The organism is Pseudonocardia lacus (genome assembly GCF_018531445.1).
In the GTDB taxonomy this organism is placed as follows: domain Bacteria; phylum Actinomycetota; class Actinomycetes; order Mycobacteriales; family Pseudonocardiaceae; genus Pseudonocardia; species Pseudonocardia lacus.
In genome coordinates this window covers 1-42,731 of record NZ_JAHDTH010000043.1, presented here as the reverse complement: position 1 = coordinate 42,731, position 42,731 = coordinate 1, and the positions used below count along the sequence as shown (strand labels likewise).

General features: G+C 74.9%; 44 protein-coding genes. 12 read left to right on the top strand and 32 right to left on the bottom strand.

Annotated elements, in window-relative coordinates; genetic code table 11:
• Positions 1–154: 154 nt before the first annotated feature.
• Positions 155–958 (bottom strand): helix-turn-helix domain-containing protein, encoded by an 804-nt coding sequence (locus KIK08_RS12220; RefSeq protein WP_214403194.1) that lies wholly within the window; start codon positions 956–958, stop codon positions 155–157.
• Positions 959–1,688: 730 nt separating this feature from the next.
• Here KIK08_RS12220 and KIK08_RS42240 point away from each other — a divergent pair.
• Positions 1,689–1,997, top strand: coding sequence for a TetR family transcriptional regulator C-terminal domain-containing protein (locus KIK08_RS42240; RefSeq protein WP_408004666.1), 309 nt, complete (start codon positions 1,689–1,691; stop codon positions 1,995–1,997).
• Positions 1,998–2,000: 3 nt separating this feature from the next.
• Here KIK08_RS42240 and KIK08_RS12210 read toward each other — a convergent pair whose 3' ends face one another.
• From KIK08_RS12210 to KIK08_RS41675, 12 genes are all read right to left on the bottom strand, one after another.
• A complete protein-coding gene (locus tag KIK08_RS12210; RefSeq protein ID WP_214403192.1) occupies positions 2,001–3,149 on the bottom strand; it encodes an alpha/beta hydrolase family protein in 1,149 nt (382 codons plus the stop codon).
• 13 nt (positions 3,150–3,162) lie between these two features.
• A complete protein-coding gene (locus tag KIK08_RS12205) occupies positions 3,163–4,581 on the bottom strand; it encodes a S41 family peptidase (protein ID WP_214403191.1) in 1,419 nt (472 codons plus the stop codon).
• Complete coding sequence (locus tag KIK08_RS12200) at positions 4,578–5,621, bottom strand: ABC-2 membrane transporter-related protein (RefSeq protein ID WP_214403190.1); 1,044 nt, start codon at positions 5,619–5,621, stop codon at positions 4,578–4,580. Before KIK08_RS12200 ends, KIK08_RS12205 begins: the two co-directional genes overlap by 4 nt.
• Complete coding sequence (locus tag KIK08_RS12195; protein ID WP_214403189.1) at positions 5,618–6,508, bottom strand: ABC transporter ATP-binding protein; 891 nt, start codon at positions 6,506–6,508, stop codon at positions 5,618–5,620. The genes KIK08_RS12200 and KIK08_RS12195 overlap by 4 nt, the downstream gene beginning before the upstream one ends.
• A complete protein-coding gene (locus KIK08_RS12190) occupies positions 6,505–6,897 on the bottom strand; it encodes a GntR family transcriptional regulator (protein ID WP_214403188.1) in 393 nt (130 codons plus the stop codon). Before KIK08_RS12190 ends, KIK08_RS12195 begins: the two co-directional genes overlap by 4 nt.
• A 520-nt stretch (positions 6,898–7,417) precedes the next feature.
• Entirely contained in the window at positions 7,418–7,834 is a 417-nt protein-coding gene (locus tag KIK08_RS12185; RefSeq protein WP_214403187.1) for an MmcQ/YjbR family DNA-binding protein, read from the bottom strand.
• Between the two features lie 140 nt (positions 7,835–7,974).
• Positions 7,975–8,163 (bottom strand): hypothetical protein, encoded by a 189-nt coding sequence (locus tag KIK08_RS12180; protein WP_214403186.1) that lies wholly within the window; start codon positions 8,161–8,163, stop codon positions 7,975–7,977.
• Between the two features lie 578 nt (positions 8,164–8,741).
• Positions 8,742–9,443, bottom strand: coding sequence for an NEW3 domain-containing protein (locus tag KIK08_RS12175; protein WP_214403185.1), 702 nt, complete (start codon positions 9,441–9,443; stop codon positions 8,742–8,744).
• 239 nt (positions 9,444–9,682) lie between these two features.
• Entirely contained in the window at positions 9,683–10,135 is a 453-nt protein-coding gene (locus KIK08_RS12170) for a hypothetical protein (RefSeq protein WP_250556840.1), read from the bottom strand.
• Between the two features lie 79 nt (positions 10,136–10,214).
• Positions 10,215–10,580, bottom strand: a complete 366-nt coding sequence (locus tag KIK08_RS12165) for a sigma-70 family RNA polymerase sigma factor (protein ID WP_308257600.1) — start codon at positions 10,578–10,580, stop codon at positions 10,215–10,217.
• Entirely contained in the window at positions 10,577–10,768 is a 192-nt protein-coding gene (locus tag KIK08_RS41680) for a sigma factor (RefSeq protein ID WP_308257599.1), read from the bottom strand. The genes KIK08_RS12165 and KIK08_RS41680 overlap by 4 nt, the downstream gene beginning before the upstream one ends.
• A 104-nt stretch (positions 10,769–10,872) precedes the next feature.
• Entirely contained in the window at positions 10,873–11,421 is a 549-nt protein-coding gene (locus tag KIK08_RS41675; RefSeq protein WP_214403184.1) for a hypothetical protein, read from the bottom strand.
• A 202-nt stretch (positions 11,422–11,623) separates the two neighbouring features.
• Between KIK08_RS41675 and KIK08_RS41670 the strand changes: the two genes are divergently transcribed.
• The gene (locus KIK08_RS41670; RefSeq protein ID WP_214403183.1) at positions 11,624–12,871 is read left to right on the top strand and encodes a sensor histidine kinase; all 1,248 of its coding nucleotides are present in this window, start codon (positions 11,624–11,626) and stop codon (positions 12,869–12,871) included.
• On the top strand, positions 12,868–13,536 hold the full coding sequence (locus KIK08_RS12150) for a response regulator (RefSeq protein ID WP_214403182.1): 669 nt from the start codon (positions 12,868–12,870) through the stop codon (positions 13,534–13,536). Before KIK08_RS41670 ends, KIK08_RS12150 begins: the two co-directional genes overlap by 4 nt.
• Positions 13,537–13,547: 11 nt before the next feature.
• Here KIK08_RS12150 and KIK08_RS12145 read toward each other — a convergent pair whose 3' ends face one another.
• Positions 13,548–14,480 carry a type II CAAX endopeptidase family protein gene (locus KIK08_RS12145; protein ID WP_214403181.1) on the bottom strand — a complete coding sequence of 311 codons (933 nt, stop codon included), beginning with the start codon at positions 14,478–14,480 and terminating at the stop codon, positions 13,548–13,550.
• Positions 14,481–14,588: 108 nt separating this feature from the next.
• Positions 14,589–15,344, bottom strand: a complete 756-nt coding sequence (locus tag KIK08_RS12140; protein WP_214403180.1) for a DUF2306 domain-containing protein — start codon at positions 15,342–15,344, stop codon at positions 14,589–14,591.
• A gap of 240 nt (positions 15,345–15,584) precedes the next feature.
• Here KIK08_RS12140 and KIK08_RS39830 point away from each other — a divergent pair, with 240 nt between their 5' ends.
• The 4 genes from KIK08_RS39830 (at position 15,585) to KIK08_RS12120 (ending at position 20,095) form a co-directional block, all read left to right on the top strand.
• Positions 15,585–16,814 (top strand): sensor histidine kinase, encoded by a 1,230-nt coding sequence (locus KIK08_RS39830; RefSeq protein ID WP_214403179.1) that lies wholly within the window; start codon positions 15,585–15,587, stop codon positions 16,812–16,814.
• Positions 16,811–17,482, top strand: coding sequence for a response regulator (locus KIK08_RS12130; RefSeq protein ID WP_214403178.1), 672 nt, complete (start codon positions 16,811–16,813; stop codon positions 17,480–17,482). The genes KIK08_RS39830 and KIK08_RS12130 overlap by 4 nt, the downstream gene beginning before the upstream one ends.
• A gap of 181 nt (positions 17,483–17,663) precedes the next feature.
• Complete coding sequence (locus KIK08_RS41665; RefSeq protein ID WP_214403177.1) at positions 17,664–19,445, top strand: sensor histidine kinase; 1,782 nt, start codon at positions 17,664–17,666, stop codon at positions 19,443–19,445.
• Positions 19,436–20,095: a response regulator transcription factor gene (locus KIK08_RS12120; protein WP_214403176.1), complete on the top strand. Its 660-nt coding sequence runs from the start codon at positions 19,436–19,438 to the stop codon at positions 20,093–20,095. The genes KIK08_RS41665 and KIK08_RS12120 overlap by 10 nt, the downstream gene beginning before the upstream one ends.
• A gap of 284 nt (positions 20,096–20,379) precedes the next feature.
• Here the strand turns inward: KIK08_RS12120 and KIK08_RS12115 are convergent, their stop codons facing one another.
• From KIK08_RS12115 to KIK08_RS12085, 7 genes are all read right to left on the bottom strand, one after another.
• Positions 20,380–21,231, bottom strand: coding sequence for a helix-turn-helix domain-containing protein (locus KIK08_RS12115; protein WP_308257598.1), 852 nt, complete (start codon positions 21,229–21,231; stop codon positions 20,380–20,382).
• Positions 21,232–21,240: 9 nt separating this feature from the next.
• The gene (locus KIK08_RS12110) at positions 21,241–22,047 is read right to left on the bottom strand and encodes an alpha/beta fold hydrolase (RefSeq protein WP_214403175.1); all 807 of its coding nucleotides are present in this window, start codon (positions 22,045–22,047) and stop codon (positions 21,241–21,243) included.
• Between the two features lie 49 nt (positions 22,048–22,096).
• The gene (locus tag KIK08_RS12105; protein WP_214403174.1) at positions 22,097–23,122 is read right to left on the bottom strand and encodes an aldo/keto reductase; all 1,026 of its coding nucleotides are present in this window, start codon (positions 23,120–23,122) and stop codon (positions 22,097–22,099) included.
• A gap of 169 nt (positions 23,123–23,291) precedes the next feature.
• Complete coding sequence (locus KIK08_RS12100) at positions 23,292–23,669, bottom strand: TraR/DksA family transcriptional regulator (RefSeq protein ID WP_308257597.1); 378 nt, start codon at positions 23,667–23,669, stop codon at positions 23,292–23,294.
• 92 nt (positions 23,670–23,761) lie between these two features.
• Complete coding sequence (locus KIK08_RS12095; RefSeq protein WP_214403172.1) at positions 23,762–24,574, bottom strand: FAD binding domain-containing protein; 813 nt, start codon at positions 24,572–24,574, stop codon at positions 23,762–23,764.
• The gene (locus KIK08_RS12090; RefSeq protein WP_214403171.1) at positions 24,571–25,038 is read right to left on the bottom strand and encodes a (2Fe-2S)-binding protein; all 468 of its coding nucleotides are present in this window, start codon (positions 25,036–25,038) and stop codon (positions 24,571–24,573) included. The genes KIK08_RS12095 and KIK08_RS12090 overlap by 4 nt, the downstream gene beginning before the upstream one ends.
• Positions 25,035–27,305, bottom strand: a complete 2,271-nt coding sequence (locus KIK08_RS12085; RefSeq protein WP_214403170.1) for a xanthine dehydrogenase family protein molybdopterin-binding subunit — start codon at positions 27,303–27,305, stop codon at positions 25,035–25,037. Before KIK08_RS12085 ends, KIK08_RS12090 begins: the two co-directional genes overlap by 4 nt.
• Before the next feature lie 487 nt (positions 27,306–27,792).
• On the opposite strand from KIK08_RS12085, the gene KIK08_RS12080 reads away from it, so the two are divergent.
• Both KIK08_RS12080 and KIK08_RS12075 read left to right on the top strand, forming a co-directional pair.
• A complete protein-coding gene (locus KIK08_RS12080; protein ID WP_214403169.1) occupies positions 27,793–28,188 on the top strand; it encodes a DUF4870 domain-containing protein in 396 nt (131 codons plus the stop codon).
• A 113-nt stretch (positions 28,189–28,301) separates the two neighbouring features.
• A complete protein-coding gene (locus KIK08_RS12075) occupies positions 28,302–28,655 on the top strand; it encodes a VOC family protein (protein ID WP_308257596.1) in 354 nt (117 codons plus the stop codon).
• Here KIK08_RS12075 and KIK08_RS12070 read toward each other — a convergent pair.
• The 3 genes from KIK08_RS12070 to KIK08_RS12060 are packed head-to-tail and all read right to left on the bottom strand — an operon-like array spanning position 28,630 to position 33,544.
• The gene (locus KIK08_RS12070; RefSeq protein ID WP_214403167.1) at positions 28,630–30,372 is read right to left on the bottom strand and encodes an ABC transporter ATP-binding protein; all 1,743 of its coding nucleotides are present in this window, start codon (positions 30,370–30,372) and stop codon (positions 28,630–28,632) included. The two genes, KIK08_RS12075 and KIK08_RS12070, sit on opposite strands and share 26 nt — an antisense overlap.
• Positions 30,369–32,120 carry an ABC transporter ATP-binding protein gene (locus tag KIK08_RS12065; protein ID WP_214403166.1) on the bottom strand — a complete coding sequence of 584 codons (1,752 nt, stop codon included), beginning with the start codon at positions 32,118–32,120 and terminating at the stop codon, positions 30,369–30,371. The genes KIK08_RS12070 and KIK08_RS12065 overlap by 4 nt, the downstream gene beginning before the upstream one ends.
• A complete protein-coding gene (locus KIK08_RS12060) occupies positions 32,117–33,544 on the bottom strand; it encodes an MFS transporter (protein ID WP_214403165.1) in 1,428 nt (475 codons plus the stop codon). The genes KIK08_RS12065 and KIK08_RS12060 overlap by 4 nt, the downstream gene beginning before the upstream one ends.
• 90 nt (positions 33,545–33,634) lie before the next feature.
• Between KIK08_RS12060 and KIK08_RS12055 the strand changes: the two genes are divergently transcribed.
• Together KIK08_RS12055 and KIK08_RS12050 are read left to right on the top strand one after the other, a co-directional pair.
• Positions 33,635–34,354, top strand: a complete 720-nt coding sequence (locus KIK08_RS12055) for a TetR/AcrR family transcriptional regulator (RefSeq protein ID WP_214403164.1) — start codon at positions 33,635–33,637, stop codon at positions 34,352–34,354.
• 139 nt (positions 34,355–34,493) lie between these two features.
• Positions 34,494–36,266: a serine/threonine-protein kinase gene (locus tag KIK08_RS12050; RefSeq protein WP_214403163.1), complete on the top strand. Its 1,773-nt coding sequence runs from the start codon at positions 34,494–34,496 to the stop codon at positions 36,264–36,266.
• Positions 36,267–36,275: 9 nt separating this feature from the next.
• Here KIK08_RS12050 and KIK08_RS12045 read toward each other — a convergent pair whose 3' ends face one another.
• The 7 genes from KIK08_RS12045 to KIK08_RS12015 all read right to left on the bottom strand — a co-directional run bounded on the left by KIK08_RS12045 (position 36,276) and on the right by KIK08_RS12015 (position 42,303).
• The gene (locus KIK08_RS12045; RefSeq protein ID WP_214403162.1) at positions 36,276–37,007 is read right to left on the bottom strand and encodes a hypothetical protein; all 732 of its coding nucleotides are present in this window, start codon (positions 37,005–37,007) and stop codon (positions 36,276–36,278) included.
• Positions 37,008–37,084: 77 nt separating this feature from the next.
• Positions 37,085–37,888 (bottom strand): amino acid ABC transporter ATP-binding protein, encoded by an 804-nt coding sequence (locus KIK08_RS12040; RefSeq protein ID WP_408004665.1) that lies wholly within the window; start codon positions 37,886–37,888, stop codon positions 37,085–37,087.
• Complete coding sequence (locus tag KIK08_RS12035) at positions 37,885–38,718, bottom strand: amino acid ABC transporter permease (RefSeq protein WP_214403161.1); 834 nt, start codon at positions 38,716–38,718, stop codon at positions 37,885–37,887. The genes KIK08_RS12040 and KIK08_RS12035 overlap by 4 nt, the downstream gene beginning before the upstream one ends.
• Positions 38,719–38,726: 8 nt before the next feature.
• Positions 38,727–39,587 carry an ABC transporter substrate-binding protein gene (locus tag KIK08_RS12030; RefSeq protein WP_308257595.1) on the bottom strand — a complete coding sequence of 287 codons (861 nt, stop codon included), beginning with the start codon at positions 39,585–39,587 and terminating at the stop codon, positions 38,727–38,729.
• A 113-nt stretch (positions 39,588–39,700) separates the two neighbouring features.
• A complete protein-coding gene (locus tag KIK08_RS12025) occupies positions 39,701–40,315 on the bottom strand; it encodes a dihydrofolate reductase family protein (RefSeq protein ID WP_214403160.1) in 615 nt (204 codons plus the stop codon).
• A 74-nt stretch (positions 40,316–40,389) separates the two neighbouring features.
• Complete coding sequence (locus KIK08_RS12020) at positions 40,390–41,067, bottom strand: response regulator (RefSeq protein ID WP_214403159.1); 678 nt, start codon at positions 41,065–41,067, stop codon at positions 40,390–40,392.
• Between the two features lie 9 nt (positions 41,068–41,076).
• Complete coding sequence (locus KIK08_RS12015) at positions 41,077–42,303, bottom strand: sensor histidine kinase (RefSeq protein ID WP_214403158.1); 1,227 nt, start codon at positions 42,301–42,303, stop codon at positions 41,077–41,079.
• A gap of 211 nt (positions 42,304–42,514) precedes the next feature.
• On the opposite strand from KIK08_RS12015, the gene KIK08_RS12010 reads away from it, so the two are divergent.
• Positions 42,515–42,731, top strand: a 217-nt coding sequence (locus tag KIK08_RS12010; protein WP_250556839.1) for a DUF6223 family protein, incomplete at its 3' end; no start/stop codon positions are given.

Below are 42,731 nucleotides of genomic sequence, written 5' to 3'. Positions count from 1 at the left end.
GCTCACCGCGGCGGGGCTGACCACGCTGGAGGCCGTCGCCGCGGTCCCCGAGCGGGAGCTGGCCGCGCTGCACGGCGTCGGCCCGATCGCGCTGGCGAGGCTGCGCGAGGCGCTGGCCGAGAACGGCCTGCAGCGGCGGGCCTGAGGTCGCCCCCTACCGCAGCGCGCGGGCCGCGCGGCGCGCGGCGAGCTCGGCCAGCTTCTCGGCCGTGCCCGGGGCGTCCTCGGCCGGCGTCGACAGGATCAGCATCCGGCCCGACTTGTCGCCGAACAGCCACGCGGTCTGGTCGACCACCAGCGCGCCGAGCGCCGGGTCGAGGATCTTCTTGCGGACCGGGTCCATGGCCGGGGCCTGCGCCAGCGGCAGCGACCACCAGTGCCGGAACTCGTCGCTCACGCTCTCCAGCCGCGCGACCAGCGCCTCGATGTGCGGGACGTTCATCATGCCGGCCCACAGGGTGCGGCAGAGCACGACGAGCCGGTTCGCGTGCGACTCCCACTCGTCGAGCCGATCGCGCACGCCCGGGTGGGTCAGCATGAGCCACAACAGGTTGCGGTCGGCGGCGGGGAGCTCGCCGAACTCGACCCCGTAGAACTCGCACGAGCACTCGTTCCAGGCCAGCAGGTCGAGCAGGCTGTTGAGCACGTACGAGGGCGCCGGGTCCTGCATGCGCATCACCCGCAGGACCGCGTCCGGGACGGGCTCCTCCGGAGGTCGGGTGAGTTCCACCAGCCCCGCGACGCCCTCGGCGAGGTCGAGCACGTACTCGATCTCGGGCTTGTCGAGCTCGAGGACCTTGCACACCCGGACCAGGACGTCGCTCGACGCGCGGCCGCGGCCCTGCTCGATCCGCACGTACCAGTCGTAGCCGACCGACGCCTTCGCCGCGACCTCCTCGCGGCGAAGCCCCAGGTTCCGCCGCCGCTGCTGGAGGAAACCCCCGAGCTCACGCCTCATCCCCCACCTCCGCGGGGGATGGTACTGGCAGACCCAGGGGAGCAAGACCCACGACAGCGCACCCGCCAGCTCGGACAATCCCGATGGCGGGCGGGACGCCGGGCTTGTGGAGGGGCGGCGGTTCCGCACTGCGGTTCACCGAGGAGGGGCCGCTCGGACGGGCCGGCCCCTCCTCGGCAACTTCGCGGAGGGTAGAGCGCCCACGGCGCTCTTGAGGGGCTCCTGTGAGGGGCCTCCGGCGGGCTGCTGAGGGGCCTCCGGCGGCTCCTCCGCGGAGGGCGGCCTCTGATCAAGCAGGGGCTTCCGGGGGTGGAGTGGCCGCTCCGCGGCCAGCTTCGCGGCCGGGCCGGGCCGGCGGGGCGACCTCGCAGCGCGGGGTGGGTGTCGCAGCGCCGGGTGGGGGCGTCCTCGCAGCGCCGGGTCGGTGTCGCAGCCCGGGCTGGGTCGTCGCAGCCCGCCGGCGAGCTGCGACGGCACCGCTGGGTCTGCGAGGACCCCGATTCGCATGATCGACTCGGGCTGGGAGGGCGACCGGTCACGCCGGTTGGCCTCTTCGCAGCGTCCCCATGGTCTTCGCAGGGTCCACAGCACCAGCGAAGACCCCACCGCCCCTGCGAAGACCAACCCAACCCCGAACCCCGAACCGAACAAGAGCCCGGAATCCTCCCCAAGCCCCCTGCTCGATCAGAGGTCGCCCTCCGCATAGGAGCCGCCGGAGGCCGCCCGCGGCATCGGGGACATCAGCTGCTCCCCCGGGTTCGGCGGGTGCCCGTTCATCAACGCCGCGGCCGAGTACGCCGACCCCGACCACCCCGCGCGCAGAGCCGTCGCCGCGCACCGGGCCTGGTTCGCGGGATTGGTGACCGACCTGCTCGCCGAGATGGCGCTGCCCGACCCCGCGGCGACGGCCGACCAACTGGTCATGCTGCGGGACGGCGCGATGGTGCGGGGCCACCTCGACCCCGATCCGGCCGCCCGCACCACCGCGCTCGTCGCGGCCGGGCGCGCCGTGCTGGACGCCGCGCGGGCGGTCGGGTAGCCGCTACCGGCAGGTGTCGGTGCAGACCATGACCTCGGCCTCGGGCGCCTCCGCCAGCACGGCCTGCGGCGTCCCGTTCAGGTGCTCCTCGAGGAACGCGCCCACGTAGGCACGGGTGAGTTCCGAGTAGCGCGTCGCGGGGAGCGCGCCGGCGGGGGTCCGGATGCCGAGGACGTCCGACAGCAGCGGGAGGTCGGTGAAGGAGGCGTGGTCCGCGCCCGAGAGCACGAGCCAGCGCTTCCAGCCGGTGAGCAGCTTCCAGTCGCGGTCCCACGTCGTGTCGCGACCGCCGGGGACGTGCTGCTCGGTGCCCAGGAACAGGAACGGCCGGTCGAACCCGTCGGTCGGGATGCGGGCGTAGGTGGTGCCGTCCATGTCCACCCCGGCCCGGATCCGCGGGTCGGCCGCCATCGCCGCCAGCGCGCTGGCCCCGCCGATGGACTGGCCCACCATCGCGATCCGCGAGCGGTCGACCGATGCGCAGCCCGGCGGTGCCGCGCACGGGCCGGTCAGCTCGTCGAGCACGAACGAGACGTCGGCGGCCCGGCTCCGCACGACCCCGCCGCCGAAGCCGGGGTCGCTGTCGACGTCGCAGGCCAGGCACTCGGCGACGCGCCCGTCGCGCAGCGTCGTGGCGTAGCTCTCGTAGGTGTGGTCGATGCCGGCCACCACGAAGCCGCGACTTGCCAGGTCCTCCGCCAGCGACGTCAGCGTGCTCACCGGCTTGGTGAACCCGGGCGAGAGCACCACCAGCGGCAGCCCCTCCCCCGCCGGCGGGGCGTCCCGCACGGCGTTCGTCCGCGTCGTGCTCAGCACGTCGAGGGGCACGTCGAAGATCCTCGACCCCGTCAGCAGGAGCTCCGACTCCCGCGCGCTCATGTAGGGCGCCCGCTCCCCCTCCCGCTGCGCGGTCGGGTACCACAGGGTCACCACCAGCTCCCTGACCGGCGCGTCCAGGTTCCAGGGGTCGGGGCGCGAGGTGTCGGTCGGGTAGCGGGTGGTGGTGCCGACCGGGTGGGTGCCGGTCGGGGCGGGCAGGGTGGCGGGTCCGGCCGGCGTGGCGGGCGGAGCGTCGGACCGGGGAGCCGCGGGCGTCGAGCAGGCGGCGGCCAGGACGACCAGCCCCACGGCGACGGCGAGGAGCTGTCTCATCGGCGGTCGGTCCTCACGTGCGCAGCAGGGACAGGGCCCGGGCCAGGGCGGCGTCGAAGCCCGCGGCCGCGTCCCGCGGGGTCAGCGGCACGTGGTGGTCGGGCGCCACGCCGATCCGGTCGATCACCTCGTGGTCCGGGCCCAGGGCGTGCTTGGAGGGGAAGCCCAGGACCGTGTTGTCGTCGAGCAGGTACGCCGAGGAGGGCCCGGAGATGACGCCCGCGGTCCGGGTGCCGACCAGCGCGCCGGCGCCCAGGTCCTTGATCGCGGAGCTGAAGTGCTCGCACGCCGAGGCGCAGCTGCGGTCCACGAGCACCACGAGCGGCAGGCCGACCAGCTCGACGGTGTCGTCGGTCCACATGGGCTCGCACCGGCCGTCGGCGAGGCACTGGTAGTGCGTGACCTGCCCGTGCACGAAGGCGCTCACCAGCCGGGTCGCCTCCTGCGGGCTGCCGCCGCCGTTGCCGCGCAGGTCCAGCACGACCCCGGTGAGGGCACCGCCGGAGCGCATCCGCGCGATCGCGTCCAGGACCCGGTTCGCGGAGTCGGAGGCGAACCCGCGCAGCCGCACGTAGCCGACCCCGCCGTCGAGCGTCTTCGAGGTCACCACCCGCAGCGCGGCCAGGTCGCGCTCGTAGAGGCCGGGCCGCAGTGTCACGCTCCAGCGGCGGCCCTCGGCCTCCCGCAGCAGGCGCAGCTCCACCGGGTCGGCCTGCGGGTACCGCGGGTAGAGCGCGGCGATCGCCGGTGTCGCCTCCCCGTCGATGAACGGCGCCGACCCGTTGATCGACTCGATGACGTCGCCCGGGCGCAGCCCGGCGGCCCGCGCCGCGCCGCCCAGGACGGCGGTGACGAACAGCGGCGGGAGGGCCGCGTCGGGGTTGCCGTCCAGCTGCGCGCCGTGGACGTTCGCCTGCAGCCCGAGGTCGTACCCGTCGCCGTCGTAGTAGTCGGGCGGGCGACTGACACCGTGCGTCCAGCTCGCGTGGTTGTCGTCGAGGGCGGCGACGACGGCCTCCAGGGTGACGACGGCCAGCCCCTCGCGCAGGTCGGGGACCTGGTCACTGACCCGGCGGAAGACGGCCTCGAAGGCGGCCCAGTCGGCGTCGCGGTCCCCGGTGAGCGCCGGCATCGTGGCCTCGGGCACGTCGCGTCCGGTGCGGACGAGTTCCCGGGTCAGCGCGGCGAACCCCGCGGTCAGCAGCGCGCCGGCGTCCAGCGTGGCGCCCCCGTAGTAGTTGCCGAGGATGCAGCGGTAGGCCTGCTCGATGACCTCGATGGTGGTCGTCGTCTCCGCCCCGGGGGGCTCCCGCAGCGGCGCGCAGGCCGAACTGGCGGCCGGGCTGGACTCCGCCCGCGGCGGCGTCGGCGCCGTGCAGGCCGCCGCCAGCAGGAGGGCGAGCGCGACGACCGCCGCCCGGACGGCGGTCACGACAGGCGTCTCCGCACCCACCGGAAGCAGAACCCCGTCAGGGCGAGGGCGAGGGCTGCGTAGATCCCGGTCTCCATCCACTGGAAGGGCCAGAAGCGGTCCAGCGGGTGGTAGGTCGCCTGCTGCCGAAAGCCGAGGTCGTTGACCTCGACGATGCAGGAGGCGAAGCCGTTCTGCGGTGCGCAGGGCCCCGACGTCATGGAGACCGGGACCGGGGCGTCCTCGCCGGTCTCGGCGACCACCCGTCCGGACGGGTCGAGGACGCGGCTGGACAGCACCCAGGCGCCCGCGTCGCCGGGAACGGCCGACTGCAGGCGCAGACCCACCGACGATCCGGCGTCCTCGGCGCCGAAGCCCGCCACGTTCTCCGTGCTGAGCTCGAAGGTGGCGGTGACCGGGGTCATCAGGTGCGGACGGACCAGCAGCGGGACGGCGAGTTGCAGCGCGAAGAAGACGGCCAGGGTGATGGCCATGGCGGGCAATGCGCGGCGGACGAGCATGCCCACGGTGACGCCCAGGACGAAGGCGAGGACCGCGTACCCGACCGGCGCGATGCCTCTCGCGCCGAAGACCAGTGGCGCCATCAGGGCGAGGTCGTCCGGGGCCGACATGTCCAGCGGGAACGACCACCAGGTCACCACGAGCCCGCACAGGTAGGCGGCGACCATGGCGGCCAGCCCGGTGATCGCGAGCTTGACGGCCAGCCAGCGGGTGCGGGTGATGCTCTGGTTCCACACCAGCAGGTGGGTGCCGGCCTCCAGCTCGCGGGCGATGAGCGGTGCGCCCCAGAAGAGCCCGACGAGCGCCGGCAGCAGCAGCACCAGCAGGCTGACGGCCACGAAGGGCAGCTCGTGGGCGGAGAAGAACCGGTCGAAGAAGCGGTCGCAGGTGTCGGGGACCGGGGTGCAGGCGGCCACTCCGGCCGAGTACTCGGCGGCCAGCCCCGGCCCGGTGAGCACGAGGGCTGCGGCGAGCGCGACCAGCGCGGCGGCCGTCCCCACGACCGAACCGCGCAGCTGGCGCCAGGTCAGCCAGGTCATCGCTGCACCTCCAGGACGGGTCCGGCGTCGCCGACGGCCCGCCGCCCCATGTAGGCCAGGACGAGGTCCTCCAGCGTCAGCCGGTGGACCGTCCAGGCGGGGTCGTGGATCGGGTGCGCGGCGCGGACGACGTAGGTGCTCTGCCGGTCGGTGTGGGCCGCGGAGACCACCTGCTGGTCGGCGGGGAGCCGGTCGGGGTCGCGGCGCGGGCCGGTGAGCCGGTAGTGCGTGGCCAGCAGCTCCTCGGTCTCCCCCGCCACCTGCACCCGCGCGTCGACCAGCACGACCAGGAAGTCGCAGACCCGCTCCAGATCGGACACCAGGTGCGAGGAGAGCAACACGCTGAGCCCGTGCTCGGCGGTGGCCTCCATCAGCCCCTGCAGGAACTCGCGGCGGGCGAGCGGATCGAGCGAGGCGACCGGCTCGTCGAGGATCAGCAGCTCGGGCCGCTTGGCCAGACCCAGGGTGAGGGCCAGCTGGGCGCGCTGGCCACCGGACAGCTTGCCCGCGCGCTGGGCGGGGTCCAGGCCGAGCCGCGCGATCCGCTCCGCGGCCAGCGCGGCGTCCCAGCCGGGGTTGAGCCGCGCCCCGAGCCGCAGGTGCTCGGCCACCGTCAGACCGGAGTAGACGGGGGTGTCCTGGGCGACGAAGCCGACCCTGGCCAACTGCGCCGGACGGGCGGCCGGCCGCTCGCCGAGCACCGTGATGGCGCCCTCGGTGGGCTCCAACTGGCCGGCGGCCAGCTTCAGCAGCGTGGTCTTGCCGGCCCCGTTGGGGCCCACCAGCCCGACGACGCGCCCGTCCGGCACGTCGACCGTGCAGTCGCGCAGCGCCCAGCGCCTGCCGTAGCGCCTGCCCAGCCCCCGGGTCAGCAGGACGTCGGTCACGCTATGTCCTCCTCGCCCGCGGCCCGAAAGGTGGTCATGAACAGCGCCTCGATGCTCTCGTCGTCCAGGCCTGCCCGACGGGCCCTGGTCAGCCAGCGCTGCAGGCTCGTCCGCAGCGGCCCGTGCGCGGCCAGCGAGGTGTCGGCGAGGGTCGCCGTCACGAACGTGCCCACCCCCGGCCGGGCCGCGACGAGCCCGTCGTGCTCCAGCTCCCGGTAGGCCTTCAGGACGGTGTTGGGGTTGATCGCCAAGTGCCCGACGACCTCCTTGACGGTCGGCAGCTGGTCGCCCTCCCGCAGCAGCCCGAGCCGCAGCGCGTGCCGGACCTGCTGCACCAGCTGCTGGTAGGGCGACAGACCCGACCTGCCGTCCAAGTGGAACTCGATCATCGAAACTCCATTCGACTACCTTCCTAGTACTTTAGGGTATTGAACCCACCCCGGCCAGCGGCCGGTTGGACGAAAGCCGCGCTCGTCCGTCCGCCGGCGCGGAGTTCTTGGGTGAGCGCCGAAGGCGCGAACCCGGGGCGCGAAGCGCGCCCACACCCTGTGCGGGGAGGGCCTTGTCACGTCGGCCCGGCCATTGCAGCGCCTGCGGCGCCGACCCGCAGCCCACCACTCTCCGGAGCCGCGGCGGCGGAGCGAAGCGAAGCCCCAAGCGGCGCCTGCCGGCGTCGCGGAGGCGGCGGTGGTGGGGTGGCCCACCCGGCTCGGCTCGCGGCGCTGCGCGCCGCCGCGCCGGCCGGGTCCGCAGCACCGGGGTGTGTGCGCAGCGCCGGGCGTGTGGTCGCAGCCCGCCGGCGCGCTGCGAATCCGGGGCCGCCGGCGTCTTCGCAGCACGAGGTGTGGGCTCACAGCCCGCCGGCGCGCTGCGAGGACCCAGCCAGCGCTGCGAGGGCGGGGCTTGCCCCTACCCCGCCTGATCGGCCAGCCACGCCGCCCGGCGCCGCGCCGACGCGCGCGAGAGCCAGGCGTCCTGCACCACCTCGACCAACTCCTCGCGGGTGAGCTCGCCGATCCGGCTGGCCCGCAGCAGGACCGAGGGGTGGCCGTTGAAGTGTGGGGTGGTGAAGAAGGGCGAGCCCTCGTCCTGGACGAGGGCCTGCTTGTCGGACTCCGAGGGCACCCAGAAGACGATGACGTCCGGGTAGCGCTCGCCCGTGTCGGGGTCGAAGGCGTCGGGGCGGGGGTTGCGGAAGAAGACGAACGACTTGCCGCCCACCTGGTAGACGGGGTTCTCCTTGGACCCGCGTTCGACGGTGACGTGCGGCATCCCGGACGCCACCTCGTGCACGTCCTCGACCCGGGCCCGGCGCCGCGCCGTCATGGCGGCAGTGTAGGGCGCCAGTTCGAGAGCAGCATCGAGGACGGCTTCGTGCTGGCGGTGCGCCCGGAGGCGCTCAGGTACACCGCGGTGTACCGCTCACTGCGGGGCGACGGGTGTTGGAGCTCGGGGTGCCGTAGGAGCTACTCCTGCAGCGGCGAGGTCGAGACCCCGCTGTCCGGGTCGGTCACCGTCTCCTCAGACACGATCCCCGGGTCGGTCACCAGCCCAGTGTCCGCCGTCGGCTGCGGCGACACCGGGACCTCGACGGGGGTGCCGGGACGGTAGGACTGCGCCGACTGGGGCTGCTCGGGCAGCGACGGAGCCTGCACCGGCACAGGCGGTGGCAGCGCGTCCGGTCGAGTCGGGGCGTCCGCCTTCGCTCCTGCTCGGCCAATGCTTGCCGCTGGCGAGGGAGGGGCGTTCCCGCCGCGCCCGACGATCCCCAACGCAGGCCCGGGCGCTGCTGAGGCCGGGACCTCGACGCCCGGTGTAGCCGCGGGCAAGGCGGTGGATGAGGGCGGCGCCACCGAACCGCCCCCGACCTCCACCGACGTCGAAGAGGCTCGTTCTTCCTCGGCACCGTCCACTGCGGTCATCGCGACGACCAGGCCGCCCGCTGCGACCAGCAGCAGCGTGCTGGCTCCGATCCCTGCCGCGAATAACTGACGTACGCGTCGCGCCGTCAGTTTCGGCGGCCGTCGCGGCCCTGACCGAACCGAAGCGGCATCAGGGCTGTCTGCGCACCCCTTCGCTGCGGCAGGGGCGGCCTGTCAGGCACCACAGCCGGGCCGGCGCCGGGGAAGCTATACGTTCCGTTCACCGGGAGTCCTCGGTTCAGCGGGCACGAACGGCCCCTCGCGCCCATCCTTCGCGGATGGGCACGAGGGGCCGTTCGCCCCGGGCGAGATCAGGCGGCGGGCGCGTCGGTGTAGACCAGCTTGCCCTGGATGGGACCGCCGACGGCGGACTGAGTGGCCGTGACCTTGATGGTCGCCGTGGCGGTGGCGCCGGCCGGGATCGGGTTCAGCGCGTTGCCCGCGATCGGGGTTGCGGTCCAGCCCGCCGGGAACTGCGTGATGCCCGACGAGCCATCGAGCTTGATGACGGTGTTCCCGATGTTCTTGACCGTGAGGGTGACGGTGCAGTCCCCGCCGGCGATCGGGGCGCCGGAGGAGTTCGAGCCACCGACCGGCTTCGTGAGCACCGGGTTGAACGTCAGCGTCTTGTTGTCGTCGCTGATGTTGACGTTGCACTTGAGCTGCGAACCGTCAGCGGAGGTAGCGGTCACATCGAGGTCGTTCGCCGTGTTGACCTCGTTGACGGTGGCCGTGCCGGTGATGTTCGTGGTCAGCAGGATCGCGGCGAGCGCGACACCGCCGGCGCCGAGGACGGCCGCGCCGATGAGCCCGACGACGGTGGCGGTCTTTCGCTTGCGGCCGCGCGGGGCGTCGGCGGTGGGAGCGACGGCGCCGAGGCGGGTGGTGCGCTGGTTGTCGATCGACATGCTGGTGAAGATCCTTCGAGTGAGGGATGCGCGCTCGGGGTTTGCGCAACGTGATCTGCCACTCGCGGAGCGTGGTGACCTCGTTACCGGGCGCGCCGGACTCACCGCCGTGTGTCACACCATCGAGCGACTCGAAGCAACCTCGCCGTCACTCAGCGCCCGAGCGGCGACCTGCGCGTTCCCAACCGAGCCGGAATCGGCGAAAGCGCCCCCGCCTCGCGCGACCCCGGACGGGGACAGGTGGGGCGAGGGCATCGTGGGAGCGGCCGACCGGACCTCTCTTCAAGATCACCCTGTGGCTCCACGCAGCCACACCCCGAACGCGATGACGACCGCCGCGGCGGTCAGCGCAGCTGCGCCGCCACCTTCTCCAGGCCGTCCCGGATCAGCTGCCCGTAGGCGTCGTCGCCGAGCGCGCCGATGGTGTCTCGGGCCAGCTGGAGGTGCTCGCGGGCGCGGTCGAGGTCTCCCAGCTTGCGGTGACACTCGCTGAGGTTGAGGTGCAGCGACGGGTAGAGGCCGGTCACCGTGAGCGGCACGCCCGCCTCGGCCATGCGGGCGTCGGTGAGCTGGTCGACGGCGGCCAGGGCGCGCTCGTCCCACAGCAGTTCCTCGCGCACGTCGTCCTGCACGTCGGCCATGGTGTGGGCGAGGGTGCAGCGGTGCAGCGGCTCGCCCCGCTCGCCGCCGATCTCCTCCCAGAGCTGGGCGAGGAGCCGGCGGGCGGCCTCGCGGTCGCCCTGGTGGTTGAGCTGCGCGGCCTCGCCGATCCGGACGAGCGTCGGGTCCGTGATCACGGTTGGTCCTCCCGGTTCCACCAGTCGACGACGACCGTATCGCTGCCGGTCCGGGGCACGGCGCCGTCGGCCGGGCGGATCAGGCGACCTGCTCCAGTCCGCCGCGGCCCTGCGGGACCATCCCGCGCAGCACGCGCATCGCGGCGTGCGAGCGCGACTTGACCGTGCCGACCGGGATGGCCAGCGCCTCGGCCGTCTCGACCACCGTCCGCCCGTGCACGTAGAGGTGCTCCATCACCACCCGCTGCTCCACAGAGAGCCGGCCCAGCACCGCGCGCACCACCATGCTGTCGACGACGCGTTCGGCGTGGTCGCGCTCGACCCCGCCGGCGTGCACCGACTCGGCGACCTCGGGCGGGCGGGAGCGCTGCGCCCGCGCCCGGTCGGCGACGATATTGCGCACCACCGTCAGCAGCCAGCCGCGGACCGAGCCCTTGCCGTTCACCAGGCTCGACGCGTGCAGCCACGCCCTGACCAGGCCTCCTGCACCACGTCCTCGGCGGCCGCGCCGTCGTGGGTGAGCCACCTCGCGTAGGCCAGCGCGGCCCCGCCGTGCTCCTCCCAGACCCCGCGGACCACGGCCTCCCCCGCCAGCCCCGGCGGTCGGGCACTCCTGCTCCGGGCATGCGCCATCCCCGCGACCCCCCTTCTCCCCGGCCCGTCCCGGCCGGTGTCCTTCCCACGTCGGGCCCCGCCGCGGCCCCCCAGTCGCGACGCGGGTGTCACTCACCGCGGGATCAGCTCGACCCCGACCTGCTCCTCCCGGCCCGGCTGCCGTCCGGGCCGAGCACCGACCACTTGTCGTCCACGCCCTGCCCGGCGGTCTGCCCGGGCACCTGGTCCTCGGCGAACCGGTAGGCGGGCCAGCCGCCGACCGTCAGCTGCAGGGTGCCGTCGGCCCGCGGCACCGCCCCGAGCTGCTCGGGGTCCAGGTTGCGGAAGGTGATCCGGTCGTTGACCGGCACCGGCGGCCACTTCTTCACGCACCCGCCCGAGCAGGTGGAGCGGGACGGATCGGCGTCGTCGTCGAAGCGGTAGAGCGTGAAGCCGTCCCCGTCGACGACCACCTCGGCCAGCTGCGCGTTCAGCCCCAGCTGCACCGACCGCGGCCAGTAGTCGTTGTCCTCGCTGCGCCGCCCGAACGAGTCGGACGGGTCCGGCTCTGTGGCGACGCCACCGGCGCCTGCGGCGCCGGTCGCGGCGGACGGGGCGGGATCGGGCGCGGCGGGTTGCGAGGCACCCGCGCAGCCGGCGAGCACCAGCAGGCAGGCGGCGGCCGCGACCACCGCGGCGGGCCCGCGGCGCGCTCACGACTGCCCCGAGGCGGTCAGCCGGGACGGGTCCCGGCACCAAGACCCTGCGGCTGAGCGCCCCGCAACCCGCCTGAGCCGCCGGGGTCACTGCCGGCGCACGGTCGGTCGGCGCCGTGCCCGATGATGGGGACGGGCGCGACGGACCGCCCGACGAGCCGAGCCGCGGAGGTCGCCCGTGTCCCGACCCGCGCAGGCGGCACCGCTGCACCCGGTGGCCGCGGCCGTGTGCGGGGCCGTCTCGATCGGCATGCTGCTCGTGCTGCCGGTCGTCGGCGGCCCCGAAGCCGAACCCGGCCTGCCCCCGCCGCCGGGCAGCGCGGGGTGGTGGGTGGTGGTCGCGGTGCTCGCGGCGCAGGCGCTGGGCGTGGCATGGGCCGGCCGGTTCCCCGCCGTGGTGCCGCCGGTGCTGGCCGCCGTCGCGCTGGTGCTGGTGTGGGCGGCCCCGGGCGGGACGGTCAGCCTGGGCGGTGTCGCCGGGTTGGCCGCGGTGTACCTCGCCGTCGTCTCCCGCCCGGGACCGCGCACGTGGGCCGGGCTGGCGCTCACCGCGGCGGTGGTGGCGACCGGGCAGTTCCTCGACGAGGTGCGCGCGGGCGCGCCGGACATCGCCCCGGCGGTCGTCCGCGCGGTGCTGCAGGGGATCATCGTCGTCGGGCTGGCGCTGCTGCTCGGGCTGGTGAACGCCGCGCAGCGCGACGCCCGCCGGGCCCGCGAGCACGAGGTGCTGGCGCTGCGCCGCGAGCAGGACGCGCTGCTGCAGGCCGCGGTGTCGCGCGAGCGGATGGCGATGTCGCGGGAGCTGCACGACATCGCCGCCCACCACATGTCCGGGATCGCGCTGATGGCCGCGGCGATGGACCGCCAGATCGACGCCGACCCCGCCGCGGCGAAGGACTCCGCGCGCCAGGTCCGCGCGCAGAGCCGGGCCGTGCTCGACGACCTGCGGCGGCTGGTCGGCCTGCTGCGCGAGGACGCCGACGCCACCCGCCCGGTGGAGGGCCTCGACGCGCTGGCCGCGCTGGTCGAGACCCGCCGGGCGGCGGGGGCCGAGATCGACCTCGTCGTGCCGCCCGGGGACCTGGACCACGGCCTGGGCCCGCTCGCCCGGCTCGTCGCGCACCGGATGGTGCAGGAGTCGTTGACCAACGCCGCCGTGCACGCCCCCGGCGCGCGGTGCGTGGTCGAGATCGGCGAGCCGCGCGACGGTCGGCTCGCCGTCACCGTGCGCAATGCCGCGCCCACCGGCCCCGACCCCGGGCCCGGCGGCGGGTTCGGGCTGCTCGGCATGGCCGAGCGGGCCCAGCTGGTCGGCGCCGACCTCAGCTACGGCGCCACCGCGGACGGCGGCTGGGAGGTGCGCCTGGTGCTCCCGGTCGAGGACCCGGCCCCCGCGCCCACGACACCCCCGGAGGACCCCGCATGATCCGCGTGCTCATCGCCGACGACCAGCACCTGGTGCGCGCCGGGCTGTCGGCGCTGCTGTCCGCCGAGGACGACATCGAGGTGGTCGGCGTCGCGCAGGACGGGGTCGAGGCGCTGGCGCTGGCCCGCGACCGGGTGCCCGACGTCGCCTGCCTGGACATCCGGATGCCCGGGCGCAACGGCATCGAGGTGGCCCGCGAGCTGTGCGGTCCGGACGCCGACCCGCAGGTGCCCGTCCTCGTGCTGACCACCTTCGACCTCGACGACTACGTCTTCGGCGCACTGGAGGCCGGGGCGTCGGGCTTCCTGCTCAAGGACGCCCCGCCGGAGGCCATCGTGCACGCCGTGCGCCAGGTCGCGGCCGGTCAGGGCACCATCGACCAGACCCTCACCCGGCGCATCCTGGAGGAGTTCGTGCACCGCCGCCGGCTGCAGCCGGTGACGGCCCGGCGCGCCGAGGACCTGCTCACCCCGCGCGAGCAGGAGATCCTGCTGCTGCTCGCCCAGGGGATGTCGAACGACGACATCGCCCGCACCCTGGTCGTCGAGGTGTCGACGGTGAAGTCGCACCTGGCGCGGATGCTGCCCAAGCTGGGCGTGCAGTCCCGGCTGCAGGCGGTCGTCTGGGCCTACCAGAACCGGGTCGTCGCCGTCCCGGGCAGCTGAGCCCGTCCCCGTCACCGGCGGTCGGGCACCTGGTACCCGAGCCGGCCGCGGGTCCCGATCAGGACCAACGCGGCGGCCACGATCGCGCCGAAGGCCATCGCCCAGTACGTCTGCACGACGTCGAGCGCCGGGAACATCTCCGCCCACACGATCGAGGCGAAGTTGTTCACGCTGACGTGCAGCAGCATCGCCAGCGGCAGGCTCTCCCCGGTGCGGTTGAACACCCAGGTCATCACGATGTTGAAGGCGAGGCAGAACACGGTGAAGGCCACCGGGCGGTTCCAGTCCACGTCCGGCCAGCCGCCCCACTCGGTGAGGAACAGCGGCATGTGCCACAGCGACCAGATCGGACCCAGCACCATCGTGCCGCCCAGCGGCCCGAAGCGGCGCTGCACCCGGGGCAGCGCGAAGTCGCGCCAGCCCGGCTCCTCGGCCAGCCCGGTCGTGATCATCTGGAGCAGCAGGCCGGGCACGTAGGCGGCGACCACCATCATCGACGGCGCGTTGATCTCGCCGCCGGAGAAGGCCAGCCCGGAGCCCACCATGAACGCCGGCACCCCGAGCAGGGCGACCGCGTACCAGTGCCAGCGGACCCGCCAGCGCCACATCCGGCCGAGCCAGCGCCGCAACCCGGGCCGCCCCTCGGCGACCGCGGTGACGAACAGCGCCGAGGCGATCGGGCCGAGGTAGGCGCCGGGCAGCATGCCCAACAGCTGGCTGGTGCCCATGATCTCCGGGAAGCGGAAGTCCCAGACACCCAACCCGTTCTGCGACAGGATGTAGGGCAGCCAGGCCAGCCAGCTCATCAGGTTGGCCAGCACGAAGAAGCTGAGCAGCGGGTGGCGGCGCACCGGCTCCAGCAGGCCGCCCCGGGGTGGGGGTGGTGGGGCGATCAGGCGCGTCTGGACGGTGGCCTGCTCGGCGTTGCTCTCGAAGGACGTCATGGACGGAGTCTGGGATCGGGCGGGGCCTCCTCACGAGATGCGGAGGATCGAAGGTCCGCGATGCCATCGAAAGGTGCAGGAGGCCCGCCAGGAGCGCCATCGTCCGGGTCACCGGCCCGCTCGGGCGGGCCGGCGGTCCACCACACCGAGCGCGGGCAGGCCGCGGCGGCGCAGCAGCAACTCGGCGACGACCAGATTCGGCAGCCAGCTCAGGAACGGCAGGGCCGCGTAGGCGGTGTCGATGACCGCGTCCGGGTCGGCGCTCCCGCCGAGCAGCAGCTGCACCCCGATCAGCGCCCCGAACCACACCCGCAGCGTGACCCCGGCGTAGGTCAGCGCGAAGGAGCGGATCATCCAGGCCTGGTGGCCGCGGAAGTCGCCGGCGCGCGCGGCGCCCCAGCCCCGCCACGCGGTCCAGCCCCACAGCACCGCCAGGGCGCCGAACCCGAAGAACCCGTTGAGGGCCGCGGAGTTCACGAAGGCCATCACCAGGCTCGCCGCCGCCCCGACCAGGACGCAGACCAGGTAGGCCCGCCCGACCCAGCGGTGCACCCGCGGCCGGCGCCGCCGCAGGGCCCTGACGAACTGCAGCGGCCCGATCCCCAGCGCGACCGCGGAGAAGACGATGTGGGCGTAGAACGCGACCTGGACCAGCGCGGGGCGACCGGCGTAGGTCGTGGCCAGGCCCGCCTCCTGCTCGGCCAGGGTCTCCAGGCTGCCCCGGGCGTAGGTCGCGACGACGTAGCCGACGATCGCCAGGCTGGTCAGGGCGACCACGAGCCAGCTGACGCGCCGGCCGGCCGGCCTCGGGGAAGCCGGGGCGCCGGCGGGAGCGGCCGTGCCGACCTGCGGCGGGACTGTCATCGCGATCTCCAGGAGTCAACGGGAGCGGTCGGGGACGGACAGAGCGTGGGGGCGGGACCGCTGCCTGCGCGTCACGCCCGGGAGCCGTCCGCGCCCGGACCCGCGAGCGAGCCGACGTAGCTCCGGCGTAGGGGGTCGGGTGGCTCCCGCGGGGCATCCGGGCGGCGGAGCGGTCGGGTTACGCTCGCCGCGCCTGCCGTTTCTCCAGCGACCTGCCCCAGCGATGCGGAGGGGACCCCGGTGATCCGCCCCCGGCCGCGACCCGCCCCGCTCTGGTACCCGTGCACCGCGGCGGTCGCGGCCTTCCTGGTGATCGCGCTGGCCCAGGACGCGTCGGCGGGCCACGCCGTCCCGCTGCTGGTGGCCTTCTTCGCCGCGACGGCGTCGGGGGCGGCGCTGCCGCTGTCGATCCCGGCCCCCTACGCCGGTGCGCTGCTGCAGTGCGCGGCGTCGGGCGTGCTGGCATGGAGCGGCCACACCGCGCCCGGCCAGCTGTGGCCGCTGTCGACCGTCAGCATCGTCACGGTGGTGGGCCAGGTCGGTCTGGTCGCCGCCCTGCACCACTGGCGGACCGCCGTCGCAGTGTGGTGGGGCACGTCCCTGGCCTGCATGCTCCTGGTCGTCCTCGACCCCGGCGGGCGCGAAGCCGGGCACGCCGGCCCGGCACTGGTCGCCTACACCGGCAGCGCGCTGCTCGTGCTGATCGCCGTGGTGAGCTACCGGCAGCGCGCGCGGATCCGGCGCGACCTCGCCGACGCGCGGCGCGACGTCGAGGTCGCCCAGGCCCGCCGCGCGCTCGTCGAGGAACGCACCCGGATCGCGCGGGAGTTGCACGACGTCGTCGCGCACAGCATGTCCGTGGTCCACATGCAGGCCACGTCGGCGCGCTACCGGCTGCCGTACCTCGACGACGCGGCCAGGGCCGAGTTCGCCGACATCGCCGCGGGCGCCCGCTCGGCCATGGGCGAAATGCGCAGGCTGCTCGGCGTGCTGCGCGCCGACGACGCCGAACCGGGCGGGCAGGTGACCGTCGGGCTGGCGCCCGCGCCCGGCATGGCCGAGCTCGCCGCGCTCGTCCACGACGCCGACCGGCGTGGGGCGCCCGCGCGCCTCGCCGTCGCCCCCGACCTGCCGCCCGTCTCGGACACGATCGGCACGACCGTCTACCGGATCGTGCAGGAGGCCCTGAGCAACGCGGTGCGGCACGCGCCGGGCGCGGAGGCCGCGGTGGCGATCGGCACCGACGCCGAGTACCTGGTGGTCACGGTCGAGAACGGCCCCGGAACGGCGCCCTGGGCGCCGCCCCCCGCGGACACCACCGGGTCGACGCGCACCCGGCACGGCCTGGTGGGCATGCGCGAGCGCGCCGAGCTGCTGGGCGGCTCGGTCACCTCCGGCCCGGACCCCGACGGCGGCTTCCGCGTCACCGCCCGGCTGCCCCTGTCCCCCGCCCCCGGGAGCACCGCGTGATCCGCGTCCTCGTCGTCGACGACCAGCCCATGATCCGCCTTGGCATCCGGTCGATCCTGGACGCGCAGGACGACATGACCGTCGTCGCGGAGGCCGAGAACGGGCGGGTCGGCCTCGACCGGGCCCGCGCACTGGAACCCGACGTCGTGCTCATGGACGTGCGGATGCCGGTGCTGGACGGGCTCGCCGCCACCCGGGAGCTGCTCGACCCCGACCGGGCCGGCCCCCGCCCGCCGCGCGTCCTGGTGCTGACGACCTTCGACGTCGACGACCACGTCTACGGGGCCCTGCTCGCGGGCGCCAGCGGCTTCCTGCTCAAGGACTCCGAACCCGACGACCTGCTGCGGGCGGTGCGGGTGGTCGCCGGCGGGGAGGCGCTGCTGGCCCCGAGCATCACCCGGCGCCTCATCGAGCGGTTCGTCGAGTCCCGGCCCCGCGATCCCGGGGTCGCGGGCCGGCTCGCCGCGCTCACCGAGCGGGAGCGGGAGGTGCTGGTGCTGGTCGCGCGGGGCCTGTCGAACCTGGAGATCGCCCGGGCGCTGTTCATCGCCGAGCAGACGACCAAGACCCACGTGAGCCGCATCCTGCAGAAGCTCGGCCTGCGCGACCGCGTCCAGGCGGTGGTGCTCGGGTACGAGACGGGGCTGGTCTCGCCGGGTCGGCGGTGAGGGGCACCCCCCGTTAACGTCCCCCGCCCGCGCCGCGAGCACGCACGGTGACAGGGCATGGTGGATCGGTCATCGCGGCGGGCACCAGGACCCACCGGTTGCGCCGGACGCCGCCGGGGGGTGCGCGTTTCCCCGGTGTCGGTGCCCTCCGACGCGGGTCGAGAATCCGGAGGTGGGCCTGGTGGTCAGCGTCGCGGACCCCGCGCCCGGCCGGCGCAGGCGGCAGGTCCGCCGGTGGGCGGCGGGCGGGGCGCTGCTCGCCGCGGGCGTGGGGCTGGTGTCGTCGTGGCCGCTGCTGGTCACCAGCCCGGTCCTCGGCCTGATCAACGTGCTGGTCGCGGTCTCGTTCACCGCGACCGGCATCGTCCTGCTGGAGGAGCGCCAGCAGCGCGGCACCGGCGTCGCGCTCGTCCTGGTCGCGGTGTTCTACCTGTGGTCGTGGGGCTGGTCGTGGCCGCCGGCGTGGCAGGTGTTCCCGCTGCCGTTCGTCGCCTACGTGTGCGGGTACCTGTGGTTCGTCTTCGGGGTCTACGCGCTGCTGCGCTACCCCGACCCGCAGCTGACCCGGTGGTGGGACCGGGCCTACGTCGCGCTGCTCGGCGGCTGGGTGGTCGGCTCCAAGCTGGTGCTGGCGTTCGTGTCGGAGAAGGAGTGGGTGGGGCGCGGCTACCGCGACGCCACCTGGTGGCCCACGCTGTGGCCGGACCAGCCGTTCCGCGACGCGCTCAACACCGTCTCCACCGTCGGGATCGTCGTGGTCGCGGTGCCGGTGCTCGTGCCGCTGCTGCTGAAGGTGCGCCGCTCCCGCAGCGTCGACCGCATCGACGCGGTGCCCGGGATGGTGGCCGCGGCGACGGTCATGGTCAGCGGCTCGGCGTACCTGCTCGCCTGGTTCTTCGCGCTGCCCGACACCACCGTCGACGCGCTGCGCGCGGCCATCGGGGTGGCGGCGCTGTTCACCCCGGTCGCGTTCCTGACCAGCGCCCTGCGCCGCGGGCTCACCCGGGCCGCGCTGGCCGACCTGGTCGTGCGCCTGGTCCGCTCGCCCAGCGGCCCGGACATCCAGGCCGAGCTGCGCCAGAGCCTGCGCGACGACACCCTCGTGCTGCTGTTCTGGCTGCCCCGCCAGCAGGTCTACGTCGACGTCGACGACGTCGTGGTGGGCGCGCGGGCCCCGGCCGACGGGCGCTGGCCCGTGCGGGTCAGCTCCACCGGCGGCGACCCGCTCGCGCTGCTGCTGCTCGACCCGGCGCTGCAGCGGCACCCCGCGCTGGTGGCGCCGGCGGTCGCGGCGTGCAGCTTCGCCCTGGAGAACTACTACCTGCAGGCCGACCTGAAGGGCCGGCTGCGCGAGGTGCAGCAGTCGCGGGCCCGGATGGCCGAGGCGGAGCTGCGCGGGCGCCAGCAGATCGAGCGCGACCTGCACGACGGCGCGCAGCAGACCCTGCTGGTCGCCGCGGCCAGCCTGGGCGAGGCCCGGCAGAAGGCCCGCCCCGGCACCGACGTCTACGCCGCGATCGAGCGCGCCCGCTCCGACCTGCGGGCCGCCACCAGCGAGCTGCGCGGGCTGGCCAGGGGCATCCACCCGCCGGTGCTGACCCAGTCCGGGCTGCGGCCCTCGCTGGAGGGCGTGATCGAGCGGATGGGCCTGCCCACCCGCAGCGCCATCCTCGACGAGCGGCTCCCGGACGCGGTCGAGGCCACCGCGTACTTCCTGGTGTGCGAAGCGCTCACCAACGCGGCCCGGCACGCCGCCCCGCAGCGCGTGGAGGTCGACGTGCACCGCGACGGCGACGTGCTGCACGTCCGCGTCGCCGACGACGGCCCCGGCGGAGCCGGCATCGCGGCCGGCACCGGCCTGGCCAACATCCGCGACCGGATCGAGGCGATCGGCGGCGTCCTGCACCTGGACAGCCCCGAGGGCGGCGGCACGCGGCTGACGGCGGAGCTGCCGTGCGGGTAGCGCTGGCCGACGACTCGGGGATCCTGCGGATGGGGCTCACCCGACTGCTCGAAGCCGCCGGCATCGACGTCCGCTACGCCGCCCGCGACGGCGACGACCTGCTGCGCTTCATGGCCGTCGAGCAGCCCGACGCGGTGATCGTCGACATCCGGATGCCGCCCGGCTTCGCCGACGAGGGCCTCGGCGTCGCCGAGACGATCAAGCAGCGGCACCCGGGCGTCGGGGTGCTGGTGCTGTCGACCTACGGCGAGACGTCCTACGCCATGCGGCTGATGGCGATCGGCGTGCCCGGCGTCGGCTACCTGCTCAAGGACCGGGTCGACGACGTCGACGCGCTGCGCGACGCCCTGCGCCGGGTGGCCGCCGGCAAGCCCGCGATCGACCCGGAGATCGTCGCGGCCCTGTTCACCCGACCCGCCTCGCAGAGCTCCCTCGACGTGCTCGCCCCGCGCGAGCGCGAGGTGCTGCGGCACATGGCCGAGGGCCGGTCCAACCAGGGCATCGCCACGATCATCGGGGTCACCACCCGCACCGTCGAGGGCTACGCGGCGAGCATCTTCACCAAGCTGCGCCTGCCCGACAGCGGCGACGACAACCGCCGGGTGCACGCCGTGCTGGCCTGGCTCCGCGACGCCCACCTCGGCGGCTGACCCGAGCGCTGGTCCGATCGGAGTAGATCACGGGCCGAGAAACCCGAAGGGACCGCACGAGGAATCTCGGCAGAAGCCCCCGCCCGCGCCGACTAGGTTGGGACGCGGCAGGGGCACCGCGGCGGTCGGGGGCGCCGTCCGCGATCGGGCGGCGGCTGCCCCTGTCCTGGCCCGGGTCCGTGCGTGGCGCCGGCCGGGTCGGGCCGGCGCCACGTCCAGCGCAGCGAGCACTCCCCCGGTTCCTGGTGCGGCCGCCGAGGTTCTCCACGACGTGCGGTCGCCGTTCAGCCCCGGGTCGCCCGGGGCGGCAGCACGGGCCACGCCACGTCGTCGATCGCCAGCCACGGCGCCGCGGCCACGGCCGCCGGGGTGAGCCCGGTGAACTCCCGGACCTCGCGGTGCAGGTGGGGCTGGTCGACGTAGCCGCTCTCGGCGGCGACGTCCGCGGCCGGGCGGCCGGCGGCGAGCAGGTGGGCGGCGCGGTCGAAGCGCACCAGCCGGGCGGCGCGCTTGGGGGTGACGCCGAGTTGGGCGCGGAACCGCGACCACAGCCGCTGGCGGCTCCAGCCGACCTCGTCGGCCAGGCCGTCGACGCGCACCCTCCCGCGGTCGGCCAGCGTGCGCCGCCAGGTGTGGGCGACCTCCGGGTCGACCCGCCGGTGGGCCTCCAGCCGCCGGCCGAGGATCCGTGTGGCGAGGGAGAACCGCTCGTCCCAGGTGGTGGCGGCGCGCAGGACGTCCTCGACCCGCTCGGCGTCGCGACCCCAGACGTCGCGCAGGGGCGCGACCGTCCCGGTGAGCTCGCTCGACGCGCCGAGGACCGCGGCCGCCGCGACCGGACCCAGCCGGATCTGCAGGCACTCGCCGGCGCCGCGGCCGGTCGTGCGCAGCCCGTCGGGGGCGAGCCCGACGACGACGCTGCCGGCCTCGTGGCGGCCGCCACCGGTGTGGCCGAGGGCCCCTCCGCTCAGGTCGATCAGCAGGGTGACCGCCGGGTGCGCGACCATCGCGATGTCGATGGGTGCGGGGGCGCGGTGGTGGAACCCGGCCATCCGGACGCCCGGCAGCCGGGCGGGCGGGCGCGGGACGGCGATGTCCACCGCCGCCCAGTCGGGTGGTGCCCCGGTCGCGAGCACGTGCCGAGTCTAGGTGCGGGCCGCGGCCGCGAACCGGACCAGCAGCTCCCCGGTCCGCTCGGGCGCCTCGAACATCGGCACGTGCCCGACGCCGGGCAGCATCTCGACGCGCGCCCCCGGCACCCGCTCGTACCGGCGCGCCGACGTCGGCTCCCAGCGCGGGTCGGCCGCCCCGAAGATCGCCAACACCGGCCGCCCGAGACCGGCCAGGCGCTCGGGCACACCGCGTTCGGCCAGGTAGGCGTTGTTGTTCCGCAGCACCGAGCGCAGCGAGCGGAAGGTGATCCCGCGGAGCTCGGCGACGGCGTCGTCCGGGATCGGCACCGGCGCGGCGCAGGTCGCGATGATCCCCCGGCGGATCACCGCGTCGGACCGCAGCGCCCACAGCAGCGGTCCCAGCGGCGGGGCCAGCAGGGCCCGCAGGATCAGCGGCTGCGGCAGGAGCGCGTCGAGGGCGGGGCCGCAGCTGACCAGCGCGATCGATCCGACCAGGTCGGGGCGGCGTTCGGCGAGGGCGGTGGCGACGTAGCCGCCACTGGAGTGCCCGACGACCGTGACGGCCCGCAGGCCGAGGCCGTCGAGCACCGCCGCCACCCGCTCGGCCTGCGCCGGCACCGCGTACGACGGTGGGGGCGGCGACTGGCCGCAGCCCGGGAGGTCGACGCGGACGACGTGGTGGTCGGCGGCGAGCGCCGGGACGACCGGGCCCCAGGACGCGTGCGCGGCCCCCGATCCGTGGATCAGCAGCAGCGGTGGCGCCTGCGGCGGGCCGTCCTGGACCACGTGCACCCCGTGCTCGACATGGGACTCCCTCATGCCGGAGAGGGTGCCCGGACGACCCGCCGCCGGTCTTGGACGAATGTCCTCAGGCGGCGGCCCGCTCGTCGACGGGCCGGCGGCGCAGGATCGGGCGCAGCAGGGCGGGCGGCCGGTAGGCCATGTCGAGCGTGCCGATGTCGGTGCCGGGTGGGACGATCTCGTCGATCCGGTCGAGGAGGTCGTCGTCGAGCACGACGTCGACGCCGGCGAGCAGGTCGTCGAGCTGCTCCATGGTGCGCGGGCCGATGAGCGCGCTGCTCACGCCGGGGTGGGCGATCGCGAACGCCATCGCCAGGTGCGTCATCGGCAGTCCGGCCTCCTCGGCCAGCGGGGCGATCCGCCCGACGGCGTCGAGGCGGCGCTCGTCGTTCATGTGGCGGAAGCGGGCGGCGCGGCGGAGGTCGGTCTGCTGGCCCTTGCGGGCGCGCCCGGTGAGCAGGCCCCCCGCGAGCGGGCTGTACACCAGCGTGCCCATGCCGTAGCGCTGGGCGACGGGCAGCACCTCGGCCTCGATGGCGCGGTTGAGGATCGAGTAGGTCGGCTGCTCGGTGCGGAAGCGCTCCAGGCCGCGCCGTTCGGCGACCCACTGGGCCTCGACGATGTCGGAGGCGGGCATCGTGGACGTCCCGATCGCCCGGACCTTGCCCGCGCGGACGAGGTCGGTGAGCGCGGAGAGCGTCTCCTCGACGTCGGTGTCGGGGTCGGGGCGGTGGACCTGGTAGAGGTCGATGCGGTCGGTCCGGAGCCTGCGCAGCGAGTCCTCGACGGCGGTGCTGATCCAGCGCCGGGAGGCGCCCCGCCGGTTCGGGTCGTCGCCCATCGGGTGGAACAGCTTGGTCGCCAGGACGACGTCGTCGCGGCGCCCTTCGAGCGCCTTGCCGACGATCTCCTCGGACTCGCCGTGGGAGTACATGTCGGCGGTGTCGACGACGTTGATCCCGGCGTCGAGGGCCTTGTGGATGATGCGGATCGAGTCGTCGTGGTCGGGGTTGCCGATGGCACCGAACATCATGGCGCCCAGCGCGTAGGGGCTGACCTTGATGCCGGTCCGGCCGAGGGTGCGGTACTGCATCCTGCTCCTCCTGGAGTGGTCGACTGGTCCCGGCGGCCGTGCTCTGGGTAGCGTGGACCAAACCGGAACGTCACTCCGGAACTATACGGAACAATGTTCCGCTTCGCCACGAGCCCCCCACGGCCGTACGAGGCCATGCACGCCGGCAAGGACATCCGCGACGGGTCGACTACGACCGAGGTCGGCGCACCGTCCGCCGAGGGGACCCCGCGCACGCGATGCAGGTCTCGGCGGCGGGCAGGGCCTCCAGTCGCGCCGCGCCGATGGCGGCGCCGCAGCTCAGGCACCGCCCGTAGGTGCCGGCGGCGAGGCGCTCCAGCGCCCGGTCCAGCGCCGCGAGGTCGCGGCGGGCGCCGGCCAGCAGGCCCTGCAGCTGCGCGCGCTGGACGGAGACCGTCACGCCGTCGGGGTCGTGCTCGTCGTCGTGCGAGGCGAGGGCCTGGTCCTCGGCCAGCCACCCCAGCTGGCGCTGCAGACCGGCGATGCCCTCGACGGTCGCCGCGCGTTCCGCGGCGAGCGACTCGCGGACGTTCGATCCCTCCGACACCTGACCATGCTGGGCCATGGCCCGTCGAGAACGAAGTTGCTGCGCGTTGGACCGGTCCAATTTCACAACAACTTCGTTCTCGACGGCTGGGGTCAGCCTGCGGCCGTGACGAGCGCCCGTTCGGTCAGGACCCTCGCCAGGTGCGCGCGGTAGGCGCGGTCGGCGTGCATGTCCTCGATCGGGGACGTCCCCTCGGCTGCCGACGCCGCCGCCTCCGCCGGCGACGCGCCGCCGGCCAGGGCCCGCTCGGTGGCGGTGGCCCGCAGCGGGGTCTCGCCCATGTTGGCCAGCGCGACCCGCCCGTCGACGGCGGCGACCGCGACGATCGCCCAGTCGTTGGAGCGGCGGACGAACTTCTCGTAGGCCCAGCCGGCGCCGCCGGTCCGCGGCACCCGCACCTCGACGAGGATCTCGTCGGCGCCGACTGCGGTCTGGAAGTAGCCCTGGAAGAACTCGCCCGCGTCGACGCGCCGCTGCCCGGACGGCCCTTCGACCACGAACGTCGCGCCGAGCGCGAGCACCGCGCAGGGCAGGTCGGCGGCCGGGTCGGCGTGCACCAGCGAGCCGCCGAGCGTGCCCCGGTGGCGGATCTGGCGGTCGCCGACGTAACCGGCGACGTGCGGGAGCAGCGGCACCTCGCGGCGCAGCTCCTCGGACTCCACGACGTCGCGGTGGCGGGTGGCGGCCCCGATGGCGACCTCGTCGCCGTCGACCCGGATGTAGGACAGGTCGGGCACCCGGCTGATGTCGATCAGCACCGCGGGGTCGGCCAGGCGCAGCTTGAGCACCGGCAGCAGCGACTGGCCACCGGCGAGCAGCTTTGCCTCGTCGCCGTGCTCGCCGAGCAGGTCGACGGCGTGGGCGGCGGAGTCGGCGCGCAGGTAGCGGAACGGGGCGGGGATCACGACGACACCCCGTCCGCGGCGGCGAGCACGGCCCGCACGATGTTGTGGTAGCCGGTGCAGCGGCAGAAGTTGCCCTCCAGCCCCTCGCGGACCTCCTGCTCGGTCGGCTTCGGGTTGTCGCGCAGCAGGCTGACCGAGGCCATCACCATGCCCGGGGTGCAGAAGCCGCACTGCAGGCCGTGCTCCTGGCGGAACGCGGCCTGCACCGGGTGCGGGTCGGCGCCGTCGGCGCTGAGGCCCTCGACGGTCGTCACCTCCCGGCCGTCGACCTGCGCGGCGAGCACCGTGCAGGACTTCACCGACTCGCCGTCGAGCAGCACCGTGCACGCCCCGCATGAGGTGGTGTCGCATCCGACGTTGGTGGCGGTCAACCCGCACCGGTCGCGCAGGTAGTGCACGAGCAGCAGCCGGTCCTCGATCTCGTCCTGCCGGGCGGCGCCGTTGACGGTGGTCCCGATCTTCATCGCGCGGCCTCCTGGATCGCGGTCCACACCCGCTGCGGCGTGGTGGGCATGTCGATGTGGCGGACGCCGAGGTGCGCGACCGCGTCGACGACGGCGTTGTGCACGGCCGGGGTGGAGCCGATGGTCCCGGCCTCCCCGATGCCCTTGGCGCCGAGTGAGTTGTAGGTGGTGGGGGTGGCCATCTCGACCAGCTCGAAGCTGGGCACCTCGGTCGCCGACAGGAACGGGTAGCTGGCGAACGTCGAGGTCTCCGGGTTGCCGTCGGCGTCCCAGCGGACCTCCTCCATCAGCGCCTGCGCCGCGCCCTGGGCGAAGCCGCCGTGCCGCTGGCCCTCGCAGAGCAGCGGGTTGAGCACGGTGCCGGCGTCGTCGACGGCGATCAGCCGCCGCAGCCGGGCCTTGCCGGTGCGGGTGTCGACGTCGACAACGGCCACGTGCGCCCCGAACGGGAACGTCGGCCCGGGGGCGACGAACTTGGTCTTGACCCCGAGCGGCTCCTTCTCCGCCAGCTGCGCGAACGTGACGGCGCTCGTCGGCGAGCCCTTGACCTGCAGTGCGGCCCGGTCCTTGTCCAGGACGATGTCGCTCGGGTCGGCCTCCAGCAGCTGCGCCGCCCGCTGCCGGGCGAGCTCCACCAGCTCGATGCTCGCCTGCTGCACCGCGACCCCGCCCTGCTGCAGGCTCCGCGAGCCGAACGTGCCGGTGCCGTCGGGGATCCGGTCGGTGTCGCCGTGCTCGACGGTGATCTTCTCGATGGGGATGCCGGTCTCCTCGTGGGCGAGCATCGCCCACGCCGTGGCGTGCCCCTGCCCGTGCGGCGACGTGCCGGTCAGCACGGTGGCGGTGCCGTCGGCGTGCACCTGGATCTCGGCGACCTCGGAGGCCTCCGGGCCCAGCGGCGCCCCGGTGATCTCGACGTAGACGCACAGCCCGATGCCCATCTGGACCTCGTCGCCGCGCTCGCGCCGGCGCGCCTGCTCGGCCCGCAGGTCGTCGTAGCCCGAGGCCCACAGGGCGCGGTCGAGCGCCTCCGGGTAGTCGCCGGTGTCGTAGAAGCCGCCGGTCGAGGTGGCGTGCGGCTCGGTGAACCTGGGGATGAGGTTGCGCCTGCGCACCTCGGCCGGGTCCATGCCGATCTCGGCGGCGAAGAGGTCGAGGCCGCGCTCGATGGCGTGGGTGGCCTCCGGGCGCCCGGCGCCGCGGTAGGCGCCGATCGTGGTGGTGTTGGTGACCACGCTGCGGGCCCGCGTCTCGATCTTCGGGAAGGTGTAGACGGCGGCGGCCATCATCGTGGTCAGCGCGGGCAGGAACGCGCCGAAGCGCGGGTAGGCGCCGGCGTCCTGCAGGACGTCGAGGCGGTAGGCCAGCACCTTGCCGTCCCGGGTGCCGCCGATGGTGACCGTGTTGACCTGGGCGCGGCCCTGGCACATCGCGACCAGGTTCTCCGAGCGGGTCTCCGTCCAGCGCACCGGGCGACCGACGTGGCGCGCCGCGGCGGCGAGCACGACGTGCTCGGGATCGGCGCCGATCTTGGCCCCGAACCCGCCCCCGACGTCCGGGGTGATCACGCGCACCTGCTCCGGCCCCAGCCCCAACCAGCCCGCGACCGCGCCCTGCGACATCGCCGCCGCCTGCGTCGACAGCCACAGCGTGAGCCGGCCGTCGTCGTCGGGCACGGCCGCGCCCGCGCGACCCTCCATCGACGCCACGGCGACCCGCTGGTTCTCGATCTCCCGGGTGACCACGACCTCGCAGCCCTCGAACAGGCCCTCGTCGAGCTCCTCCGCCCCGAACGTGCACACCGTGTTCGTGCCGGCCTCGGGGAACAGCAGCACCTCGTCGCGCGCGGCCGCCCGCATGTCGACCACGAACGGCAGCGGCTCGTACTCCACGTCGACGAGCCCGACCGCGTCCTCGACCTGGTAGGCGTCCTCGCAGAGCACGGCGACCACCGGCTCGCCCGCGTAGCGGACCACGTCGCCGGCCAGCGCCGGCAGCGTCATCGCCGGGTTGAAGTTCGGCATCATCGGCGGCGCCGCCGGCAGCCCCAGGTCGGCCGCGGTGAGCACGGCCACGACCCCCGGCGCGGCCAGCGCCTCGGCCGCGTCGACCGACACGACCCTGGCGTGCGCCAGCGGCGACCGGACGAACCCGAGGTGCAGCGCCCCGGTCAGCCGCGGATCTCGGAGGTCCTCGGTGTAGACGCCGCCCGTGCTGAGCAGTCGGGGGTCCTCGACCCGGACGACGCGCGTTCCCATCACGCTCATGGCACTCCCGTCCCCCGGACCGCGTCACTGCGATCCGGCCACGGCGGACACTAGGACCCCGTCACGCGGTGTGTCCACGGTCACCAGCACACCCGATCCACAACCTCCCGGCCAGCAGGATCTACGCGCTTGCCCCACTCCGCGCGCCCGAGCGGGATCACCACCTCAAAGGCGCTCCGCAGAAAGGGGGGCGTCCTCGCAGAGTCGGCCGAGTCCCCGCAGCCCGCCGGCCCGCGGCGACACCCACCCAGAGCGCGACACCACCCCATAGGGCTGCGAGGCCCCCGGCCCGGACGAAAGTGGCTCTCGTCCAGCCAGATCGGACGGAAGCCGCGCTCGTCCGCCGAGGTGGGGCGCAGCGCCACGAGGCGAGCCGACCTCGGGGTCATCCCCCATTTCCCCCGGTAGTGACCCCTGGACCTGCGCGGATCGGGCACAACCGGCCGGCGCCGGTCGTTGTAGCGGGTGAGAAGAGAGAGGAACTCCGATGTCGTCCCCCTACCCGCACGACCCGTACACGACCCCGACCCCGACGTCCTCGAACCGCCTCGCGGCGATCCTGGCGCACCTGTCGGCGCCGATCGCGGCGCTGCTGAGCGCCGGCTGGCTCAGCGTGCTCGGACCCCTGCTCGTGTGGCTGGCGAACAAGGACGACCCGTACACCCGCCGCGCCGCGGCCGGGGCGTTCAACTTCAACCTGTCGTTCTGGCTGCTGTACGTGCTGAGCTGGGTGCTGATCTTCACGGTGATCGGCGCGGTCGTCGGCATCCCGCTGATGATCGTGCTGTTCGTGGTGTCCGCGTGGTGCCACATCAAGGGTGCCGTCCGCGCGGCCAACGGTGAGCCCTACGACTACCCCTTCCAGATCCGCGTGCTGTCCTGACCCGGCGGGAGCCGACCGGTTCCCAAAGGTTCAAGCCGCCCGACCCCGCAGCGACGACCATGCCCGTCATGGTCGTCACTGCCGGCTTTCCGGCGGGGAACGGGAGGACACACGTGCGTGCGAACCGCATCTCGGCCAACCTGCGGGTGGCCGACATCGACGCGGCGAAGGGCTTCTACGCCGACTACCTCGGGTTGAGCACCGAGGAGTTCAACATGGGCTGGGTGGCCCGCTACACCGACACCGACACGGGGGCGCACGTCCAGCTCCTCACCCGCGATGCCACAGCGGCGGAGGATGCCGCCATCTCGGTGCACGCGGACGACGTCGACGCCGCCTACGCGGAGGCGCGCGAGCGCGGCTTCGAGATCGTGCACCCGCTGACGACCGAGGAGTGGGGTGTGCGCCGGTTCCTCGTCCGGGCGCCCGACGGCACCGTCGTCAACGTCGTGCAGCACCGGGACTGAGCGGCCGGTCGGGCGGCGGAGCGGTGGAGAGGTCCCAGTACCCGGCGTAGCGTCCGCCCCGCCCCACCAGCTCGTCGTGGGTGCCCTCCTCGACCACCCGCCCGCCGTCGAGGAACACCACCCGGTCGGCCCGGCGGACGGTGCGCAGCCGGTGGGCCACCATCACCACCGTCCGGCCCGCCATCAGCCGCTCGACGCCCTCGTGCACGGCGGCCTCGTTGACCGGGTCGAGCGCGGAGGTCACCTCGTCCAGCAGGACGACGGGGGCGTCCTTCAGCAGCGCACGGGCGATCGAGACGCGCTGGCGCTCGCCGCCCGACAGCAGCGCGCCGCCCTCGCCGACGTCGCTCGCCCAGCCCGCGGGCAGCCGCTCGACGACCTCGTCCAGCCGGGCCGCGACGGCCGCCGACCGGACCTCGGCGGCGGTGGCGTCGGGGCGGGCGAGGCGCACGTTGTCCTCGATGGTGCCGGTGAACAGGTGGACGTGCTGGAAGACGATGGCGATCCGCGCCATCAGCTCCTCGGGGTCGACCGCGCGCACGTCCACGCCGCCCATCCGCACGGCCCCGGCGTGCACGTCGTGGAATCGGGCGATCAGCTGCAGCACCGTCGTCTTGCCCGCCCCGGACGGTCCGACGAGGGCGACGCGCCGGCCCTGCGGCACGGTCAGCGACAGGCCGTCGAGCACCGCGCGGTCGTCGTGGCGGAAGGAGACGGCGTCGAGTTCCAGGTCGTGGCGCCGGGGGCGGACGGGGTCGGGGGCTTGCGGGAGCGGGGCGGTGCCCAGCAGCGCGTCGAGGCGCACGAGTTCGGCACGGGCCCCGCGCAGCGCGCCGCCGATGTCGGCCAGCGACAGCAGCGGGTCGGCGCAGCGGGCGGCGAGCACCAGCACGACCAGCACGTCCGCGGCCCCGAGGCGCCCGCCGAGCGCGAGGTAGGTGCCCAGCGCGAGCAGCGCGGTGAACACCGCCTGCACCACGACCGCCAGGCCCACCACCCCGGGCAGGGCCGAGAGCGTCGAGCGGCGGGAGGCGCGCCCGACCTCGCGCAGGGCGTCGTCGAGCAGCCCGAAGCGCTCGCCGGTCCGCCCGCCCGCGCGCAGGACGGGTTGGGCGTGGACGTACTCGACGACCCGCCCGGTGGCCTCGTTCTCGCGCCGGGCGCGCTCCTCGTCGACGGCCGCGGTCGCGCGCCCGGTCCAGGACTGGACGGCCGCCACCAGGGGCCCGGCGAGCAGCGCGGCCAGCCCCATCCGCCAGTCGAGGGCGAGCACCACCAGCGCGATCGTCAGCGGCGTCACGGCCGCGGCGATCCACGGCGCCAGCAGGTGCGCGATCACGCTCATCGCCCGCAGGACGCCGCGGCCGGCCAGCTCGGAGACCTCCCCGACGCGACCGGCGCCGTACCAGCCCAGCGGCAGCCGGGCCAGGTGGTCGCCGAGGCGGTGGTACACGCCGCGCAGCAGCGTGGTCCCGACGCGGAAGCCGGACAGGTCGCTGCGGTAGCGCAGCACGGCGTAGGCCGCGACCGCGACCGCGAACGCCCCCAGCCACGGCCACGCCTCGGCGGGGGCGCTGCCGAGCAGCGCCCGCAGCACGGGCACCAGCAGGGCGTAGGACAGCCCTTCGGCGACCGCGGTCGCCACCATCAGGGCCACGGTGCGGCGCACCGGGCGGGCGTGCTCGTCGCCCAGCACGCGCAGCAGCAGGCGGATCATCGGTGTTCGTCCTCTCCGGTCGCCTCGGCGAAGGCCGAGCGGTGTGATCGCCACAGGGCCGCGAAGGCGCCGTCGCGGGCCAGCAGGTCGGCGGGTCGGCCGCGCTCGACGACCGCACCGTCCCGCAGGACGACGACGGTGTCGGCGTCGGCGATCGTCTCCAGGCGGTGCGCGACGACCAGGACCGTGCGGTCGCCGTCGCGCGCGGTGAGCGCCCGGCGCAGCACCAGCTCGGTGCGCGGGTCGGCGAAGGCGGTCGCCTCGTCGAGCACCAGCACCGGCGTGCGGGCCAGCAGCGCCCGCGCGATCGAGAGGCGCTGCGCCTCGCCGCCGGACAGCACGGCGTCCTCGCCGATCACCGACGCGTACCCGCGCGGCAGCTCCAGGATCCGGTCGTGGACGTCGGCCAGCCGGGCGGCGCGGACCACGTCGTCGAGGTCGGCGTGCGGGACCGCCAGCGCGATGTTGTCCGCGACCGGGGCCCGCAGCAGCCGGACGTCCTGGAAGACGAAGGAGATCGTGCGGTGCCGCTCCCGGGCGTCGAGCTCGCGCAGGTCGACGCCGCCGACGACGACCGCGCCGCTGGTCGGGTCGGCGGCCCGGGCCAGCAGCTGGACCAGCGTGGACTTCCCGCTGCCCGACGGCCCGACGAGCGCGGTCACCGTGCCCGGCTCCAGGACCAGGTCGACGCCGTGCAGCACCTCGTGGTCGTCCCCGTTCCCGGTGCCGTAGCCGAACCGGACGTCGCGCAGCTCCACGCGGTGCCCGTGCGGTGCCTTCGGCCGGGCGGGCTCCGGGAGCGGCGCCACGTCGAGCACGTCGCGGATCCGGCCGATCGCCCGGCGGGCGGCCTGCAGGTCGTCGAAGCCGTGGCCCAGCGCCGCGACCGGCGCGGTGAGCCCCAGCCCCAGCAGCAGGAACGGCAGCAGGTCGGCCGGGGCCGTCGCCCCGCTGGTGACCGCCACCGTGGCGCCGGTCAGCACGACGAGCAGCACGAACGGCGGCGACAGCGCCAGCTGCATGCCCGCGGCGATCCCGGACATGCCGCGCACCCAGCGCAGGAAGGTGCCGACGAAGTCGTCGACGGCCGTGCGGTAGCCGCGCTGGGCGCGCTCGGCGCCGCCGAACGCCTTGACCACCGCGATGCCCCGCACGAACTCGACGACCGCGCCGGCGATGCGGCCCTGGGCGGCGTCGAAGTCCGCCTGCTCGCGCAGCCGGGTCGGGGTCATCATCAGCGGGACCAGCGCCACCGCCAGCACCACCGGGGCCAGCGTGACCAGGGTGAGCCGCCAGTCGACGGCCAGCAGGTAGGCCAGCGACACCAGCGGCACCACGAACGCGGAGACGAGCTCGCCCGGGGTGTGGGCGATGACCGGGTGCACCGCGCTCACGTCCGGTCCGACCAGCTTCGCCAGCTCCCCGCTGCGCCGCCGGGCGATCCAGCCGATCGGCACGCGCCCCAGGTGCGCGGCCAGCCGCAGCCGCAGCGCCAGCTGCACCCGGTCGTCCAGGAGGTGGCCGACGCCGGCGGAGGCGGCGGTGAACAGCAGCCGCACGACCAGGCCGACAGCGCCGACGACCACGGCGCCCCAGGCGTGGGCCTGGTCGACCGGGCCGGGCGCGAGCAGGACGCGGCCCAGCTCGACGACCGCCAGCAGCGGCGCCAGGCCCGCGACGGCGCCGATGACCTGCAGGACCACGACCAGCGCGAACCCCCCGGCGTGCGGGCGCAGCAACCCGGTCATCGGACACCCTCGCGCACGGGCTCCGGCTGCCCGGTGGCGACCTTCGCCGGCAGGACCGTGAAGGCGATCAGCGCGGCGGCCACCAGCAGCGCGGCGCTGAGGCCGAGGCCGAGCGCGTAGCCGTCGGTGAGGGCCGCGGGCGTGGCGGCCGGCCCGGTCCGGTGCTGGGCCGCCGTGCCGAGCGCGGCCAGCCCGAGCGAGGCGCCGATCTGGCGCGAGCTGTTGAGCAGGCCCGACGCCGTGCCGGTCTCGTGGGTCGCGACGCCCGCGGTGGCGGTGGACACGACCGGGCCCAGGCACAGCCCGAACCCGACGCTCGCGACGATCGAGGGTCCCAGCACGTGGGTCGGGAACGCGCCGTCCGGGCTGATCAGGCTGAACCAGGCGAACCCGGCCGCGGTCAGCAGCGCCCCGGCGACCATCAGCGTCCGCGGCGGGAGCCGGTAGCCGAGCCGGATCGCGAGCACCGAGCCGACCACCACGCCGAGGGCGAACGGCAGGAACTGCAGCCCGGTCAGCGCGGCCCCGGTGCCGAGCACCCGCTGCAGGTAGAGCGACATGAAGTAGAACGCCGCGGCCATGGCCGCCCCGACCAGCAGGTTGTAGGCGTTGGCCCCGGCGACGGAGCGGTTGGCGAACAGGCCCAGGCGCAGCAGTGGTTCGCCCGCGGTCGACCGCTCGACCAGCAGGAACGCGGCCAGCAGCGCCGCGGCGATCACCAGGGTCATCACGGTGGTCTGCGAGGTCCACGGGTACTGCTCGGTGCGGACGATGCCGAACACCAGCAGCGCCGTCCCCGCCGTGGCCAGGACGGCGCCCAGGACGTCCGGGCGGCCGGCGCGTGCCGCGGGCGGGACGGCGGCGACGCCGCGCCAGGCCAGGGCGGCCGCGACGAGGGCGATCGGCACGTTCACGAACATCACCCAGCGCCAGCCGGCGTACTCGGTGAGCAGGCCGCCGACCAGGACCCCGAGCGCGCCGCCCGCGGCGTTCATCGCGCTCCAGATCCCGAAGGCCCGCACCCGCGCCCGGCCGGAGGGGAAGGTCGCGGTCAGCAGGGCCAGCGCGGCCGGGGCCAGTGCGGCGGCGCCGACGCCCTGCGCGGCGCGGGCGGCGACGAGGTGGCCGGGCTCGGTGGCGAAGCCGCCGAGCAGCGAGGCCAGGGCGAACAGGCCGAGCCCGAGCAGCAGGACCCGCTTGCGGCCGTAGCGGTCGGCGAGCTTGCCGCCGAGCAGGAGCAGCGCGCCGAAGGTGAGCGCGTAGGCGTGGACGACCCAGGTCAGGCCGACCGGGCCGAACCCGAGGCCGTCGGCGATCCGCGGGAGCCCGACGTTGACGACGGACAGGTCCAGCGACACCAGGAACTGCACGACGGCCACCGCGGCGAGGGTCGTCCCGGGCCGGACGGCGGACTTTTTGTACATGTACGAAAAGTAGCTCCGGACGGCGCCGCGTGTCGAGCGGTATCCGGCACCGGCTCGCGGGCCGGCCCGCGGGGGTAGCACGATGGGGCCGTGGCCCTCCCCGACGCACCGTCCGGCCGCACGGGCAGACCGCCGCGCACCTCGCGCGCGGAGATACTGGCCGCGGCCCGGCGCATCCTGGAGCGGGACGGCTGGGAGAAGCTGACGCTGCGCCGGCTCGCCGCCGAGGCCGGCGTCAGCACGATGACGCTCTACCACCACGTGCGCGACCGCGAGGACCTGCTGATCCAGCTGATCAACGACCTCGCCGACCAGCTCCCGCCGCCCGACCTGTCCGGCAGCCCCCGCGACCGCATCGTCGCGGCGTCCACCGCGATGCACGACGCCCTCGCCGCCTGGCCGTGGGCGGTCGAGGTGCTCACCACCGACGGCTTCCTCAGCCGCCTCGGCGAGTCGGCGCTGCGGATCGTCGAGGCCATCGTCGCCGGCGCCGTCGACCACGGGTGCACGCCGCAGCAGGCGGTCCACGTCTACCGCAGCATCTGGTACTACACCGTCGGCGAGATCCTCGTGCGCGCCCACTCCCGACGCCGCCGGCCCGACGGCGACCAGCCGGGCGAGACCCTGTTCAGCGGGCCCGACCCGTCGCTGGGCAGGCTCGATCCGGCCCGCCAGCCGCACATGGTCGCCATCGGCGACCGGTGGGGCGAGTTCGCCGCACAGGACACCTACCGGCTGGGGCTGCGGGCGTTCGTCGACGGGCTGCTCGCCAGGGCCGGATCGGCCGAACCCGGCGACCCCGCGACCTGATCGTCACCGCCGCGGAGCCGTAGGCTCCGCGTGCGGCCGGTCGACGGCCGTTGGGCATGCTGGGGTCGACGGGGCGACCACGGATCGTTGGGAGAGGGGGGCGGGGGGCCTGCCGGGGGGCGGGTACCCCGGATTGCCGGTGCCGGAACAGCAGAGCGCAACCGCCGCGAGCTGGATCGGCCACGTGCTGGCCGGGCACCGCCTCGACGCGGTCATCGGCGAGGGCGGGATGGGCGTGGTCTTCCGGGCCACCCACCTGCAGCTGCGGCGCACGGTCGCGCTCAAGGTGCTGCCCCCGTCGCTGGCCGCCGACCACGAGTACCGGCGCCGGTTCCAGCGCGAGGCCGCGATCGCCGCCAGCCTGGAGCACCCCAACGTCGTCCCGATCTACGACGCCGGCCACGCGCACGGGATCCTGTACCTGTCGATGCGGTTCGTCGACGGCGAGGACCTCGGCGCCGTGCTGCGCCGGGAGGGCCGGATGGGCATCGAGCGGGTGTCCGCGCTGCTCGGTCCCATCGCCGACGCCCTCGACGCCGTCCACGAGGCCGGGCTGGTGCACCGCGACGTCAAGCCGGGCAACGTGCTGATCGCGCGGGCGCGCCGCCCGCAGGGCGCCGAGCAGGTCTACCTGTGCGACTTCGGCATCGCCAAGGCGGCCGCCGCCGGCAGCGACATCACCTCGGCCGGGCAGGTCTTCGGCACCCTGCAGTACTCCTCCCCCGAGCAGATCGAGGGCCGCTGGCTCGACGGGCGCTCCGACCAGTACGGGCTGGCCTGCCTGGCCTTCCGGTGCCTCACCGGCCAGGTGCCCTACCCCCGGCCCGAGACGGCGGCGGTGATCTACGCCCACCTCGCGGCCGACCCGCCGCGGCTCGGCCAGCACCGCCCCGACCTGCCCGCCGCGGCCGACGCCGTCATCGCGCGGGCCACCGCCAAGCAACCCGACGCCCGGTTCCCCACCTGCGCGGCCTTCGTCGACGCGCTGCGGTCGAGCGCGCAGGTGCTGCCCCGACCCCGGCCCCGGCCCGAGCCGCGGCCCGACGCCACCGCCGGTTCGGGAGCGCGGGAGCAGCGCAGGCACCTGCCCCGCACGCTGCCGTTGCCGGAGCCCAGGGAACCGGAGGAGCCGACCCGCAAGGTCGAGCAGAGCGAGCCGGTGCCGACGCCGGAGCCGATCCCGGAGCCGACCCCGCAGCCGACGCCGGAGCCGGCCCCGGTTCCGGTCGAGGAGCCCGAGCACACGCCCGAGCCGGCGCGGGAGCCCGCCCCCTCCGGCGGCGCCGTCGCCGCCCCCGTCGACGTCCGCGCCGAGCGCGACACCGACGACGGCTCGTCCATCACCGTCACCTGGACCGCGGGCGGCCCCGGGGAGGTCGAGTACAAGATCACCCGGCTGACCCCGGACGGCCGGTCGCGGGTCATCGGGCGCACCCGCTCGACCGCCATCGTCGACGGCGCCGTCGCGCCCGACAGCGACGTCCCGGTCTACGAGGTCATGGCCCGGCTCGGACCGGCCAGCTCCGAGCGGGTGCGCTCCGAACCGGGACCCGCACCTGCGCGCGCGGCCCAGCCGTCGGCCGCCCCGGACCCCGAGCCGCCGGGCGGGATCCCCGCCGTCCAGCACCTCACCGCGTCCGCTACCGGCGCGCTGGCCTTCGAGTGGCCGCCGGGCATCACCGAGGCGATGGTCGTGGTCCGCCAGGACCGGCCGCCCGAGGCGCCCGACGACCCGGCCGCCACCGCCTGGAAGATCACCAACATGCGCTACCAGCTCGACGGCGGCCTGCTGCTCCCCGCGTCGGTCGCGCGGCCCTGCCACGTCGCGGTGGCCTCGTGCCGGCGCGAGGGCGGCGCGCTCGTGGTGGCCCCGGGGTTCGACCCGACCGCGCGCACCGCGGTCGGGCCCTGACCGGCGCGCCTACCAGCGGTCGAGCGAGCCGACCAGCATGAACCCGGCGATCCCCACGAAGAACGCCGCGAACCCGAGCTGCACGACGAGCCCGATCCCGCCGTCCAGGCCGTAGGCCAGCGCGTCGGTCAGCATGCCCACCGGCAGGAAGCACAGGAACATCCAGGCGAACGCCCGGAAGCCGAGCATGAACAGCCCGTCCCACCAGCCGAACAGCAGCCCCCACAGCAGGATGCCGAGGCCGAGGTGGGCCAGGTACAGCCAGTACCTCAGCGCCGTGCCGGACTCCGGCAGGAACCACTGCACCCCGCCCATCACCTCGACCCCGACGACCTCCGCCTCCCACAGCCGCAGCGTGACCGGCTCCCCCTCCGGCGCCTTGGCGTAGAAGCTCGACGACACGTCGCGGCTCTGCCGGGCGCCGTCCGCGGCCTGCCAGGTGATCTCGTAGTGGGTGGTCGTCGTGGTGTTGGTGCTGCCGTTCGCGTCGGTCGTCGTCGAGGTGGTGGTGTAGGTGCGCCGGTCGACGACCGAGCCCGGCTCGCTGTCGAGGCAGCCCGCGCTCTCCCGGTCGCAGTCGATCGCACCCCGGAACTCCACGGTCTGGCGGACCGGGCCGACGGCACCGACCAGCGCCGCGACGAGCACCCCCAGGCCCACCGCGACGACGACCCACCGCCGCCAGGACGTCCCGGGCAGCACGGGGCGCCGGCGCACCCGGCCGAACCCGCGAAACCTCATCGGCCCCGATGGTGCCCGCTCCCGGACGCCCTCGTCGCCGCCGTTCAGGGGCAATTGAGGCGGCGTTGACGGCCGACTCAGCTGAGCCGTTCGGCCACCACCCGGGCCACGAACTGCCTGGTGCGCTCCTGCACCGGGTCGCCGAGGACCTGCTCGGGTGGCCCGGACTCCAGCACGCGGCCGCCGTCGAGGAAGCACACGGTGTCGGAGACCTGCTTGGCGAAGCCCATCTCGTGGGTGGCCATCAGGATCGTCATGCCGCCGTCGGCCAGCTCGCCCACGATCTTCAACACCTCGCCGACCAGCTCCGGGTCGAGCGCGGAAGTGATCTCGTCGAGCAGCAGCAGGCGGGGGCGCACGGCCAGCGCCCTGGCGATGGCGACCCGCTGCTGCTGCCCGCCGGAGAGGCGATCGGGGTAGGACCCGGCGAACGTCTCGAGCCCCACGCGCTCCAGCAGCTCGCGGCCCCGCTCGTCGGCCTCGCGCGCCGGCACCCCGTGCACCACCCGTGGCGCGAGCGCGACGTTCTGCGCCGCCGTCATGTGCGGGAACAGGTTGTAGCCCTGGAACACGATCGCCATCCGCCGCTGGGCGGCGGCCGCGTCGGCGCGCGGGTCGGAGACGTCGACCCCGTCGAGCAGGATCCGCCCGTCGTCGACCTCCTCCAGCAGGTCCACGCAGCGCAGCAGCGTCGACTTGCCCGACCCCGACGCCCCGATCAGCGTCACGACCTGGTTCTCGGCCACCACGAGGTCGATGCCGGCGAGGACGGTCGTGCCCCCGTAGTGCTTGACGAGGTCGCGGACCTCCAGGACGGGGGTCGTACCGCCCGGCCCGGGTGCCTTCGACGCGGCCCCGTCGGGCAACGCGGACGCGCTCACACGGCCCCCTGCCGCCGGGCCGCGCGCGCGGACAGCGCGTCGGCGATCCGCCCCGTCGGCACCGCCAGCAGCACGAACAGCAGCGCCGCCACGACGTAGGGGGTGAAGTTGAACGAGTTGGCCTGCTGGATCTGCGCGGCGCGCACCGCGTCGACCGCGCCCAGCACGGAGATCAGCCCGACGTCCTTCTGCAGCGCGACGAAGTCGTTGAGCAGCGGCGGCAGCACCCGGCGCACCGCCTGCGGCAGGATCACCAGCCGCATCGACTGCCGGTGCGTGAGCCCCAGCGACCGCGCCGCCATCCGCTGCGACGGGTGCACCGACTCGATGCCGGCGCGGAAGACCTCCGACACGTACGCCGAGTACACCAGGATCAGCGTGACCGTGCCGAGCACCGCGGCGTCGGTCGGCACGCCCTGCAGCCGCAGCCCCGGCACCCCGAAGCCGATCAGGTACAGCGCGATGATCAGCGGGACGCCGCGGAACAGGTCGACGTAGCCGATGGCCAGCGCGCGGACCGGGAAGAACACCGGACCGCGCAGCGTGCGCAGCACGGCCAGCAGCAGACCCAGCACCAGGATGCCGATCTCCGCCGCGACCAGGACGCGGACGTTGAGCCACAGCCCGGCCAGCACCGCCGGCAGCGACTCCCACGCCGTCGCCGGGTCGAAGAACGTCGCGCGCACCCGCGGCCAGCCCGGCGAGTTCGTCACCAGCAGGACCAGCGCCGCCGCGAAGACGAGCGTGGACACGACCGCGACGAGCGTCGACCGCCGCGCCCGGGACCGCCGGTAGGCGGCCCGCTCCAGCGCGAGCGGGCTGGGCGCCACCGCGTGCGTCACCTCAGTTCGGGCGCCGTCCCGGCCGACGACAGCCACTGCGTCTCCAGCTGCTCCAGCTCGCCCGAGTCACGCAGGCGGTCGACCGCCTCCGACACGCACCCGGTGAGCGGGCTGCCCAGCTCCAGCACCGCGCCGAACTGCTCGGGCGTCCCGCTGCCCAGCGGCAACTGCCCGACGATCGCGCCGTTGTCCAGCTCGGCCGAGGTGATGTAGAAGGCCGTCGGCAGGTCGACGACGATCGCGTCGACCTGGCCGTTGGTCAGCGCGAGCTTGGCGTCGTCGTTCGTGTTGAACACCGACGGGCCGGCCGTCGGGGCGATCTGGTCGGAGACCGCCTGCAGGCTCGTCGTGCCGACCTGCGCCCCGATCCGCAGCTCCTTGAGCTGCGCGATGGACGTCGCGCTCGCCGCCGGCGAGCCCTCCAGGGCGACCACCGCCTGCTTGACGTCGTAGTACGGGGAGGAGAAGTCGACGGCCTGCTTGCGCTCGTCGGTGATCGAGAATTCCGTCAGGTTGACGTCATAGGTCTTCGGGCCCGGCTGGATCGCCGCGTTGAACGGCACCCGCACCCAGGCGACCTTGTCGCGGGCGTAGCCGAGCTCCTCGGCGATCCCGTAGGCGACCGCGCTCTCGAAGCCCTGACCGGAAGCCGGGTCGTCGTCGAGGTACCACGGCGGGTAGACGGGCTGGTCGGTGCCGAACGTCAGTGTCCCGGCGGTGAGCGTGGGCAGCGCGCCCGGCTCGCAGGCCGCGGGGGCGTCGGCGGGCGCGGTGTCGGCGGGGGCGCAGCCGACCGCCGCGGCCAGCGGCACCAGCAGCGCCGCGACGGCGACCAGGCGCCGGAACGAGGAGGTCACGGGCAGGATTGTCGCCGCTGCCGGGGCAGCTGTCGATCACCCGTCGAGAACGAAGTTGTCGTGATCAACAGGCCCTGTGGATCACGACAAGTTCGTTCTCGACGGGGCCGGGGCTAGTGCGTGGCGGGGACCTCGCCCTTGATGTCGTCGTAGGTGGTCCTGCCCGGTGCCTCGGTGGGCACGTAGATCACCCGGATCACGCCGGTCGGGAACACCTCGGTGGCGGTGACCGCCAGGTGGTAGGGGGCGTCGCCGTCGTCGAAGAGGCGCCGGCCCTTGCGGGCGGCGACCGGGTGCACCAGCAGGCGCAGCTCGTCGACCAGGCCCGCGGCCAGCAGCTGCTGCACCACCGAGATCGAGCCGGGGATGAGCACACCGGTGACCGACGGGTCGGCCTTCAGCGCGGTGACGGCCTCGACGAGCTCGCCGTCGAGCTGCTCGGAGTGGCGCCAGGTGAACTCGAGCGGCCGGCGCGAGACGACGACCTTGCGCAGGTCGCCGAGCTGCTTGGCCATCGCGGCGTCGGCCTCGCCCGCCTCCTCGCGGTCCGGCCAGGCGCCGGCGAAGCTGTCGTAGGTCTCGCGGCCGATGAGCAGCACGTTCGAGGTGGCGTAGTCCTCGGTCACGGCGCGGCCCATGTTCTCGTCGAAGTACGGGAAGTGCCAGTCGGGGTCGATCTCGGCGACGCCGTCGGCCGAGATGAACAGGGTCGAGATGAGCTTCGCCATCGGGACGGTCCCTTCGGGTCGGTGTGTCGGTGGTGTCGGTGGGTTGGACCGGCACGCCGCCCCGACCTCATCGGTCAGGGCGCCGGCTCGGGTGGTTCGACGAGGCGGTGCCGGTAGGCCAGCGCGACCAGCTGGGCGCGGTCGCGGGCCCCGAGCTTGGTCATCGCCCGGCTGACGTGGGTCTTGGCGGTGGCGTTGCTGATGGTCAGCGCGGCGGCGATCTCGGTGTTGCTCAGGCCGTGCGCGACGAGCGCGAGCACCTCCCGCTCCCGGGCGGTGAGCCGGTCCAGGACGCCGGGGCCCAGCCGCGGGGCGGGCCGGTCGGTCAGCCGGGCGATCAGCCGCCGGGTCGGTCCGGGCGACAGCAGCGCCTCGCCGCCGACGACGACGCGGATGCCGCGCAGCAACTGGCGGGGCTCGGTGTTCTTGACCAGGAAGCCGGCCGCGCCCGCGCCGAGCGCGTCGATCACGTACTCGTCGTGGTCGAAGGTGGTCAGCACGAGCACGTGGACGTGGCCCAGATCGGGATCGGCGACGATCTCCCGGGTGGCCCGCAGCCCGTCGACGCCGGGCATCCGGATGTCCATGAGCACGACGTCGGGGCGGGTGCGGCGGGCCAGGTCGACCGCGGTGGCGCCGTCGGCCGCCTCACCGACCACGACCATGTCGGGCTCGGAGTCGACGAGCACCCGGAAGCCGCCGCGGACGAGCGCCTCGTCGTCGGCGATGAGCACGCGGATCGGTTCGTCCATCGCCCGGCATCATCGCGGGTCGGGCAGGGGCAGCTCCGCGCGCACCTCGTAACCGCCGTCGGGGTGCGGCGCCGCGGTCAACCGGCCGGACAGGGCGCGGGCGCGCTCGCGCATCCCGTCGATGCCGTGCCCGTTCCGGGTGCCCGTGGCCGTGCCGGTCGACCTGGCCGCGGCGGGCCCGTCGTCGCGGATCCGGATGAGCAGCCGCGACGGCTCGTGCGCCAGCGCCAGGCGCACGGTGCTGGCCCCGGCGTGGCGCAGCACGTTCGTCAGCGCCTCCTGGACGATCCGGTAGGCGGCCAGGTCGACCGGCACGGGCAGCGGGCGAGGCTCGCCCTCGACGCTCAGCTCCACCCGCAGGCCCGCCGTCCCGGCCGTGTCGAGCAGGTCGGGGAGCCGGGCGAGCCCGCCCCGCGGTCCGAGCGGCTCCTCCTCGGCCGGGGCGTCGGTGCGCAGGATGCCCAGGATCGTCTTGACGTCGACCAGGCCGTCGTCGCAGACCCCCTTGATCGCGGAAAGGGCGTCGCGGGCCTGGTCGGGGCGCTGGTCGACGACGTGCAGACCGACACCGGCCTGCACGCTGATGGTGGCGAGCGTGTGGCCGAGGACGTCGTGCAGCTCGCGGGCGATGCGCAGCCGCTCCTCCGCGACGAGCAGGCGGGAGCGCTCCTCCCGGGCCCGGGCCTCGCGCTCGAGCCGGCCGCGGGTGGCGGCGAGCACCGCCCGGTGGTAGCCGACGGCCGCGCCCGCGCTGGTCGCGGTGGCCACGAGCAGCACCGCGTCGGGGACCACGCCGACGGTCTCGACGTCGCCGAGCACCACCCGGATCGCGACGACCTGGACGAGCGCGGTGGGCACCGCGGCGGCGAGGCCCCAGCGCCAGCCCCGGTGGGCGGCGACCGTGTAGCAGCCGACCAGCGGGGCCAGCACGACCAGCTGGCCGGGCAGGCCGGCGGCGAACCAGCCGAGGGTGACGGCGTTGAGCAGGGCGAGCGCCGCGACCGGGTGGCTGCGGCGCACCGCGAGCCCCCCGATGACCGCAGCGGCCAGGGCGAACGCGGCGGCATCGGGGAAGCGCGGGATCGCCGGCGCACGCGGGTCGAGCCCGGCGAAGGCGACGACGAGCACCGCCGCCGCCACGCAGGCGCCCAGACCCGCGTCGACCAGGACCGGTGGCAGCGGACCGCGGCGCGCACGCATCATGTGGACCGTCCCGTCGCCCTCGCCGCGGAGCACGGTCCCATGGTGCGCGCCAGGCACCGGGCGCGCATCCACCCACGGCCGTACTCCCCCGGTCGCATGCGCGTGCCGCCGGTGGCGGTCCGTACGCCGTGGGTGCCAGGACCGAGACGCATCCGCTGCTCGATGCGCCGCCCCGGCGCCGTGAGGAGCATCGGTCGGGTCCGGTGCGAACGCCACCGGCGCCGTCCGACCGGAGGGATCCGCCATGTCCGCTTCGCTGCTCGCCGCGACCGACGCCGTGCACCACTGGGCCGCCGCCGGCGGCTACACCCTCGGGACCGGGCGGACCGTGCCCTCCGTGGCCGCCGTGGTCGGGCTGATCAGCGCGGTCGGCGGCTGGCTGGCGCTGGCCCGGCCCGGCCGCGTCGGGAACCGGCGGCGCGTCGCCGGCGCGGCCGTGGTGGCGGGCCTGCTCGGCGCCG

Excerpts from the sequence above, each read along its gene's own strand:
- KIK08_RS12185 (WP_214403187.1), bottom strand. The coding sequence starts at position 7,834 with ATGACGGCGCGGCGCCGGGCCCGGGTCGAGGACGTGCACGAGGTGGCG.
- KIK08_RS12090 (WP_214403171.1), bottom strand. The coding sequence starts at position 25,038 with ATGAAGATCGGGACCACCGTCAACGGCGCCGCCCGGCAGGACGAGATC.
- KIK08_RS12060 (WP_214403165.1), bottom strand. The coding sequence starts at position 33,544 with ATGTACAAAAAGTCCGCCGTCCGGCCCGGGACGACCCTCGCCGCGGTG.
- KIK08_RS12190 (WP_214403188.1), bottom strand. The coding sequence starts at position 6,897 with ATGATCGAGTTCCACTTGGACGGCAGGTCGGGTCTGTCGCCCTACCAG.
- KIK08_RS12065 (WP_214403166.1), bottom strand. The coding sequence starts at position 32,120 with ATGACCGGGTTGCTGCGCCCGCACGCCGGGGGGTTCGCGCTGGTCGTG.
- KIK08_RS12210 (WP_214403192.1), bottom strand. The coding sequence starts at position 3,149 with ATGAGACAGCTCCTCGCCGTCGCCGTGGGGCTGGTCGTCCTGGCCGCC.
- KIK08_RS12110 (WP_214403175.1), bottom strand. The coding sequence starts at position 22,047 with ATGAGGGAGTCCCATGTCGAGCACGGGGTGCACGTGGTCCAGGACGGC.
- KIK08_RS41680 (WP_308257599.1), bottom strand. The coding sequence starts at position 10,768 with ATGGCGCATGCCCGGAGCAGGAGTGCCCGACCGCCGGGGCTGGCGGGG.
- KIK08_RS12085 (WP_214403170.1), bottom strand. The coding sequence starts at position 27,305 with ATGAGCGTGATGGGAACGCGCGTCGTCCGGGTCGAGGACCCCCGACTG.
- KIK08_RS12105 (WP_214403174.1), bottom strand. The coding sequence starts at position 23,122 with ATGCAGTACCGCACCCTCGGCCGGACCGGCATCAAGGTCAGCCCCTAC.
- KIK08_RS12025 (WP_214403160.1), bottom strand. The coding sequence starts at position 40,315 with ATGGCGAAGCTCATCTCGACCCTGTTCATCTCGGCCGACGGCGTCGCC.
- KIK08_RS12140 (WP_214403180.1), bottom strand. The coding sequence starts at position 15,344 with ATGACAGTCCCGCCGCAGGTCGGCACGGCCGCTCCCGCCGGCGCCCCG.
- KIK08_RS12080 (WP_214403169.1), top strand. The coding sequence starts at position 27,793 with ATGTCGTCCCCCTACCCGCACGACCCGTACACGACCCCGACCCCGACG.
- KIK08_RS12220 (WP_214403194.1), bottom strand. The coding sequence starts at position 958 with ATGAGGCGTGAGCTCGGGGGTTTCCTCCAGCAGCGGCGGCGGAACCTG.
- KIK08_RS12145 (WP_214403181.1), bottom strand. The coding sequence starts at position 14,480 with ATGACGTCCTTCGAGAGCAACGCCGAGCAGGCCACCGTCCAGACGCGC.
- KIK08_RS12020 (WP_214403159.1), bottom strand. The coding sequence starts at position 41,067 with ATGGACGAACCGATCCGCGTGCTCATCGCCGACGACGAGGCGCTCGTC.
- KIK08_RS12070 (WP_214403167.1), bottom strand. The coding sequence starts at position 30,372 with ATGATCCGCCTGCTGCTGCGCGTGCTGGGCGACGAGCACGCCCGCCCG.
- KIK08_RS12045 (WP_214403162.1), bottom strand. The coding sequence starts at position 37,007 with ATGAGGTTTCGCGGGTTCGGCCGGGTGCGCCGGCGCCCCGTGCTGCCC.
- KIK08_RS12150 (WP_214403182.1), top strand. The coding sequence starts at position 12,868 with ATGATCCGCGTGCTCATCGCCGACGACCAGCACCTGGTGCGCGCCGGG.
- KIK08_RS12200 (WP_214403190.1), bottom strand. The coding sequence starts at position 5,621 with ATGACCTGGCTGACCTGGCGCCAGCTGCGCGGTTCGGTCGTGGGGACG.